Annotated in this window: 49 protein-coding genes and 1 other RNA gene (2 of these 50 running past the window's edge); 6 read left to right on the forward strand and 44 right to left on the reverse strand. The window is 58.0% G+C overall.

Translation table 11 applies throughout. The annotated features are described in order from the left end of the window. The 3 genes from H151_RS0100625 to H151_RS0100635 all read right to left on the reverse strand — a co-directional run. Nucleotides 1-81, reverse strand: partial view of an ABC transporter ATP-binding protein gene (locus H151_RS0100625; protein ID WP_019959679.1) — the beginning only. 690 nt of this gene lie to the left of the window's left edge; only the first 81 of its 771 coding nucleotides appear in the window; the start codon lies at nt 79-81; the stop codon falls past the left edge of the window. Further along, complete coding sequence (locus H151_RS0100630; protein ID WP_019959680.1) at nt 78-1,238, reverse strand: MlaE family ABC transporter permease; 1,161 nt, start codon at nt 1,236-1,238, stop codon at nt 78-80. The genes H151_RS0100625 and H151_RS0100630 overlap by 4 nt, the downstream gene beginning before the upstream one ends. A 125-nt stretch (nt 1,239-1,363) precedes the next feature. Continuing rightward, complete coding sequence (locus tag H151_RS0100635) at nt 1,364-2,509, reverse strand: MFS transporter (protein WP_019959681.1); 1,146 nt, start codon at nt 2,507-2,509, stop codon at nt 1,364-1,366. 191 nt (nt 2,510-2,700) lie between these two features. On the opposite strand from H151_RS0100635, the gene H151_RS0100640 reads away from it, so the two are divergent. Genes H151_RS0100640 through H151_RS0100650 form a run of 3 tightly spaced genes read left to right on the forward strand, consistent with a single transcriptional unit; the run spans nt 2,701 to nt 5,776 of the window. After that, complete coding sequence (locus tag H151_RS0100640; protein ID WP_233354517.1) at nt 2,701-3,945, forward strand: glycosyltransferase family 4 protein; 1,245 nt, start codon at nt 2,701-2,703, stop codon at nt 3,943-3,945. Further along, nucleotides 3,942-4,673, forward strand: a complete 732-nt coding sequence (locus H151_RS0100645) for a class I SAM-dependent methyltransferase (RefSeq protein ID WP_019959683.1) — start codon at nt 3,942-3,944, stop codon at nt 4,671-4,673. Before H151_RS0100640 ends, H151_RS0100645 begins: the two co-directional genes overlap by 4 nt. Then, nucleotides 4,670-5,776, forward strand: coding sequence for a prenyltransferase/squalene oxidase repeat-containing protein (locus H151_RS0100650; protein WP_019959684.1), 1,107 nt, complete (start codon nt 4,670-4,672; stop codon nt 5,774-5,776). The genes H151_RS0100645 and H151_RS0100650 overlap by 4 nt, the downstream gene beginning before the upstream one ends. Here the strand turns inward: H151_RS0100650 and H151_RS0100655 are convergent. After that, entirely contained in the window at nt 5,745-6,356 is a 612-nt protein-coding gene (locus H151_RS0100655; RefSeq protein WP_019959685.1) for a class I SAM-dependent methyltransferase, read from the reverse strand. The genes H151_RS0100650 and H151_RS0100655 overlap by 32 nt on opposite strands. Before the next feature lie 9 nt (nt 6,357-6,365). Further along, complete coding sequence (locus H151_RS0100660) at nt 6,366-6,938, reverse strand: hypothetical protein (RefSeq protein ID WP_156823323.1); 573 nt, start codon at nt 6,936-6,938, stop codon at nt 6,366-6,368. A gap of 203 nt (nt 6,939-7,141) precedes the next feature. Between H151_RS0100660 and pip the strand changes: the two genes are divergently transcribed. Then, nucleotides 7,142-8,113 (forward strand): prolyl aminopeptidase, encoded by a 972-nt coding sequence (pip, locus tag H151_RS0100665; protein ID WP_019959687.1) that lies wholly within the window; start codon nt 7,142-7,144, stop codon nt 8,111-8,113. 73 nt (nt 8,114-8,186) lie between these two features. Here the strand turns inward: pip and H151_RS0100670 are convergent, their stop codons facing one another. From H151_RS0100670 to H151_RS0100825, 32 genes are all read right to left on the reverse strand, one after another. Next, the gene (locus tag H151_RS0100670; protein WP_019959688.1) at nt 8,187-9,581 is read right to left on the reverse strand and encodes a sodium-dependent transporter; all 1,395 of its coding nucleotides are present in this window, start codon (nt 9,579-9,581) and stop codon (nt 8,187-8,189) included. Between the two features lie 149 nt (nt 9,582-9,730). Further along, nucleotides 9,731-10,876: a rod shape-determining protein RodA gene (gene rodA / locus H151_RS0100675; RefSeq protein WP_019959689.1), complete on the reverse strand. Its 1,146-nt coding sequence runs from the start codon at nt 10,874-10,876 to the stop codon at nt 9,731-9,733. Next, on the reverse strand, nt 10,876-12,744 hold the full coding sequence (gene mrdA, locus H151_RS0100680) for a penicillin-binding protein 2 (RefSeq protein WP_019959690.1): 1,869 nt from the start codon (nt 12,742-12,744) through the stop codon (nt 10,876-10,878). The genes rodA and mrdA overlap by 1 nt, the downstream gene beginning before the upstream one ends. A 32-nt stretch (nt 12,745-12,776) precedes the next feature. Further along, on the reverse strand, nt 12,777-13,283 hold the full coding sequence (locus H151_RS0100685; protein WP_019959691.1) for a rod shape-determining protein MreD: 507 nt from the start codon (nt 13,281-13,283) through the stop codon (nt 12,777-12,779). Further along, nucleotides 13,283-14,194 carry a rod shape-determining protein MreC gene (mreC, locus tag H151_RS0100690; RefSeq protein ID WP_019959692.1) on the reverse strand — a complete coding sequence of 304 codons (912 nt, stop codon included), beginning with the start codon at nt 14,192-14,194 and terminating at the stop codon, nt 13,283-13,285. The genes H151_RS0100685 and mreC overlap by 1 nt, the downstream gene beginning before the upstream one ends. A 34-nt stretch (nt 14,195-14,228) precedes the next feature. After that, on the reverse strand, nt 14,229-15,269 hold the full coding sequence (locus H151_RS0100695; protein WP_019959693.1) for a rod shape-determining protein: 1,041 nt from the start codon (nt 15,267-15,269) through the stop codon (nt 14,229-14,231). 90 nt (nt 15,270-15,359) lie between these two features. Beyond that, a complete protein-coding gene (locus tag H151_RS0100700; protein WP_233354468.1) occupies nt 15,360-16,118 on the reverse strand; it encodes a TVP38/TMEM64 family protein in 759 nt (252 codons plus the stop codon). A gap of 89 nt (nt 16,119-16,207) precedes the next feature. Then, a complete protein-coding gene (gene ligA, locus H151_RS0100705) occupies nt 16,208-18,529 on the reverse strand; it encodes an NAD-dependent DNA ligase LigA (RefSeq protein ID WP_019959695.1) in 2,322 nt (773 codons plus the stop codon). Further along, a complete protein-coding gene (gene recN / locus H151_RS0100710) occupies nt 18,526-20,256 on the reverse strand; it encodes a DNA repair protein RecN (protein ID WP_019959696.1) in 1,731 nt (576 codons plus the stop codon). The genes ligA and recN overlap by 4 nt, the downstream gene beginning before the upstream one ends. 42 nt (nt 20,257-20,298) lie before the next feature. After that, nucleotides 20,299-21,135 (reverse strand): outer membrane protein assembly factor BamD, encoded by an 837-nt coding sequence (locus H151_RS0100715; protein WP_019959697.1) that lies wholly within the window; start codon nt 21,133-21,135, stop codon nt 20,299-20,301. Between the two features lie 233 nt (nt 21,136-21,368). Next, complete coding sequence (gene lpxC, locus H151_RS0100720; RefSeq protein WP_019959698.1) at nt 21,369-22,265, reverse strand: UDP-3-O-acyl-N-acetylglucosamine deacetylase; 897 nt, start codon at nt 22,263-22,265, stop codon at nt 21,369-21,371. Nucleotides 22,266-22,998: 733 nt separating this feature from the next. Further along, on the reverse strand, nt 22,999-24,438 hold the full coding sequence (gene ftsZ / locus H151_RS0100725; RefSeq protein ID WP_019959699.1) for a cell division protein FtsZ: 1,440 nt from the start codon (nt 24,436-24,438) through the stop codon (nt 22,999-23,001). A gap of 168 nt (nt 24,439-24,606) precedes the next feature. Further along, complete coding sequence (gene ftsA / locus H151_RS0100730) at nt 24,607-25,935, reverse strand: cell division protein FtsA (protein ID WP_019959700.1); 1,329 nt, start codon at nt 25,933-25,935, stop codon at nt 24,607-24,609. Nucleotides 25,936-25,945: 10 nt separating this feature from the next. Further along, on the reverse strand, nt 25,946-26,878 hold the full coding sequence (locus H151_RS0100735; RefSeq protein WP_019959701.1) for a cell division protein FtsQ/DivIB: 933 nt from the start codon (nt 26,876-26,878) through the stop codon (nt 25,946-25,948). After that, a complete protein-coding gene (locus H151_RS0100740; protein WP_019959702.1) occupies nt 26,866-27,798 on the reverse strand; it encodes a D-alanine--D-alanine ligase in 933 nt (310 codons plus the stop codon). The genes H151_RS0100735 and H151_RS0100740 overlap by 13 nt, the downstream gene beginning before the upstream one ends. 29 nt (nt 27,799-27,827) lie before the next feature. Further along, entirely contained in the window at nt 27,828-28,748 is a 921-nt protein-coding gene (gene murB / locus H151_RS0100745; RefSeq protein ID WP_019959703.1) for a UDP-N-acetylmuramate dehydrogenase, read from the reverse strand. Nucleotides 28,749-28,751: 3 nt separating this feature from the next. Then, nucleotides 28,752-30,170 carry a UDP-N-acetylmuramate--L-alanine ligase gene (gene murC / locus H151_RS0100750; protein WP_019959704.1) on the reverse strand — a complete coding sequence of 473 codons (1,419 nt, stop codon included), beginning with the start codon at nt 30,168-30,170 and terminating at the stop codon, nt 28,752-28,754. 5 nt (nt 30,171-30,175) lie between these two features. Continuing rightward, the gene (murG, locus tag H151_RS0100755) at nt 30,176-31,267 is read right to left on the reverse strand and encodes an undecaprenyldiphospho-muramoylpentapeptide beta-N-acetylglucosaminyltransferase (RefSeq protein WP_019959705.1); all 1,092 of its coding nucleotides are present in this window, start codon (nt 31,265-31,267) and stop codon (nt 30,176-30,178) included. A gap of 36 nt (nt 31,268-31,303) precedes the next feature. Beyond that, on the reverse strand, nt 31,304-32,416 hold the full coding sequence (locus H151_RS0100760; protein ID WP_019959706.1) for an FtsW/RodA/SpoVE family cell cycle protein: 1,113 nt from the start codon (nt 32,414-32,416) through the stop codon (nt 31,304-31,306). Further along, nucleotides 32,413-33,831, reverse strand: a complete 1,419-nt coding sequence (gene murD / locus H151_RS0100765) for a UDP-N-acetylmuramoyl-L-alanine--D-glutamate ligase (RefSeq protein WP_019959707.1) — start codon at nt 33,829-33,831, stop codon at nt 32,413-32,415. Before murD ends, H151_RS0100760 begins: the two co-directional genes overlap by 4 nt. 5 nt (nt 33,832-33,836) lie before the next feature. Next, the gene (gene mraY, locus H151_RS0100770; protein ID WP_019959708.1) at nt 33,837-34,940 is read right to left on the reverse strand and encodes a phospho-N-acetylmuramoyl-pentapeptide-transferase; all 1,104 of its coding nucleotides are present in this window, start codon (nt 34,938-34,940) and stop codon (nt 33,837-33,839) included. Between the two features lie 5 nt (nt 34,941-34,945). Next, nucleotides 34,946-36,382, reverse strand: a complete 1,437-nt coding sequence (locus tag H151_RS0100775) for a UDP-N-acetylmuramoyl-tripeptide--D-alanyl-D-alanine ligase (protein WP_019959709.1) — start codon at nt 36,380-36,382, stop codon at nt 34,946-34,948. After that, entirely contained in the window at nt 36,379-37,854 is a 1,476-nt protein-coding gene (locus H151_RS0100780; RefSeq protein ID WP_019959710.1) for a UDP-N-acetylmuramoyl-L-alanyl-D-glutamate--2,6-diaminopimelate ligase, read from the reverse strand. The genes H151_RS0100775 and H151_RS0100780 overlap by 4 nt, the downstream gene beginning before the upstream one ends. Before the next feature lie 8 nt (nt 37,855-37,862). Further along, nucleotides 37,863-39,716, reverse strand: a complete 1,854-nt coding sequence (locus H151_RS0100785) for a peptidoglycan D,D-transpeptidase FtsI family protein (RefSeq protein WP_019959711.1) — start codon at nt 39,714-39,716, stop codon at nt 37,863-37,865. A gap of 9 nt (nt 39,717-39,725) precedes the next feature. Further along, entirely contained in the window at nt 39,726-40,076 is a 351-nt protein-coding gene (gene ftsL, locus H151_RS15085; protein WP_051088938.1) for a cell division protein FtsL, read from the reverse strand. Nucleotides 40,077-40,078: 2 nt separating this feature from the next. After that, a complete protein-coding gene (gene rsmH, locus H151_RS0100795; protein ID WP_019959712.1) occupies nt 40,079-41,077 on the reverse strand; it encodes a 16S rRNA (cytosine(1402)-N(4))-methyltransferase RsmH in 999 nt (332 codons plus the stop codon). After that, the gene (locus tag H151_RS0100800; RefSeq protein WP_019959713.1) at nt 41,077-41,538 is read right to left on the reverse strand and encodes a division/cell wall cluster transcriptional repressor MraZ; all 462 of its coding nucleotides are present in this window, start codon (nt 41,536-41,538) and stop codon (nt 41,077-41,079) included. The genes rsmH and H151_RS0100800 overlap by 1 nt, the downstream gene beginning before the upstream one ends. Nucleotides 41,539-42,156: 618 nt before the next feature. Beyond that, nucleotides 42,157-42,536, reverse strand: an RNA gene (gene rnpB / locus H151_RS16900) — RNase P RNA component class A. 58 nt (nt 42,537-42,594) lie between these two features. After that, a complete protein-coding gene (locus H151_RS0100810) occupies nt 42,595-43,275 on the reverse strand; it encodes an N-acetylmuramoyl-L-alanine amidase (protein WP_019959715.1) in 681 nt (226 codons plus the stop codon). 3 nt (nt 43,276-43,278) lie between these two features. Further along, nucleotides 43,279-44,193 carry a DMT family transporter gene (locus H151_RS0100815; RefSeq protein ID WP_019959716.1) on the reverse strand — a complete coding sequence of 305 codons (915 nt, stop codon included), beginning with the start codon at nt 44,191-44,193 and terminating at the stop codon, nt 43,279-43,281. A 47-nt stretch (nt 44,194-44,240) separates the two neighbouring features. Then, a complete protein-coding gene (locus tag H151_RS0100820; RefSeq protein ID WP_019959717.1) occupies nt 44,241-44,522 on the reverse strand; it encodes a hypothetical protein in 282 nt (93 codons plus the stop codon). Nucleotides 44,523-44,623: 101 nt separating this feature from the next. After that, nucleotides 44,624-45,307: a molecular chaperone DjiA gene (locus tag H151_RS0100825; RefSeq protein ID WP_019959718.1), complete on the reverse strand. Its 684-nt coding sequence runs from the start codon at nt 45,305-45,307 to the stop codon at nt 44,624-44,626. 313 nt (nt 45,308-45,620) lie between these two features. Between H151_RS0100825 and H151_RS0100830 the strand changes: the two genes are divergently transcribed. Continuing rightward, entirely contained in the window at nt 45,621-49,208 is a 3,588-nt protein-coding gene (locus tag H151_RS0100830; protein ID WP_019959719.1) for a hydantoinase B/oxoprolinase family protein, read from the forward strand. Here H151_RS0100830 and H151_RS0100835 read toward each other — a convergent pair. The 7 genes from H151_RS0100835 to H151_RS0100870 all read right to left on the reverse strand — a co-directional run bounded on the left by H151_RS0100835 (nt 49,205) and on the right by H151_RS0100870 (nt 57,326). Then, entirely contained in the window at nt 49,205-49,444 is a 240-nt protein-coding gene (locus H151_RS0100835) for a helix-turn-helix transcriptional regulator (protein WP_019959720.1), read from the reverse strand. The genes H151_RS0100830 and H151_RS0100835 overlap by 4 nt on opposite strands. A gap of 3 nt (nt 49,445-49,447) precedes the next feature. Continuing rightward, entirely contained in the window at nt 49,448-49,870 is a 423-nt protein-coding gene (locus H151_RS0100840) for a hypothetical protein (protein WP_019959721.1), read from the reverse strand. A 154-nt stretch (nt 49,871-50,024) separates the two neighbouring features. Then, on the reverse strand, nt 50,025-51,449 hold the full coding sequence (gene rimK / locus H151_RS0100845; protein ID WP_019959722.1) for a 30S ribosomal protein S6--L-glutamate ligase: 1,425 nt from the start codon (nt 51,447-51,449) through the stop codon (nt 50,025-50,027). A gap of 233 nt (nt 51,450-51,682) precedes the next feature. Continuing rightward, complete coding sequence (gene metH, locus H151_RS0100855) at nt 51,683-54,349, reverse strand: methionine synthase (RefSeq protein ID WP_019959724.1); 2,667 nt, start codon at nt 54,347-54,349, stop codon at nt 51,683-51,685. 6 nt (nt 54,350-54,355) lie between these two features. Beyond that, nucleotides 54,356-55,417, reverse strand: coding sequence for a homocysteine S-methyltransferase family protein (locus H151_RS17730; protein WP_040758437.1), 1,062 nt, complete (start codon nt 55,415-55,417; stop codon nt 54,356-54,358). Between the two features lie 26 nt (nt 55,418-55,443). Next, nucleotides 55,444-56,334, reverse strand: a complete 891-nt coding sequence (metF, locus tag H151_RS0100865; protein ID WP_019959726.1) for a methylenetetrahydrofolate reductase [NAD(P)H] — start codon at nt 56,332-56,334, stop codon at nt 55,444-55,446. Then, the gene (locus H151_RS0100870) at nt 56,331-57,326 is read right to left on the reverse strand and encodes an ArsR/SmtB family transcription factor (protein WP_040758440.1); all 996 of its coding nucleotides are present in this window, start codon (nt 57,324-57,326) and stop codon (nt 56,331-56,333) included. The genes metF and H151_RS0100870 overlap by 4 nt, the downstream gene beginning before the upstream one ends. A gap of 202 nt (nt 57,327-57,528) precedes the next feature. Here H151_RS0100870 and H151_RS0100875 point away from each other — a divergent pair, with 202 nt between their 5' ends. Beyond that, on the forward strand, nt 57,529-57,671 hold the 5' end (the start) of the coding sequence (locus H151_RS0100875) for an MlaA family lipoprotein (protein ID WP_019959728.1). 598 nt of this gene lie beyond the right edge of the window; only the first 143 of its 741 coding nucleotides appear in the window; the start codon lies at nt 57,529-57,531; its stop codon lies beyond the right edge, outside the window.

Genomic DNA, 57,671 nt, shown 5'->3' on the forward strand with positions numbered 1-57,671 from the left:
TAGATCCAGATTATCATGCACGACATGGCTGCCGAACTGAGTATGCAGTCCGCGCACTTCGATGATGGCGCGCTCACTCATACACCCAGCTCCAGATAGACCATGGCGAAGAGCGCATCGACAACAATGACCGCAAAGATCGCCTGCACCACGGCCGCCGTCGTACACGCGCCCAGGCTTTCTACATCACCACCCACCTTCATACCCTGGCGGCAACCGATAATGGCGACCAGAAGCCCAAAGACCGGAGCCTTCGACATCCCAACCCAGAAATGATTCCAAGGAATGGCCGTTTCCATGCGGGTGATGAAGAAGGAAGGGGCGATGTCCAAAGTCGTCCAGGCCACCATCATACCGCCGAAAATCCCGGCCAGCATGGCGGCAAACGCCAACAAAGGGGCCATCAGCACGCAGGCGATAATGCGCGGCAGGACCAAAACCTCAAACGGATCGAGCCCGATGACCTTCATGGCGTCGATTTCCTGCTGCATCTTCATCGAGCCCAGCGCAGCGGCAAAGGCGGAATCAGAGCGCCCGGCCAGCATAATCGCCGTGATTAAAACGCCAAATTCGCGCAAAACCGATAGCCCCACCAGCTCAACCGTAAAGACCGATGCTCCAAACGTCGTCAGCAATTTCGCGCCCATATAGGCCACGACCGCCCCGATGAAGAAGGAGAGAATGGAAACAATCGGCAAGGCATCCACGCCCACCACTTCCATCTGATGGACAATCGCATTCCAGCGCAAACGCGTCGGGTTCACCACCACACGCAAGAAGGTCAAAATCGCACGGCCCAAAAAGGCCAGCGTATCCACGCCTTCACGGGTTGCGCTTTCAAAACCTCGACCGATGCGCGCGAAGGTCGCGACAATGCCGCCGCGGCTGGGCGTATCATCAGGCGGGCAATTGAGCATGCGGGTGCGCACCTCCGCCATCAAGCGCTGGGCGACATCATGCGCGCCGATCAAGCTCAGCTCTGGTCCGTTTTGCCCGCAAGGCTTGAGGGCGAAGCGAGACAAGATATAGGCCCCGGCGGTATCAATACGCCCCAGTTCGCGCACATCAATGCAGATTTTATCCACGCTAAAACGCGCCGCAATCTCAGACAGCGGACGGTCAAACACACCAATCGTTGATACCAGCCAATCCCCGTGAGCGATAAGCGTGCATACATCACCCCCATCGTCCACGCTCAGGCGCGCGCGCCCGTCTGGTGAGGTCCAAGACCTGGTCATCCCCCGTACTACCCCGATTACTTCCCAAAAGGGTTCACGAACAGACCACCACCCAAGATGGCCTTATGATCTAATTCCATGTTTTACCCAAGCATAAAATGACATGCCGGTCATCAAAGGCATGATTATGGCAAAACCGATTTTTTATGTTGCAAAATTATCGCAAAGATCAGCCCTGCCCCCGCCGGAAGCATCATGAAAGCAAAGCCATAGGCCCCGAAATGATCATGAAGCCAGCCCGAGGCCGCATAACTCAACGCCAAGGCAATCCCGCCGGACAGCGCGGAATTGACCGCCTGCGCCGTGGCGGCAAAGCGCGCCGGGGCATGATCAGAGGCATAACGCAGAAACCCGAAATAGGATGCCGCAAAACTGAAAGCATGAAGGCCCTGTAAGGGGATAAGCAGCCACAAGGGCGGTGATAAGGCCAACGCGCCCCAGCGTAACAGCGACATCACCCCGCCCAGAACCAGAAGATGCGAAGGCCGCCAGCGCCCAAAGAAGCGTGCGGACACCAGGAAGAAAATCACCTCGGCCCCGACCCCGACGCCCCATAAAATACCGGTCATGGCTTCATTAATGCCCTGATCACGCCAGGTGATGGCGGAGAAGCCGTAATAAAATCCGTGGGCACATTGAATGAGGGCTGAGGCGGCAAAGGCCAAAGGTAGACCCTGGCCCAATAATTCACCAATGCCCTGATAAGGTAGAGGCATCGGACCAGGCGGGCGATGGCCGGGCGGCAAGAGAAAGGCCGCAGCCGCCAAAATCAAGCTGGCCGCGATGATCCAGATCATGATCACTTCGCCGCCATAGAGGCTGACCAAAGCTCCGGCAGTGATATTGCCCACCACAAAGGCCCCGGAGCCAAAGGCGCGCGGTATCCCAAAGGTAAAACCAGCTTGGCGCGATTGCTTCATCGCGAAGGCATCACTGATGGGAATGAGACCGGTGAAGGAAAACCCCGCCAAGGCCGAAAGAATGATCAGCATACCCGTGTGATGGATCGGCCAGTGCAGAATGAACAGCGCCGCCGATACACAGGCAAAGGCGACCAGCACATCACGCTGGCGATAGGCGCGGTCTGACCATAGCCCGCCAATAGGTGCGGCAAACAAGCGTCCTAAGGTTCCCGCCGCCAGGGCGAGCCCGACCGCTTCGGGCGATAATCCACGTGTTTCCAGCCAGACCGGAAGCAGCGGTAAAAACGCCCCGAAGCCTAAGAAGAAGGCCGCATAGAAAAGGGTGAAGCGTAAGCCTGCCGCGTTCATCTTGACCTTCCTTTCCCACGTCAATCTCAACTGCTCTAAACCGGGCCGGATGAAAGGGAAATGACGCAAATGCAGACATTTCCATCTTGGCGCATGGCGCGCACGCGGCTAGCTTTCCAAGCCTTATGAAAGATAACCACGATCCTCGTTCGGCCCCTAGGCCCCCCTTACATCTGAAGCGCCCTTTGCGGGTGTTGATCAGCGGCTATCGCTCGCACCCCCATGTCGGCGGACAAGGGGTCTATGTGCGGGAATTGAGCCGGGCGCTGCGCACCGCCGGGTGTGAGGTGAGCGTTATTTCCGGGCCGCCCTATCCGGAGCTGGATGAAGGGATTGAGCTGATCCGCCTGCCCTCGCTGGATCTGTTCACGGTGGATAACGCCTTTAAGGCACTGCGCTGGCATCACCTGAAAAACAAGGCCGATCGCGGCGAATGGCTGGCCCACAACACCGGGGCCTTTGGCGAGCTGACAGCCTTTGGCCGGCGCTTGAACGCTTTTCTAAAACGCGAAGGCCATCGCTTTGATGTCCTGCATGACAATCAAACCCTGGCCCCGGCGATGATTGCCATTGATCAACGCCTGCCGGTGATCACCACCTTGCACCATCCCATTGCCATTGATCTGGATTTCGCCTTGCAAGGTCAGGACAAACGCATTGAGCGCGTGCTGACCCGGCGCTGGTATTCCTTCATCAAACGCCAAGCCTATACCGCCCAGCGGCTACGCTATTTCCTGGCGGTGTCTGAAGCCTCCAAGATCAGCTATGGGCAATATTGCGGCGTAAAGCCCCAGGGCGTGCACATCGCCTATAATGGCCTGGACCATAACCTCTTCTATCCAGATCCCAGCGTTCAGCGCGATCCCAATCGCCTGATCGCGGTGGCGAGCGCGGATGTGCCGATTAAAGGCTTGGATGTCATTATCGCAGCCCTGGCCCACCTGGTCCCGACGCGGCCCGATTTGCGCCTCACCGTCATTGGTGCCTTGCGCGATGGCCCAACCAAGCGCGCCCTGGAAGATCATAATCTGATGGACCATGTGACCTTCCGTTCGGGATTATCCAGCCAGGACATGGCGAAGGCGTTCCGCGAAGCGGGCCTCTTCGTTTCCGCCTCGCGCTTTGAGGGTTTTGGCTTCCCCCCGGCTGAGGCCATGGCCTGTGGCACGCCGGTGGTGGTGTCCGATGGGGGGGCGCTACCCGAAGTGGCGGGCCCTGCAGGTCTCGTCACGCCGGTCAATGACAGCGCAGCCCTTGCCACCGCCATCGCCCACATGCTCGACCACCCTGAAGAGGCCCGGCACCGCGCCCAATTGGGCCTCGATCATGTTCAGCGCCACTTCACCTGGTCCCACCATGCCGACAGCGCGATTGCGCTTTATCAGCGCGCGCTCGGCCTCGCCCCCGCCCTTCACCCTGCGCAGGCCGCCGAATGATCACCATCCGTTTTGAAGACTTGGCGCTAGAAACTGGCCAGCGCGTCCTTGATCTGGGCTGTGGGCGCGGGCGTCATATGCATGGGCTCTACTGGCAAGAGGTGGGCCTTGATTGTGTCGGACTGGATTTAAGCTGGGACGATTGTCAGGGGGCCATTGAAGGCTTCTTCCAACTGCCCCCGCCCCAGGGCGCTGCGCCGCGTTCAGCCAGCTTCACGACCGGCGATGCCGCGCGCCTTCCCTTCCCCGATCACAGTTTTGACCGCATTATCTGTTCTGAAGTGTTAGAGCATTTACCCGATGTCGATGCAGCCCTGGCTGAGATCAACCGGATTTTAAAACCCGGCGGGCGCCTGGCGATTTCCGTGCCGCGCTGGTGGCCGGAAAAACTGTGCTGGATGCTGTCGGACGCCTATCCCAAGACACCGGGCGGGCATGTGCGGATCTTCCATACCGGTGCGCTAAAACGCCAGGTCGAAGCCTCCGGTCTGCGCGCCTACAAAAAACATGGCGCCCATAGCCTGCACGCGCCCTATTGGTGGCTGCAATGTGCCTTATGGGACAGCCGCGAGACCAGCCGCCTGGTCGCGCTCTATCGCCGTTTCTTGGAATGGGACATCATCCAGGCGCCCCGTTTGACCCGTACCCTCGATCGCCTGCTTAATCCCCTTATGGGAAAAAGCGTCGCGCTGTATTTCACCAAGCCCGACGCGGATGTACCAGGATGAGCCGCGAACGCCCCGCCAGCGCACATTTCGATCTGGAGGCCTGCGCGGATTGGATCGAAACGCTGCAAGGTAAAGACGGCTCTATTCCTTGGATCGAGCGTGGCATCTGGGATGCCTGGAACCATGGCGAGAGCGTCATGGCGCTGGCCATTGCCGGGCGAAAAGATGCCGCCCATCGCGGGCTGGAGGCTTTAGCGGCGCGTCAGAACGAAGACGGCTCCTGGTCGTGTGAACTGGGCGCAGGCGTGCCCATGGATGCCGCGAATGAGCGCTTGGCCCCGCCCCAAAACCTTCCCACTGTGCGCGACACCAATTTTGCCGGGTATGTCGCGGTGGTGGTCCTGCGCACCGCCTTGGCGCTTGATGCGCCGCGCGTACTCACCCAATATCGGTCTATGGTCGAGCGCGCGCTTGATTTCGTACTCGCCCAACAAAGCCCGCACGGCGACATCGTCTGGAAGGCTTTGGACGCGGGGGAAGACTTCAGCAAAGTGGACTCAGTGCGCGCTGGGAATTGTTCGCTTTATAAAAGCCTGGAATGCGGCCTTCGTCTGATGGATGCGCTGGGCGAGGATCGCGCGGACTGGCGTGAAGCGCGCTTGCGTTTGGGGGATGCCCTGACCCGCAAGCCACACCGCTTTGACCGCTTCGCTACCCAACGCGCGCGCTATGCCATGGACTGGTATTATCCCATCCTCTCGGGTGTCCTCTTGGGCAAAGGCGCGAAGGCGCATCTGGATCAGCACTGGGACACCTATGTGGTGGCCGATCTCGGCTGTCGCTGCGTCAGTGATCAGCCCTGGGTGACGGCGGCAGAAACTGCAGAACTGGCGCTGGCCTGTCTAAGTCTGGGCGAGCGCGAGACCGCGCGCACCCTGATCCAGGATCTCGCCCCGATGATCGCCCCAGATGGGGGCTATTGGATGGGCTGGCAGTTTGAGATGGGCGTCATATGGCCGCGCGAACGCCCCAGCTGGACCGCCGCCGCATTGATCCTTGCCATGGATGCACTGGACGAGCTTAGCCCCGGCCATGATCTATTGATCCGCCATGCAGGCCCGTGCGCCGAATTTACACCCGGCGCAGAAATTCGAGCGTATTGACCCGTTCAATCGTCTCAAAAAGGCCCGAGGCCACAGCCAGCTTCCAGATTTCATAAGGCGGGCGACCGCCATCTTTAGGGTCTGGAAACACATCATGAATGGCCAGAACCCCGCCCGGCACGACATGCCCAGCCCAGGCGCGATAATCGCCCAGCGCCGTCGCCATCGCATGGCCACCATCAATGAAAAGCAGACTTAACGGCGTTTGCCAGACCCGCCCGATGGGCTCAGATGGCCCGACGAGGGCCACAACCGTGTGATCAAGACCCGCATCATGGAGGGTTCGCCGGAAGGCCCCCAGCGTGTCCACACGGCCAATGTCCCCATCATAAAGCGCAGGATCGTGATAGCCTTCACCCAATTGATGTTCTTCAGACCCGCGATGATGGTCGAGCGCAAACACCATTCGGCCCTCATCACGTGCGGCTTGACCGAGATAGACGCTGGAGCGCCCGCACCAACTGCCAATCTCCAACACCGGGCCGGGCACATTCAAGGCGCGGACATGGCGCGCCAAAGCCTCGCCCTCATCCACGGCCAAAAAGCCCTTTACACTTTGGGGATCAAATGCGTTTGACATCAAAGTCAATCAGCCGATTGCGCCATGGATCAAAGACCAGCGCTTGCCCGCCAAACGATCTAAAGCGGTGCTCAGCTCGCTCTCAACGCTATTGAGCGCGGCCAGCTTGGCCGTCAAATCTTCACGATCATCGGTTTCTAACAGCGCAAAGGCCTCGCGGAAGGTGACTTGAACCCGGCGCAGATGACTGATCGCGCGCTCGGTTACATCCACATCATCGCCTAAAACATGCGGATCATTCGTGCCAGGCTGCTCGGCGGCCTGCTCTACGGCCTGCGCCAAACGCTGAGAGAGATCCAGCGCATTATCAAGATCCCGGCTGAAGCGAGAACGCACGCTTTCCTGGGCGCTCACAGTGCTTTCTAGATGCACGAGATAGGTTTCACCCGCACTTTGCGTCGGCGTTTCATCACCACGACCCACATCCGAGCCCCCCAATAGGCGCGAGAAAATCTGCCGGGTCTGATCCTGGCGAACCTCAACAACCCATTGATTAAACTGCGCTGTACTGATGAAACGATTAGCCGCTACGCGTACAGCGCGTGCGGTATAATCACTCTCACTCGTAAACGCCGACGTCATATCCAATGGCGCACTGGCACAAGCCCCCATGCACGACGCCAAAACCAACACGAGCCCGAGACGCAGTGTTGAAAAGGACACTTTGATCATGTGTTCCAAAACCCTAAATCGACGCTACGCGCCGCGCTTCCCCCGCACCATAAAACAGCATAGTGTAACGATGAATAAAGCACCAATCTCATCTGAAGCGTCTTTTTTTCACCATGGACACTCATCGCCGCGCCCATCGCCAATCGCTCTACCGCCCGATTGACCCTTACACAACGGGGATGTTGGATGTGGGCGATGGCCACATCCTCTATTATGAAGAATGCGGCAGAGCCGATGGCGTTCCCGTTATTGGCCTTCATGGCGGCCCGGGCGGCGGGGCCAGCCCCGCGATGCGGCGCTTTTTTGACCCGACACGCTATCGCATCATCCTGTTTGATCAACGCGGCTGTGGGCGCTCGCATCCTTATTCCTCGCTTCACGCCAATACGACGGCCCATCTCGTCTCGGATATGGAAAAGCTGCGCACCCATCTGGGTGTCGATCGCTGGCTGGTGTTTGGCGGATCCTGGGGCGTGACGCTTGCCTTATCCTATGCGCGTCAACATGCCGATCATGTTCTGGCCATGGTGCTGCGCGGGATCTTTCTGTGCACGCAAAAAGAACTCAATTGGTTCTACCGCGATGGGGCCAATATCCTCTTCCCCGATGCCTGGGCCAACTTTGTTGAGCCGTTGAGTGTCCAAGAGCGCGAAGATGTTCTAGGCTCTTATTATGCGCGCATGCAGGTCGATAATGTCGATGCGCGCCGGCGCGATGTCTTGGCCTGGGCGGCTTGGGAAAGCGCGCTGATTTCCATGTCCGCGCGCCTGGACGGTCCAGCCCCTGATCCCTATCGCGCCGATGCCCTATCCAGAATTGAAACCCATTACTTCGCCCATCGCGGCTTTCTAGAGCAGGATGGCGCGTTGCTAGACGCCGCCAAGAGCTTCACCCACCTGCCCGCCACCCTGGTGCAAGGGCGCTATGACATGGTGACACCGGTGCGCGCAGCTTGGGAGCTCGCCAAAGCCTGGCCCAATGCCCATTTGGATATTGTTCCTGATGCGGGTCACGCAGCGGGCGAACCCGGCATTATTGATGCCCTGGTGCGCGCCACCGATGCCTATGCCCGCCGCTTTGGCTAAACCTCAATTGCCCGCCCCATAAAAAACCCCGCCTCGATTGAGGCGGGGTTTTATTTTGGGCTGTCATTTCGACTTAGTCGGTGGCTAATTGCTCCCCACCGCCGAAGATCATATCGCTGAGCCCCCAGCCGAAGGTCGCATCAAGACCCAGTACGATAATGATGCTGACCGCAATCGGCGCTGGATAGCGAATGGTGAAGCGCCAGAAGGCAAACATCGCGTTGGACGCCTGAGGCAGTTCCTTACGCATGATTTCCTTAGAGACGATCCACCCGGCAAAGACCGCGATCAACAGACCGGCAATCGGCAAGGCCAAAGAGCCGGAGATGAAGTCGAGGAAGTTGCTGAACTCACCCGAGAAGGCTGCGCCCACACCCAAGAGCCATACCAAAGTCCCGAAAATCAGGGTCGAGGTGACTTTGCCCAGATCGGTATGCTCTTCTGACCAAGAAATCACAGTCTGCAACAGTGAAATCGATGAGGTCAAAGCGGCAAAGAAGGCCAGAATGAAGAAGATCGCCCCAAAGACATTGCCGCCCGGCATTTGCGCAAAAGCGGTTGGCAGCGCTTCAAAGAACAGGCTTGGGCCTGCATTGGGTTCCAGCTCAGGGAAGGCAAACACGATCGGGAAGATCGCCAACCCGGCAATGATCGCCACGAAAGTGTCAGAGCCCACGATGGTCACGCTGGATGAGGCAATATTGTCCTCTTTCTTCAAGAAACCACCATAGGTGATCATGATCGCAGAACCCAGGCTAAGCGAGAAGAAAGCCTGGCCCAGGGCCTGAAGCACAATATTGGGGTTTTCGATGATTTTGCCGAAATCAGGACGGAAGAGGTAATGCACCGCCGCGCCCATATCACCTTGGACAAAGGCATAACCGACCATGCCCAACAGCATAATGAAGAAGAGCGGCATCAAAATGATCGCAGCCTTTTCAATCCCCCCGGATATGCCGCGCATCACGATCAACATCGTCGCAATCATGAAGCCTGTGTGGAACATGATGACGGTTGATTTATCTGCCGTGAAGGTTTGGAACGCATCGCGCACTTCGCTGGCATTCAGCCCTGCAAACGCCCCTGTGCCCATTTTGTAGATGTATGAGATGACCCAACCGGCAACGACCGAATAGGTCACCAGGATCAAGAAGGCCCCGATCATCCCGACCCAGCCGGTGATCGACCATAAAGGCGAAGCGCCCGCATCTTGAGCCATTTTGCGCGTTGAACCAACCGCTGACAGGCGCGCATGGCGACCCACAGACAATTCGGCGATCATGATCGGGAAACCGACCAGAACCACACACAACAGATAAACGATAACAAAGGCAGCGCCGCCATTTTCACCGGTCATATAGGGGAAACGCCACAGATTTCCCAAACCCACCGATGAGCCGACTGCGGCCATAATAAATGCAAATCGGGACGACCATTGGCCGGCCCCGCCAGATGACGCAAGCGCCATGTTACTCCTCCCCTACTCGCGCGGGATCCGCTTTAGCTTTGCTGCTCGCGGGCCCTTTACGCCATCAACGCACCTTATTCAGGCACAGTTGGCCGCGAGCCTTCCCCATCTTCACCTCGCGGTCAAGCTTTTAGGGATGCTGCAGCGCGTCAACCGAGAAGGCCAGCTCCTTTTGGTGGCTCTGCGGCGCGGTGAATATGGGCCCCCATAATCAGGCCCAGCCCCGCCAGAATGGTCAACATCACGGTACCGCCATAGGAAATCATGGGCAAAGGTACACCCACGACAGGCGCCATACCGCTGACCATCGCCACATTAATGAAGATATAAAGCGCAAACGTCGTGGTAATCCCCATCACCATCAAGCGCAGGAAGGTCGATTTGCACGAAGCCGCAATCGAGAGGCAATTGGCCAGCAAGAGCGCATAAAGCGCCAGCACGCATATCCCGCCCACAAGACCAAATTCTTCGCCCAACATGGTGAAAATAAAGTCAGTTTGCATCTCTGGCAGGAAGCGCAATTGCGCCTGAGTGCCTTGCATATAGCCCTTACCGGTCAAGCCCCCCGAGCCCAAGGCGATCTTGGATTGCAAGATGTGATAGCCCGCGCCAAGGGGATCATTTTCCGGATTGAGGAAGGTGAAAATCCGCGCACGTTGGTAATCTTTCAGGCCATATTTTAAAAAGATTGGCGCGGCGATTGAGCCCAGAACCAGCACCCCCCAAATGATGCGCCAGCTCAAGCCTGACATAAAGACAATCGCGGCCCCCGTCGCCCCCAATAATAACGCCGTTCCCAAATCGGGTTGCTTTAAAATCAGCAACATAGGAAGAGTAATCATAGCAGCAGGCGCTAAAAGCCCACCCAGCGAGGAGACTTTTTCCGCGGGCAAGTCATGATAATATCGCGCCAAGGCCAGAACGAGGGCGACCTTCATAATTTCAGAGGGCTGCATCCGGATCGGACCAATATCAATCCAGCGCTGCGCGCCCATAATCGTCAAACCGAAGAGCTCTACCCCGACCAGCAGCACCAAGGCGCCCAGATAGCTGGGATAGGCTATACCCATCCAAAAGCGCGGCGGGAATAATGCGATGACCAGCATCATCACGACCCCAACCATAAAGCGCGAGCCATGACGAATGGCCCAGGGGCTCCAATCACCACCCGCCACCGAATACAACATACCAACGCCAATCGACCCGATCAGCAGAACCAATAAGACAAAGGCCCAGTTGACCTCGAATAATTTCGAACGCAGCGAACGTGGCACAGACTGATTAAAAACCGCCATCAGCTCTCTCCAAGATCTTGCGCATCGCTGGGTAGCGGTCCGATACGTCCCGCCGGATCGAGTAAGACCAGTTCGCGTAAAATATCGCGCGCAGGACGGGCCGCAGCGCGCGTGCCCCCGCCGCCATGCTCGATCACGACACTGACCGCATATTGTGGATTGGACGCAGGCGCATAACCGACAAAAATACCATGATCGCGCAACCGCCAGGGTAGATCATCCTGGCTGCGAACCCCACGCGCGCGTTCTTCGGCTGTGATTGAATAAACTTGCGAGGTTCCGGTTTTACCGGCCATCTGCACGCCATCAATGCCCAGCCCTTGCAGGGAATAGTGTGATGTCCCGCCCGGTTCGTGGACAACCGCCACCATCGCTTCATGCACCCGGCGCACATGATCGGGGTTCAGGCCCAAATCTGGCACATCCAGACCATCTGGACGGCGCAAAAGGGTTGGCGTGATCGCCTTACCGGTCGCCAAGCGCGCCGTCATCACCGCCAGCTGCAAGGGCGATACTAGCGTATAGCCCTGCCCGATGCCGGTATTATAGGTATCGCCCGTACTCCACCCTTGATTATAGCGCGCACGCTTCCACTGCTCATTCGGGAAGATGCCGCGCGCGCGATCCGGGATCGGGATACCGATATCAAACAACTCACCCAAGCCCAGGCGCGTTGCCATATCATGCATGGTTTCAATCCCCATGCGCGCCGCGACTTCGTAGAAATAAAGGTCACACGAGGTTTTGATGCCATCATGCAAATTGACATGGCCATGACCTTGCCGGCGCCAGCAGTGAAATTCGCGATTGCCCAACCGGGTTGAGCCCCCGCAGAAGATCCGTTCACTCGGTGTGATCACACCCTTGGCCAGAGCCGCGAGCGCCATCGCGCCCTTGATCGTGGACGCAGGGGAATAAAGCCCCATTATGGCTTTATTATAAAGCGGGCGGAGATCATTTTCATTAAGCGCGCGGTAGTCTTCGCCCGAAATCCCGGTCACAAACAGATTAGGGTCAAAGCTGGGGTTAGAGACCAGCGCAATCAGTTCGCCGGTGCGCACATCAATACAGACCGCCGCGCCACTTTCTGCGCCCAAGCGCTCGGTCGCATAGCGTTGGATGCGTGCATCAATGGAGAGGTGAATGTTTTGCCCCTGGGTCGCGGCCACCGATTGCTGGGGCAATTCGCGAATAACCCGGCCCGTGGCATTGACCTCAACCTTCAGCTGACCGGCACGCCCGCGAAGGGTTTCATCTTGTGAGCCTTCAATGCCGGAGCGGCCAATGCGAAACCCCGGGTGACGCAGCAGCGGATCATCCCCGGCCACCTCTTCCGGCGCAGATTGCACATAACCCACAATATGGGCGAAAGCCTGCGGCATCGGATACGCACGCAGCTCGCCGACATCCGGCGTAATGCCGGGAAGATCCGGCAAGAACAGATTGACGCGCGAGAAGGTTTCCCAATCGACATCCTCAGCCACCGTGACCGGGCGAAATCGGGGACTGCGCGAAATATCGCGTAAAATCCGCTCGCGCCGGTTTTGCGACAGCGGCATGAAATCGGCCAACCGGTTAAGCACGATCGCCGGATCGCCGCTTTGTTCAGGAACGATAAAAATGCGATAGCTGTCGCGGTTTTCCGCGATCACTTCACCATTGCGATCAAAAATCGTCCCGCGCGAAGGTGGCTGAAGGGAGAAATTGAACTGGTTATCGTCAGACAGCAGGCGATAGCGATCCTGCTGCTGGACCTGCAACTGATAAAGGCGCAAGCTCAGCCCGCCAAAGGCCGCAGCCCCCAGCCCGCCCAGCATAAAGACGCGGCGGTTAAACTGTGCTTGAGCTTCCTGTTTATCGCGGCGCATGGCCCAAAATCGTCCCTAAACCAGTAAGGGGTTTAAAAAAAGCTCGTGCGTTCTTTACGCCGAGCAAACACCCAGGCAAAGACCGGAAAGAGGATGATGGTCAAGACACCATCGGTAATCAAGGCCGTTATACCGGTCGGTGCACCGACCGCAGCCGCACCGGCCAGGGCGGCGACCCCCAAAGCGATCGCGCCTACCAGCAAAAACCGGCCCAACACGGTCATAAATTCAATCCCGCCTTCAATCTGGCGTGGACGACCTATGGAAAACGCCACCAAATACGCCAGCGCCCACACGCCCATCGGCCCACCCGACAACAAATCCTGGGCCACGCCGGTTAAGAAAATCAACCAGGGCGGCGTCAAAGTCGGGGTGCGTACACTCCAGATGAAGAGCGTGATCAGCGGCAATAACAAGCTGACATGGGGGCCTGTCGGAATGCGTGATGGCGCAGCATAGAGAATAAGGCTGATCACCAGGGTCAGTGGGATCAGAATAAAATCCGGCCAGGACGAGCGATCATTGGACTTTTTACGCATTATCCGGCCTGCCCTTGGCTGGGGGCTTCACCTGCATCTTCACTCACCAAGGGGACCGGCGGATTAGCCTCTGGCGCAGGGGTCGGCTCATAGGGCCAGACCCAGACCAGATCAATCGGTGCCGCCTCAGAGTAAAGGCGAACCCGCCAGTGCCCATCACGATCGCGTACAGCCTCACCAATCGGAAGCCCGCGCGGTAAGACATTATCATCGCCCGAAGAAACGATACGGTCGCCCTCAATCAGATCTGGTTCACGACCCAGATATTCCAAACGTGGGAAATCAGAGTTATCACCCACCAACAGCGCGCGGGCATTGGAGCGATCCGCCATCACCGACACACGACTGTTCAAATCAGTCAGCATTAAAACGCGCGAGGAGGTCATCCCGACATCGACCGTACGTCCCACCAGGCCATAGATATTGACCACCGGATAGCCTTCGCGGATGCCGTCTTCATAGCCAATGCCGATAAGGCGCGCACGTACGAACGGCCCGCGCTGTTCAGCCACGGTCCAGGCCGAAATACGCGTCCCGAGCGCAGGCGTTTGCAGATTGAGCGCCTCTTCATAGAGCTGTACCCGATCGCGCAGGGTCAAGGCCAGATCGCGCCAGGCGCGCAATTCGATCAGCTCTTCGTGGAGAGCACGGTTTTCCTGGGCCAATTCCCACTGACGTTTCCACCATGGCCCGATATTGCGAAGCCCGCGCCAGGGTTTAGCCCCGATTTCCAGGGCGGGCGTCGCCACATCATCAAACATGGCGCGAAAGGTCGACAACATGGGCGCGCGATGCGCCGGGCGATCAAAGGCGATCAAGGCCGCAGAAATGCCAATAAGAATAATGAAGAAGGTCCGCGAGAAGCGGACCCCATCATCGCCTTCGCGCTTTGATGGTCCAAACAGAGCCACGCGCGTCCTTGCCCCTCTTCCCGGTTAGAGCCGCTTAGACGGCCTCTGACAGGATTGGCCGCCAAACATTTAAGTTCTCAACCGCTTTACCACATCCCAGCACAACGCAAGAGAGCGGTTCATCCGCAAGGCTGACCGGTAGACCGGTACGATCGCGCAATTCGGTATCCAAATTGCGCAGCAAAGCCCCACCGCCGGTCAGAACGATACCTTTATCGACGATGTCAGCAGCCAGTTCAGGCGGGGTCGCTTCGAGGGCTTGTTTAACGGCTTCAACGATCTGCTCAACCGGCTCAGACAAGGCATCGGCGATCATGGCTTCAGTAACCGCGATTTCGCGCGGCACACCATTCATCAGATCGCGGCCTTTAATCTCCAACGACAAACCTTCACCCTTGGGCGGCGGGGTCGCAGAGCCAATTTCTTTCTTGATCCGCTCCGCGCTCGTCTCACCAATCAACAAATTGGCTGAACGGCGGATATAATTGATAACGGCCTCGTCCATCTTATCCCCGCCCACACGCACAGAGCGCGAATAGACGATCCCAGACAGCGACATGACCGCAACCTCGGTGGTCCCGCCACCGATATCAACGATCATCGAGCCCGTGGGCTCATCAATGGGTAGACCTGCACCCACGGCAGCGGCCATCGGCTCATCAATCAGATAGACTTTGCGGGCCCCAGCGCTCAGCGCGGATTCATGGATCGCGCGGCGCTCAACGGCTGTTGCGCCTGAGGGCACACAGATCACCACTTGCGGACTGACAAAGGCGCGGCGATTGTGAACTTTTTGAATGAAATGTTTGATCATTTCTTCAGCGACATCAAAGTCGGCGATCACACCATCGCGCATCGGACGAATTGCTTCGACATTGCCCGGGGTTTTACCCAGCATCAGCTTAGCTTCTGCGCCAACCGCCTGGACATGTTTTCGACCTTTTTCGATCTTAAACGCCACAACGGAAGGTTCATTCAGGACGACGCCGCGCCCCTTTACGTAGACGAGCGTATTCGCCGTCCCGAGGTCGATTGCAATATCGGCAGAGAGTAGACCGAACACGCTGGAGAGCATGAGAAAACCTGTGTCAGCCAGAAAAAAGACAAAAAGACTTACCTAATAAGTCATCACACACTTGTGCGACGGGTTGGCCAACAATGCAAGTCAGTCCGTGCCATCCATCGCACCTGAAGGTGTTTTTCTTTCAGGTCCGCGCATCCATTTACGGGCAAAAAGCATGATCGCGAGCCACGCTGCGGCCGCGAGAAACAGCAAAACCCCAGTTAAAACACGACCTTCACTTAAAAGCGTCATCAAACCTTGCCCGGCAAAGGCCACCAACGCTGTCTTGGGGATAATTCCGATGCCGGCCCCCGCGATGAAGGCGAAATAGGACATGCGCGAGACGCCCGCGGCCATATTGACGACAATGAAGGGCGCAGAAGGAACGATTCGCACCATCAAGCTGGCCCAAAATCCATTACGCCCGACAAAATCAGAGACCCGATTGACCATATCCCCGCCATAGCGGCGTAAAACATCTGCGCCCAATAAACGCCCGACCCAAAAATTGATCGAGGCCGAAATGATCGTCGACACCCAGGAGACACTAAAGCCCGTCACCGGCCCAAATGCGAACACTGCCGCCGCGATCAGCGCAAATTGCGGCACCCCGATGAAGGAAAGGACCACAAAAATGATACCGGTAATGGGTAGGGCGTACCATTCATGGGCCACACTGGCGAGCCAGCTTTGAACCGCCCCCGGTTCAATCCCCAAAACGAAACGTCCCACAATGAAAATCGCCGCGACCAGTGCGAACAGGCCCAGCGACACGCCAATGGCCCGCGCGGCGCGTTTATCCATGCGGCTAAAAAATTGGATGATCGCCTTCATCACGTCAGGACCACTTTCTTTGTGCATTTTGCCCTGCTCAGCCCCATGGCCCTTGTTATAACAGGGTATTACCTCTTCGCATAAGGCTTTGAAAATTTCCGTCAAGCCCGCGTGCTTTAATTATTGATCAAGGCCAGCCATTCAGCTTCGCTTAACACCGTCACACCCAGGGAGGTGGCCTTTTCAAGTTTCGAGCCAGCCCCCGGCCCCGCCACCAGATAATCGGTTTTTTTCGAAACAGATCCAGAGACTTTCGCGCCCAGGCTTTGCGCGCGCGCCTTGGCTTCATCACGGGTAAATAATTCCAGCGACCCGGTAAAGACCACCGTCTTACCACTGACCGAGCTTTCACTCACCGTGAGTTCGGCCTCCTGTGGGGTCACATGGACCAGTAAAGCATCGAGCGCGGCCACATTATGGCTTTCGGCAAAAAACTCGATCAAGGCATCAACCGCGGCCTGACCAACGCCATCAATCCCCATCAAACCTTCAAAGGCTTCATGAGCGGCTTCATCGGCAACGCCATCAAGAGCGGTTTTTAGGGTATCAAGGTCAGTGAAGCGGTACTTCAAGGCCGCCACCGCGCGCGCCGACAATCCGCCCCCAGCGTTCAACGCACTCCAGCCCAGATCCGCGGCCCAGCTGGGATTTTTGCGATGAAAGGCCATCAAGGTTTCCAGCGCTTTTGGCCCGACGCCCTGCACATCGCGCAGCGCCCAATAGGGTTCGCGATAATCCGCCGCCCCCATCGCGGCCGCGCGTAAAGCGGTAAAACTGCCCTTGGCCTGTGCCAGCAAGCGCGCATTTTCCTCGCCCACATGGCGGATACCCAGCGCAAAGATGAAACGCGCCAGCGACACACTGCGCCGGTCTTCAATGGCCGAAAGGAGATTAGACACGCTCAGCGCGCCAAAACCCTCCAAGCCTTCCATCTCTTCGCGGCGCTCCTTCAAGGTGAAGATATCCGCCGGAGCTTTGACCCAGCCCTTGTCGAAGAAAAGGTCGATCTGTTTTTCGCCCAAACCGTCAATATCAAAGGCTTTGCGGCTGACGAAATGCTTCAAGCGTTCGCGCGCCTGGGCCTCACAGATCAGCCCACCGGTACACCGGCGCACCGCATCGGCCTTGCCCGCGCCTTCATCATGTTCGCGCACGGCTTGAGAGCCACAGACCGGACAGACCTCAGGAAAGATAAATTCGCGCGCATCAGGCACGCGCTTATCGAGCATGACCTCAACAACCTGCGGGATCACATCGCCCGCGCGTTGGATCACCACCGTATCGCCGATGCGAATGTCTTTACGCCGGATCTCATCTTCATTGTGTAAGGTCGCGTTAGAGACCACGACCCCGCCCACCGTCACCGGTTCCAGCTTGGCCACCGGGGTCAGCGCGCCGGTACGCCCGACCTGGATCTCAATCGCCTTGAGGGTGGTCGTGGCACGCTCTGCGGGGAATTTATGCGCGATGGCCCAGCGCGGCGAGCGCGAGCGAAAGCCCAAACGCTCCTGCCAGTCCAGACGATCGACCTTATAGACCATGCCATCAATATCATAGCCGAGATGGGCGCGGCGGGCCTCGATATCGTGATAAGCCTCGATCAAACCCTCCACGCTCTCAACACGTGTCATCTCCGGGTTCACCGTGAAGCCGAAGCTTTCCAGGCGCGCAACCGCCTCGGCCTGGGTCTGCGCCAAGGGCTCAGACAGCTCTCCCCACGTATAAGCGAAGAATTTCAGTGGCCGCTCAGCGGTTTTCGCCGGATCAATCTGGCGTAAAGACCCCGCGGCGGCATTACGGGGATTTTTATAGGCGGGCTTTCCAGCCGCTTCCTGGCGGGTATTGAGGGCCGCAAAGTCCTCATGGCTCATATAAACTTCGCCGCGCACCTCGACGATGGCGGGAATGTTATCCCCCTGCAATAGGCGCGGAATATCGCCCAGGGTTTTGAGGTTTTCCGTCACATCCTCGCCCACACGGCCATCCCCGCGGGTCGCCCCGGTGATCAGCTTGCCGTTTTCATAGCGAAGGCTCGCCGACAGCCCATCAATCTTCGGTTCAACGGTGAAGGCTATCGGCTCACTGGCGGGCAATCGTAGAAAATCCCGGATCGAGCGCACAAAATTGGAGACATCTTCGGCGCTGAACGCATTACCCAAAGACAACATCGCCACAGCATGGGTAATCTCACCAAAGCCGGTGGAGGGCGCAGCCCCCACCCGGTCTGTGGGGCTATCGGCGCGTTTCAAATCGGGAAAGGCCGCCTCAATGGCGCTATTGCGCTGGCGCAAGGCATCATAGCCCGCATCAGAGATTTTCGGCGCATCCTCTTGATAATAGGCCTTATCGTGCTTGGCGATTTCCTTGGCGAGACGAGCAAGCTCTCGCTCGGCCTCCTCACGGGTCAGAGCGGCGGGGTCTTTTAGGGCTGCACTCATTGGGCCATCAAGTCATCTGCCGCAGCGCGCGCAGCGGCGGTGATTTCCGCACCCGACAACATGCGCGCGACTTCCTCGCGTCGGGCTTCACTATTCAAGGCATACACAATCGTGCGCGTTTGGCCGGCCTTGACCTGCTTTTCGATTTTCCAGTGATGGCCCGCACGCGCGGCAACTTGGGGCGCATGGGTCACGACCAAGGCTTGACCCTGGGCAGCCAAGCGCGCCAGGCGCGCACCCACCGCATCAGCCACAGCTCCGCCGACGCCTTGATCGACCTCATCAAAGACCATGACCATATCGGGATTATCCCCGGCCAGACAGACCTTCAACGCCAAGGCAAAGCGCGATAGCTCCCCGCCTGAGGCGATCTTATCCAACGGCCCAAAGGGTGCGCCCGGATTGGTGGCCACTTCAAACGCGATCTGATCCCAGCCCTTGGCGCTGGCTTTCTCGCGTACCGCTTCATGCAGCACACGGAAGCGGGCCTTTTCCAACTTCAAGGGTTTCAGCTCCGCCATCACCGCTTTGGCCAGCGCCTCACCGGCTTTCTGGCGGGTCTGGCTCAAGGCTTCAGCGGCTTGATCATACTCGACCTGCGCAGTTTTCACCGCCGCTTCAGCCTTCGCCAAGCGATCCCCGGATTGATCCAGCGCGTTCAAACGCTCTTCCAGGCTTTCGCGTAAGGCCTGCAGGTCTTCCACCGCGACCGAATGCTTACGCGCCGCCGCGCGTAGAGCAAAGAGGCGCTCTTCAACCTGTTCTAAGCGGCCCGGCTCAATGTCAAAGGCCTCTGCGGCCTCTTCCAGAGCATTTTCAGCCTCATCAAACTCGATCAAGGCGCGATCAATCGCCCCGGTCGCGCGGTCCAAGCTGGCGCGCGCGCGTCCCGCAATGGTGTCATCTGCGCCGCCCTCTGGGTCGGCTTGATCCTCATCATCGCTGCTTAACAGATCGCGCACCCGTTCAAGTCCGCGCAGCGCCGCATTCAGGCGCGCGCCCAAGCCATCCCCGCCAGACAGCTGGTTTTGCGCATTTTGCAGATCACCCAAAGCCTGTTCAGCGCGTTGCAAGAATTTACGCGTCGCGGCAAGCTCCGTTTCCTCACCGTCTTGCGGATTGAGCGTACTCAAATCCTCAACGGATTGGCGCAGAAACTCTTCTTCCTCAGCCGCTTTCTCGCGCGCCGCTTCCAAGGCGTTCAAGGTTTTGCGCGCCGCGCTGAGCGCCTTCCATGCGCTGGCGACACGCTCACGCTGGGCGTCATTGCGTGCAAAGGCATCAAGTTGAGCGATATGAGTTTTGGGGTCCATCAGACCGCGCCCATCATGCTGGCCATGGATTTCCACCAGGATATCGCCCAGCTGACGCAATAAGCCCACACTGGCGGCCTGATCATTAACATGGGCGCGTGAACGACCATCCGCCGTCACTGTACGGCGCAACACCAAAGCCTCACCCGGCTCCACATCCACACCGGCCTCGGCGAGGATGGCATAGGCCTTATGATCGAGATGCAGCTCAAAAATCGCGGTGGAGGTGCCTTTATCGGCCCCGGCGCGCACCTGAGCACGCTCGGCCCGCTCCCCGCAGGCCAAGCCTAAAGCCCCCAAAAGGATGGACTTCCCCGCCCCGGTTTCCCCGGTCAGGGCACACAGTCCCGCTTCGAAAGTCAAATCCAACGTATCGATCAAGACGATATCGCGGATAGAGAGGGATGCGAGCATGAAGCCCTTTACGCCCTTTAAATGCTTACAAACGTGACGGCCTTACCCGAAGATACGGTTGAGCGCGCGTTGTAAATAGGTTGGATCTTTATCTTCGACACCCAGCTCAGGTAGCGTGATTCCCCGTGCACTTAAGAGCGAATAGCTATCCTCATACCACTCAGAACCCGGGAAATTATAGCCCAGAACAGACGCGACCTGGGTCGCTTCCATATCCACGCCCAAGGCGACATAGGCTTCGACTAAGCGGTGCAACGCTTCAGGGACATGGCTGGTGGTCTGATAATTCTCGACCACACCGCGGAAGCGGTTGATCGCGGCCAGGTAATAGCCATTGCGCAGATACCAACGCCCGATATCCATTTCCTTACCCGCCAAGTGGTCACGGGTCATGTCGATCTTCAAGCGTGCATCCTGAGCGTAAACACTTTCAGGGTAGCGACGCACAACCTGTTGCAGGGCATCCATGGCCTGCTGCGTTGTGGATTGGTCCCGGCCCACATCATAGATGCGCTCATAATAGCAGATCGCGACCAGATAATAGGCGTAAGGCGTCATTTGCGAGCCCGGGTGCAGCGCGATAAAGCGCTGAGCATCGGAAATCGCCTCATCATAGCGCCCGCCTTCATAATTGGCGTAGGCGGCCATTAGCATCGCGCGCCGGGCCCATTCCGAGAAGGGGTGCTGGCGCTCCACCTCATCGAACATCGCCGCCGCATCGCGGTCACGCCCGCGCTCAAGCATGTTGAAAGCTTCGTTATAAATCCCTTCAACCGGACGCTCAACATAAGCCAATTCAGCTGAGGGTTTATTGCGATTACAGGCCGATAAACTGGCCACGGCCCCAAGCATCAGAGCAAGTTTTGCAAGCGTTTTCATCCACGCACCACTTTAAGGTCTGGCCGAACCACTCTCATCCAAGAGCGCCTCGGGTCGGTGAAGGTCTCGTCCGCACACATCGTTAACGATTTGCGCGAACCCTCGTCTTTAAGCTTTTAGCCGATTGCTGGCCAAGCACAAAGCCTTGCTTCAGGGCAAAATTGCGGCAAGTCAACTTTTTTCAGGAAAATTCAGGGGATAAGCCTGCTGCCATCCCCTAAAAAGAGGTGCTTTTAACGCGCCATCGCGAGTTTGAGCGCTTCAGCATCGTTCAGCGCGACCACACGCCAGGCCGATTTATCCGCCAACAGCGTATGGACCGCGTGATTGTTGAAGCCATGGCCCGGACGATAGGCCCGGTAAAGCCCCAGGATCGGCATGCCCGCCAGATAAATATCGCCCAGAGCGTCCAGGGCCTTATGACGCACAAACTCATCATCAAAGCGCAGGCCACCGGCGTTATCGACGCCCCGTTCGCCTACCACAACAGTGTTGTCCAGCGAGGCTCCACGCGCCAGACCGGCCTTCAACAAGGCATCATAATCGCGGCGAAAACCAAAGGTGCGCGCCGGAGCAATCATCTGGCTGAATACGGCCGGGTTCACTTCAAAGGCAAAATGCTGATGCCCGATGGAGGCATCGGCAAAATCAATCTCAACATCAATCGCCGCGCGAAGTGCCGGGATCCAGGCGGCTTTACGCCCACCCTGCTCCACCTCAACGGTTTTAAGCACCTGGATAGCGCGGCGCACCATCGGCAGCGTGACCAGGCCCGCTTGGTCGATCAACTCAATAAAAGGCGCAGAAGATCCGTCCATGGCAGGCACTTCAGGTCCGTCCAGCTCAATGAGGACATCATCAACGCCCATACCCGCCAGCGCCGCCATCAAATGCTCAACGGTCGCCACCGAGGCACCATCATCATTCAATAACGTCGTGCCCAGATCGGTCGAGCGTACACTGTCAAACAAAGCCGGAATAACGCGGTCATTCACGTCCAGATCAACGCGCGCGAAGACAATCCCGGTCCCGGCGGCCGCAGGCTTCATCACCATGCGCACACGCTGGCCCGTATGAAGGCCCACACCGGCACAGACCACAGGTCCACGTAAGGTTTGACGGTTTGTCATAACTGCGCACTCTTCTCTTGCTGATCAGGCACGCAGCCCCTTCAGCGTTCACCTGCCCGGATCTTTATCCCTTAAGGGTCAATCACCGAAACTTCAGGCCATCCAAACGTCATTGGCGTGCAAAGTCTGCGCTTTAGCCACACCGACACCTCATCCCACGCCTGGCAAGATATCAGGGCTGAACGCAATCACAATTAAAGCTTTGTTACGAAGTGTAACAATTTAAAGCGTTGAAATAATGAAGTAAAAATTTAAAGCGTGTACTTTTGTTACTTAACACGCCCTCGTCTAACTTGCCTTTAAAGCCCAGGCGCAGAGGTGGGAGGTATATTTGCGTCCCCACGCCCGTTAATGAACACCCTCTCAGGATCGCTTCCTTTAGATCCTCAGGCACGGTCTACATGAAGATGGGTATTACAAACCACCTAGCCTTTGTCATCCCGGACAAGCGATAGCGCAGAGCCGGGATCTGTAGCGTTTGCCATCAAGGTCCATAGATCCCCGATCCAGTCGGGGATGACGTGAAAAGGAAGTCTGTTATGCCAGACTTGATCTGCTCCGCTGAAGCAATGACCGCCACAACTCGCAAATTAATTTAATGCGCTTTGCCACCCTTGCTTAATAATCAATAAAATTACTTAAACAGTATATAGAAAAAACTTTAATGGTACTTTGAAACAAATACGGCTGCCCCATAGGGGCAGCCGCTTGATTTTGGTAAGGATGAAAGTGCTTAGTTCGCTTGGCGACGCAAGAAGGCCGGGATTTCCAACTCTTCTTCATCGAAGCCGTCATTTTGGCGGGTCTGAGCTTTATGCTCAACCTGCGGCGCGACTTTAGACTGAGGCTTTGGGGCCTCCTGCTTTGGGCGACGACCAAAGAGGGAGAAGCCACGCTTCTCTTCTTTGGGCTCAGGCTTGGCTTCAGCCTTTGCAATGCCTGGTGCCACTTCAGCTAAACGCTCTTGAGAACGCACAACCGCAGGCTTGGTCTCAGACGCTTCAGGCGCTTGGCTCGCAGCCCATGCTTCACGCTCAGCCAGGCTGGCGGGCGGCATGCTCTGACGGCTGACCGCTTTTGGAGTTTCATTGACCGCAACCGCATCGGCGGTACGACGGATCAACGGCTCAGCTTGACGCTGGGGGCGGTTAGTGCGCACCCCCAAAGTGTTCACAACCCCGCCATCGCGCCCAGAGCCCATATGCTCCTCGCACTCAATGCCGGTGGCCACGACCGACACGCGCATCGTGCCTTCCATATTCATGTCGAAGGTTGAGCCCACGATGATGTTGGCATCAGGATCGACTTCGTTACGGATTTCATTAGCCGCTTCGTCAACTTCATACAGCGTCATGTCCATGCCGCCGGTGATATTGATCAGAACGCCGCGCGCGCCCTTCATAGACACATCATCGAGCAGCGGATTGGCAATCGCGGCATGGGCCGCTTCAATCGCGCGCTTCTCGCCTTCGGCTTCGCCCGTCCCCATCATGGCTTTACCCATTTCGCTCATCACGGTGCGAACATCGGCAAAGTCCAGATTGATCAGGCCAGGCATAACCATCAAATCGGTAATGCCGCGCACGCCCGAATGCAGCACCTGGTCCGCCATCGAGAAGGCTTCGGCAAAGGTGGTTTTCTCGGTCGCGATACGGAACAAGTTCTGGTTCGGGATCACAATCAACGTGTCCACATGCGCTTGAAGCTGTTCGATCCCAGCTTCAGCCAATTTCATGCGACGAGAGCCCTCGAAATGGAAAGGCTTCGTGACCACCCCCACGGTCAAGATCCCTTGTTCACGTGCAGCGCGTGCGATCACCGGAGCAGCCCCCGTCCCGGTGCCACCGCCCATACCAGCGGTGATGAAAACCATGTGCGCGCCCGACAGGTGCTCGAGGATTTCCGCCAGCGAGTCTTCTGCAGACTGTTCGCCCACTTCCGGACGCGCCCCAGCGCCAAGGCCCTCGGTAATCCCAGCGCCCATCTGGATACGACGATCGGTTTTAGACCGGGTCAAAGCCTGGGCATCGGTATTGGCCACAACAAAGTCGACCCCTTCAAGGTCGGCTTCGATCATGTTGTTAACCGCATTGCCGCCAGCACCGCCAACGCCGAAGACGACAATGCGCGGCTTCAACTCTGTGGTTTCGGGAAGGGATAGATTTAAGGCCATTTGAATGAGGCTCCATACGCGAGGGGGCTTAACGTTAATGGTGATTCTTTTGTGAGTGTTAACCGCATCGCTTAATCGAGCGTTAAAGCCAAAGGCAAAAATTAGGAATACTTACTAGAACATAAACGGAACTTCACTGTAATAGCGAAGCAACCCTCTGAAAAAGCCTTAAAAACTTTCTGCAAACCAGCTGAGCATGCTGCGCTGACTTTTATCACCGCGCTGCTTTTTTTTAACATTTGCGCGCCCAGACCCGCCGGAAGCGTTAATGCGCGGCGGCCCCGCGATGGCTTCGGCAGCCCCGCGGGTGCGGCGCACCACCACCCCGGCGCAGGCAGAAAAGCCCGGACCTGAGACCGCATCGCCCAAACCATTGACATGTTGCGGCCGGCCCAAACGCACTTGCTTGCCTAGAACCCTACCCGCCAATTGCGCCGTCCCGGGCAATTGCGCCGCGCCGCCCGTCAGCACCAAAGTGCGGCCCGAGGCCTTATCCACCCCAGCCGCGGCTAGGCGATCACGCATCAGCTCAAAAATCTCTTCCAAGCGCGGGCGAATAATAGCGTTCAGCATCGCGCGCGGGGCAGAGCCCATCATGCTTTGCGGATCATTGCCCATGGGCGGAATCTCGATCATCACCTGATCATCATCCGGACTATCCAGCGCAGAGCCATAAAGCGCCTTGATCCGCTCTGCCGCCGACATCGGGGTCGAGAGCCCGCGCGCGATATCACTGGTCACATGAGCCCCGCCCACCGGCGCGCCATCGACATGCAGCAAAGAGCCTTCGGCGAACACGGCCGCCGTGGTCATGGTCGCGCCCATATCAATCACCAGCGCGCCCAATTCGCGCTCATCATCGGTCAAGGTCGACAAACCCGAGGCATAGGGCGCAGCCACCATGCCCACAATGGACAGCTGACAGCGCTCCACACAGGTCGCCAGATTGCGCAAGGGATCAATATTGGCGGAGACGAAATGCAGCTCCACCCCCAAAGACCGGCCAAACATGCCGCGCGGATCTTTAACGCCGCGATGGTCATCCACGCGCCAGCTTAATGGAATAGCATGCAGCATCACCCGGTCCGGGGTATGAAATTCACCCAGGCCCGCATCCAGCGCCCGGCGCAAATCTCGGTCCGTGACTTCCCGGTTGGAGAGATTAGCCTCCACCGATAGCCGTGTTGAAGAAGGCCCACCGGCCGCAGTTACCAACGTCACCGCCGTCACCGCATGACCGGCCATACGCTCCGCCTGTTGAACGGCGGCGCGGATGGATTTCTCCGCCGCCTCCATATCCACCACCGCGCCAGAGCGAATACCCCTGCTCGATTGATGGCCCACGCCGATAATGCGCGGGCGCGGCCCGGTCAAAGTCTGCTCAACCTTGGCAATAAAGCACACGACTTTGGACGCGCCGATATCCAGCGCGGCAAAAATACCGGGCTTTGAGGCGGTGGTGGCTTGATCAGCTTTAGAGCGAAACAGGTTCAACATGGAAATAGTCCTATGCCTCGCGGCCAAAATGCTGCGCGGCTTGTGCACGATCGGGCCAGGCCCGGACAATCAATTCACCCGGTGTACGCAAATCAAACGCCTGCGCATCCAGGCCCAAAACGCCGCGATCATTTTGCAAGCCCATGACCAGAGCCAGAGCCGAGGCCGGATCATCCTGAGGCAACATCAGATCAGCGCCAGAGACCAGGCGCAAATTCCAGCGCCGCTCCCCAACTCTTACCGCATGGGTGATAAAAGGTTTTAATTCCGGGCGATGATCGAGGAGATCAATAATCTCCGCGACCGCGACATCGGCCCCAGCCCCGACCACACGGGGAAGATCGGCATATTGGCGCGGATCGGCCTGGGCAATCACCACGCCATGGCGATCAATCACGTGGTGATAGCCCCCCACCTGCCACAGGGCATAGGGTTTACGCTCTTCAATCACCACAGAAATACGATTGGGCCACAGACGGGCTACACTCGCGCTTTCAACCCAGCTCAAACTTTCAATGCGCTGGCGTGCGGCTTCGGGATCAATGGACAACATGGAGACCCCACCGGCTGCGCCCATAATCTCGGCAATTTCAGCGGCGCTGACCTGCTCTGCGCCTGCCACATCGACGGTGCGCACGATGAAACCGGCTTGGGTCAGGCGCGCATCAGCCATCGCCAACAGGCCCGCGCCCATATCATCCAGGCGGCCTAAACCCGCAGCCCCGCCAATGATCAAAGCCCCGATCACCAACACCCCAATCAGGAACAGGCGAAAGGCATAGCTGGCGCGATAGCTGGCCGTGCGCCATTGCGCAGCCAACCAGTTGGACACCTGGCGCTGAGGGGCCGTCCCGGCCACCTTGGTCGTGTTTTGACGTCGCGCGCGTCCGCGCTGAGGCTTATCCTGAGCGCGAGACGTATCGGCGCGCTTTACCTTGGGCAACTCGCATCCTCCGCCATCCACCGCACGAGATCTTCAAATGAGATCCCGCTCCACGCCGCTTGTTCAGGGGCAAGGGATGTCGGAGTCATGCCGGGTTGGGTGTTAATTTCAAGTAACCATACTTCATTATCTCCACCCTCATCCCAGCGGAAATCCGAGCGGGATAGGCCCTGACAGCCCATAGCCTTGTGTGCGAGTAAAGCCAAATTCTTTGCTTTTTCAGCGATTTCTTCAGGGACTTCAGCGGGCAGAACATGGACAGAGCCCCCCGGGGCATATTTGGCTTCGTAATCATAAAATGCAGTGCGCGGGATAATCTCCGTCACGCCCAGCGCGCGATCGCCCAAAACCGCCACCGTCAGCTCGCGCCCCGGGATATAACGCTCAACCAAAATCTCCTCGCCCATCTGCCACTCAGTTGAGCCCAGCTCAGCCGGAGGGCGATTGGCCCCTTCCTTGACGATGAAGACGCCCACAGACGAGCCTTCGGCGTTTGGCTTGGCCACATAGGGCGGGGTCATGGCATGGTTTTGAGCGGCCTCAAAGCGGTTGACCAGCAAACCTTCCGGGCAGGCAATCCCAGCAGCACGCAGAACAATCTTGGCACGCTGCTTATCCATCGCCAGAGCCGAAGCCAATACGCCAGAATGGGTATAGGGCTTACCCAGATGGTCCAAAATGCCCTGCACCCGGCCATCTTCGCCCCACATGCCATGAAGGGCATTGAACACGATATCGGGATCAATCTCAGCCAGGCGTTGGGCCAGGTCGCGGCCCGCATCCACCTCAACCACCTCATACCCGCACGCGCGCAAAGCCTTGGCACAGGCCGCGCCCGACACCAAAGAAACATCGCGTTCAGCCGATAAGCCCCCCATCAGGACGGCGATCTTTTTGGCGGGTGTGTGTGCTGCGCTCACGAGTGTGATCCTTAAATAAAAAAAAGCGTTTAAGACTGACGAAGGCCAAGCCGCTTGACCTCCCATTCCATATCAACCCCGGCTTGGGCGCGTATATCCTCGCGCACCGCCTCGACCAGGCTTTCAAGATCTTCCGCCGTGGCCGTCCCATCATTGATGAGAAAGTTCGCATGTAAAGTAGAGAATGAGGCCCCGCCGATTGTCCGCCCGCGAGCGCCGACTTTATCGACCAATTGCCAGGCCGAAAGCCCGCCCGACAGCGCCGGATCGGGGTTTTTAAAGGTCGAGCCAGAGGTTTTTTCGCGAATGGGCTGGGTCTCTTCACGCTTGGCGGTGATGGCATCCATGCGCGCGGTAATCGCGCCGGGATCATCGCGGTGGCCTTCATAAAGCGCCTCAACAAAGATCCAGTCTTCAGGTGCCCCGCAATGGCGATAGGTATAGGCAAGCTCTTCAAGGGGCGCGATGATCCGCCGCCCATCACGGTCCAGCGCCACGGCCTCAACCAGGACATCCTTGGTTTCGGTGCCATAGCATCCGGCATTCATGCGCAGCGCCCCGCCAATAGTACCGGGCACGCCGACATAAAATTCCAGCCCTGCAATACCAGCTTTCGCGGCCGTCTTGGCCGCCATTTTATCCAGACAGGCCGCCCCAGCGCGCAGGCGCGTCTCGCCCACGGCCTGCGCCTTGCCAAAGGCCGGGCCCAGCTTGATGACCACGCCCGGCACGCCGCCATCGCGCGCCAAAGTATTCGAGCCTGCGCCCAGCACATGAACGGGAATATCATGGGGGGTTTCGGCCAGAAAGCGCGCCAGATCAGGCTCATCAGCAGGAATATATAAAACTTCTGCCGGGCCACCCACACGCAGCCAGGTGATGTCTTTTAAGGGCGCGGCCTCAATATATTTTCCCCGCACCGGGGGCAGGCGGTCGATGACAGCGCTCATGACTTAGCCCTCCGCACCCAAGGCGGTTAAGCTCTCTGGCAGTTCCGCAGCCCAGGCGGTGATATCGCCCGCGCCCAGGCAGACCACAACATCGCCCGCGCTCATGCGCGCTTTGACATCTTCAGCAACGCTTTGGCGCGTAGTGGCACTGACATCACGGTGGCCATGGGCGCGCACGCCCGCCACCAGGCTCATCTGATCGGCCCCCTCCAAGGGGCTTTCACCCGCCGCATAGACCGGGGCAATCATCACGCTGTCAGCATTGTTAAAACAGGTACAGAAATCATCGAATAAATCACGAAGACGCGAATAACGATGCGGCTGCATCACCGCGATGACTTTGTGATCGCCAGCGGCCTGGCGTGCGGCTTTTAACACCGCTTCAATCTCAACCGGGTGGTGGCCATAATCATCAATGATGCGCACCCCATCGACGATGCCGGTCTGGGTAAAACGCCGCTTGACCCCGCCGAAATTGCCCAGCGCTGCACGTGCCGCCGCTTCATCTCCGCCCAGATTTTTCATCACCGCCAAGGCCCCCGTGGCGTTCTGCACATTATGCTCGCCCATCATCGGCAGGTGCAGATCTTTCCAATGCTCATGATCGCCCTTACGCGGCTGGAAGACGACATCGAACACGGCCCCTTCTGGGCCCATGCGCACATTGACGGCGCGCACTTCAGCCTGAGGGTTAAAGCCATAGGTGACCACGCGGCGATCTTCGATCTTCGCGGTCAGGGCCTGAACCTCCCCATGGTCAGCGCACAGGGCGGCAAAGCCATAAAAGGGCAAATTCTCAACGAATTGATAGAAGGCCGCACGCAAAGCATCAAAGCTGCCATAATGCTCCATATGCTCGGGGTCGATATTGGTGATAATGGCGATGGAGCTGCGCAATTTTAAAAAAGAGCCATCGGATTCATCGGCCTCCACGACCATCCAATCACCTTCACCCAGCTTGGCATTTGATCCGTAGGCGGAGATAACGCCACCATTGATTACCGTCGGGTCAAACCCGGCCGCATCCATCAAGGCCGCCACTAGCGAGGTCGTCGTGGTCTTGCCATGGGTCCCACCCACGGCAATGGTGTATTTCAGGCGCATCAACTCGGCCAGCATTTCAGCCCGGCGCACGATCGGAATGCGCGCCGCGCGCGCGGCCATAATCTCTGGATTATCGCGCTTGACGGCACTGGAAATCACCAAGGCCCCGGCCCCATTGATATTCTCGCCCGCATGGCCGATATGAACATGGGCCCCTTTGGCGCGCAGCCGCTCCACAATCGGACTATCTTTGATGTCGGAGCCGGTGACCTGATAGCCCAGGTTCAACATCACTTCGGCAATACCGCTCATCCCGATACCCCCGATCCCGACAAAGTGAATGGGACCAACGGCATGGGCAAGATTGGGGGTCGTCATAAGGCTTATGTCCTAGCGGCAGTTTCAATTAAATCAGCCAAGGCCTCATGGGCCTGAGGGCGACCGCGAAGACGTGCGGCTTCAGCCCGTTTGGCAAGGGCGGGGCTGTCCATCAGCCAACCTTCCAAACACTGATACAGGGTTTCATCGGTAAAATGGGCCTCGTCAATCACTTCGGCGGCCCCAGCGGCCTTCATCTCGGCGGCATTGGCGCTTTGATGATCATCCATGGCAATGGCGAGCGGAATAAAGATTGCGGGCCGACCTACAGCGGCCAGCTCTGACACGGTCGAAGCCCCGGCGCGCGCGATCACGATATGGGCTTCGCCATAGAGCGTGCCCATATCATCGAAGAAGGGCTCGCACACCGCCTGCACCCCGGCCTGATCATAAAGCTGACGGGCCTCGGCAAGGTTTTCCTCACGCGTTTGCTGCACCACGCGCAGGCGCCGGCGGATCGGTGCGGACAGGCGCGCAATGGCTTTGGGCGGAATGGTCGACAAGATCCGTGCGCCCTGCGACCCGCCCAGGATCAAGATCTTGATCGGGCCATCATCATGCGGGGCTTCATAGGGACGCTGGCGGGCCTCCAACACATGGGCGCGCACGGGATTACCCAATACCTCATGGGCGGCACCAGCGGGCAAACGCTCCAAGCGCTCAAAGCCGGACGCCACGCGATAAGCCGAGCCCGCAAACACGCGATTGACCCGGCCCAGAACCGCATTTTGTTCGTGCACGACATAGGGAATGGCGAGCGCCTTGGCGGCCTGCATCGCGGGAAAGGCCGGATAACCGCCAAAGCCCGCCACGATATTGGGCTGCCAGGCCCGCATCAGGGCTTTGGCTTGATTGACACCTTTCAGAAGCTTCAGCGTGTCTTGAACAAAGCGGATAGGATTTTTGAGCGAAGGACTTGCGGCCTCCACCTCGATAATCTCAGACGCAGGAAAGCCGCGCGCATGCACCGCGCCGCGCGCATCGGTGACCAGTTTCACCTGCCAGCCGCGCGCGATCAGCGCCTCTGCCGCGGCGCGGGCGGGAAATAGATGTCCGCCCGTACCCCCGGCGGCGATTAAAATGCGCTTTTCACTCATCACACCCTCGATCTTCAAGGCCCCCAAGCCCCGAAGTTAGACATTCATACTATAGGCCCCAGGCCGCCGGCGTGTCAGCGCCAATAATAATCCCGCCCCATAGGCCAGCGCCAACATTGACGAGCCGCCATAGGAGACAAAAGGCAAGGTCATGCCCTTGGGCGGGATGATATTCAAATTCACCCCGATATTGATCAGCGCCTGCAGCCCGAATTGCAGTGCCAGCCCGGCGGTGGCCAATTGCACAAAGTGATCATTCAGCTTCATGGCATTCATCCAGGCGCGGGCAAATAAAATCGCATATAGCCCAATAATGGCGAGCGAGGCGATCAGGCCATATTCTTCGGCCGCGACGGAAAAGACAAAATCCGTATTGGCTTCGGGCAGGATGCGCTTAATCTCGCCCTCCCCCGGGCCGACCCCAATCAGGCCGCCGCGCGAAATCGCTTCGAGCGCGAACTCCGTCTGCGCGCCTTGTTCGGGATTGAGAAAGCCCTCAATCCGCGCCGCCACATGGGGCAGAAAGACATAGGCTGCAAAGGCCCCCGCCCCGGCAACCACGCCCAGCCCCACAGTCCACATCATCGACAGACCGGCCGCAAACAGCATCGCGCCAAAGATCGCGCCCAGCAAAACCGTCTGACCAAAATCAGGCTGCAAGATCAACAAAGCCACGCTGAACAGGAAAATCCCCAAAGCAATCAAACGCCCCGGCACCGGCTCACCGCGGCTTTCCTCAGCAAACAGCCAGGCGGCAATCACGATGAAGGAAGGCTTTAGAAACTCACTCGGCTGCAGGGAAAACCCGCCAAAGCGGATCCAGCGCGCCGCGCCATTGACCTCATACCCAATGAAGGGAATGGCCAGCATCACGCCCAAAGAGCATAACAGCCCCAGCCCGGCCAGGCGACGCACATCGCGCACGCTAAACGTGGCCAACACCAAAACGATGATCGCGGATAAAACCGAAAACGCACCATGGCGGTAGAGATAATAGAAGGGATCGGCAATGCCGCGCCGTTCCGCCGCCGCCGGGCCCGCCGCAAAGGACAAAATGACCCCGATGGCGATCAAAGCAAAGAAGGTGAACAGCAAGGTCTGATCAATACCGCGCCAGGCCCGCGATAATGAAAAACGCGATTGGCTCATGATGTGCGCTCCATCGCGCTGGCACCCTGATAGGCCTGGCGGAGAATTTCGACATGGGCCTTAAAGGCGGCCCCGCGCGCTTCAAAATTGGCAAATTGATCGAAGCTGGCACAGGCGGGCGACAGCAGGACCGTCGGCGCTTCATAGCTTGACGCCAAGCCATCATCAAAGGCACGCTGGGTGGCATCTTCCAAACTGCGACACTGCACCAAAGGAAGGCTTTGGCCCAATTGCTTGATCAGCTTGCGTGCATCGCGCCCATAGACATAGGCCGCGCGGACCGATTGCAGATGGGCGAGCGTCGCTTCCACCCCATCGGATTTCGCCTCTCCGCCTAAGATCCAGAAAATATCGCGAAAGCGTTGCAGGGCCTGGCTGGCGGCTGCGCCATTGGTGGCTTTACTATCATTGATAAAGGCGACGCGATCAATCGGGGCCAAGCGTTCCTGGCGATGAGCGAGGCCTTTAAAGCTGGCAATTGCGGCTTTGATTACATCCGGGCGAATATGGAGCGTGCGCGCAACACTATAGGCGATACCGACATTCTGGCCATTATGGCGGCCCTCTAAGCTGGGATGGCCATTCAAAGAGAGCACATGCTGGGACCGGCCCAGGGCCGCATCATAAAGCTTACCGCCCAGCACCGAGACCCCATCGCCCAGCACCTTCTTGGCGGATACCGGACGCGGCTTTAACCGGCGATTGCGCAGCTTGGTATAAAGGGTCTGGCTCATCACATCATCCATACCCAAAATGACGCCATCATCAGGGCCAGATTGGGTAAAAATATGGGCCTTTGCCGCCACATAACCGGCCATATCGCCATGGCGTTCAAGATGGTCCGGGCTGAGATTGGTCAGCACCGCGACCTGACACTGCAGATTATCGGCCAGCTCCAACTGATAGGATGATAGCTCCAGCACATAAACCCGGCCGGGCTTGGGCGGATCAAGGTCCAAGACCGCACGCCCGATATTACCCCCCAATTGCACATCCAAGCCCGCTTGGCTCAATATATGGGCAATCAAGGCGCAGGTCGTCGATTTACCGTTGGAACCCGTAACCCCGATCACCTGGGCATGAGGGTCTTTGGCAAAGGCCTCGCCCAGCAAGGTGATGTCATTGATGATCGGCACGCCCACCGCCTTGGCCATCGCGGCAATGGGATGGGGCTTTGGCAGGGTATGCGCAATTCCCGGTGAAATCACCAAAGCGCCGCAATCGCCCCAATCACGCGCATAGAGATCATCCAAAATGAGACCGGCGGCTTCGGCGCCCTCACGCTTGGCAGCGTCATCATCCCAGGGGGAGACCTCTGCGCCCCCCGCCGCTAAGGCCTTAGCCGTAGCCATCCCCGTCCGGCCAAGACCCAGAACGGCCACGCGCGTGCCCTGATAGGCGCGGATGGGGATCATATACTTTACCTCAGTTTTAGGGTGGAGAGCCCGATCAGCGCCAAGACGAAGGCGATAATCCAGAAGCGGATCACAATCGTTGATTCGGCCCAACCTAATTTTTCAAAATGGTGGTGGATAGGTGCCATCTTGAAGACGCGCTTGCCAAACATTTTGAACGAGGCGATCTGGATCATCACCGAAAGAGCTTCAAGCACGAAGAGCCCGCCAATGATCGCCAGCACAATCTCGTGCTTGACGGCTACGGCCATCGTGCCCAAGGCCCCGCCCAGCGATAGCGATCCGGTATCGCCCATAAAGACTTTGGCCGGCGGGGCGTTGAACCATAAAAAGCCCATGCCCGCGCCAATGAAAGAGCCGCAAATCACCGCCAGCTCGGCCGTGCCAGGGGTGAAGTTCAAGAACAGATAATCAGAATACACCACATTGCCGACGAAATACGCGATCAAGCCGAAACAGGCCGCCGCCATCATCACCGGCACGATCGCCAAACCATCCAGACCATCGGTGAGGTTGACCGCGTTGGAGGCACCCACAATCACGATCATCCCAAAGAGATAAAAGCCATAGCTGAGCGGGATCATCAGATCCTTCATGAAGGGCACAGCCACCGAGGTCGCAAAATTATCTGGCACATCCGGCGCACTGGAGAGGAGATAGGTCATCGAGACCACAGCCACCCCGGCAACGGCAAATTGCAGGACCAGCTTACCCTTGCCTGACAGACCATCAGAAGATTTCTTGGTGACTTTGCGCCAATCATCAATGAAACCGATCGCGCCAAAGCCCGCCGTCACCACGATCACCACCCACAGATAAGGGTTTTTCAGATCCCCGAATAACAGCGTTCCAACCAAAACCCCGACCAAAATGATAAAGCCGCCCATGGTGGGCGTACCGGCTTTAGTCACGATATGGCTTTGCGGGCCATCCGCGCGGATCGGCTGGGCTGAACCTTTGGATTTGAGCCAGCGAATAAAGGGCGCGCCCATCACCAAGGCCACGACCAGGGCGGTCATCAAGGCCCCACCGGTGCGGAAGGTCAGGTAATTAAACAGGTTGAAGATCTGAAACTGATCCGCCAGGGGTGAGAAAAACAGATAAAGCATGGTGACTAAGCCTCCGTCGCGCGAACGGGCTCACCCTGTTTCAGGCCCGCAACAATTTTATGAACACCAGAGGCATTTGACCCTTTAATCAGCACCACATCGCCATCTTTTAGCAGTTCACGAAGTTTCGACAGCGCCTCACCGGGTGAACGCGCGATATAACCGCCTGTGGGAACACTCAAATCACGCTCCTCCTTGGCTTCTGGTAGGGCCGCAACCAGGGCGCGCATCAAATCGCCCACACCGATCACGATATCCACCTCGGCGCACTCAAGACGCTCGGCCAGACCTTCATGCAGGCTGACCGCATCCGGGCCCAGCTCCAGCATCTCGCCCAGAATGGCAATGCGCCGGCCCCCTTCACGCGGGGTGCGTGCGCCTAAATTCCCAATCGCCGAAGCCATAGAGACCGGATTGGCATTATAGCTGTCATCAATGATGGTGACTTGCCCGCCCTGCCAATCAAGATCAAACACATCCCCGCGTCCGGCCCCGGCGCGAAGGCCCGACAAAACATCGGCGATCATTTCCGGTTCACACCCGGCGGCCACACCCGCGGCCATCACCGCCGCCGCATTCCAGGCCTGATGCATGCCTGGCATCGCCAGGCGAATGCCGATATGGCGGCCCATAACATCCAATGTGCCGACCCCGCCATCTGGACCATCATTATAATTGACGATACGCACGGCTGCGCCCGCTTTGACCCCGAAATCCAACAGGAAAGCGGCCCCCGAGCGGGTCGCATAATCAGTCAGGATGGCGGCCTGATCATCATCACGCGGCAAAACCGCCACGCCATCTTTCAACAGACCTTCAAAAATCTCGCTTTTGGCTTTGGCGATATTCTCAATCGTGCCGAGATTTTCCAAATGCGCGGGGGCGATCCGGGTGATGACGGCGATATGAGGGTTGACTTGCGCGCTGAGGCCCCGAATTTCACCGGCATGGTTCATGCCCATCTCAAAGACGGCGCGCTGGGTCTCGCGCGGCATCCGCGCCAAGGTTAGCGGCACACCCCAGTGGTTATTATAAGATTTGACTGAGTTATGGGATTTTCCGGCCTTATGAAAAACGGCTGCAAGCGCGTCTTTGACCGAGGTCTTCCCGACCGAGCCGGTAACCCCAACACGAATGGCATCACAGCGCGTGCGCGCCGCTGCGCCCAAACATTGCAGGGCTTCAAGAACATCATCTACGACCAGGCGCGGGCCATCACAGGCCGAAGGGTCAGACACCAGCGCCACCGCTGCCCCCGCCGCCATCGCAGCGCGGGCAAAGTCATGACCATCACGCTGATCTTTCAAGGCCACAAAGATGTCGCCTTTTTCCAAGGATCGCGAGTCGATGGATACGCCGCTGGCCTGCCAGTCTGATCCGCCGATCAACTGCCCGCCCGTGGCTTCACAAGCCTCTGCTGCGCGCCATAACGGATCACTCATGCCCCTATCCCCTTCTCGGCCACGGCTTTACGGGCGGCCTCACAATCATCAAAGGGGATAATCTCGCCTTTGACAATCTGTCCCGTTTCATGGCCTTTCCCGGCAATTAACAAACAATCGCCTGCCTTTAAGCGCGCAACGCCGTCTTGGATCGCCGCCCAGCGATCCCCGATCTCGCTGGCGTTCGGACATCCTTCCAGCACTTGAGCCCGGATCGCCGCAGGATCTTCCGAACGCGGATTATCATCCGTGACGATGATATCATCGGCCAGCTTGGCCGCAACCGCGCCCATTTTGGCGCGCTTAGAGGGATCGCGATCCCCGCCCGCGCCAAAGATCACCCGGACCTTGCCCTGGGTATGGGGGCGCGCGGCACGTAACAGCTTATCCAGACCATCGGGCGTATGGGCATAATCAATCAGAATGGGCGCGCCCTCCCCGGTTTGTGCGGCCAGCTCCAAGCGCCCAGCGACGCCGGTCAGCTCAGCCAAAGCCCCAAATACCTGGCGCGAGGATAGCCCGCTTAACAGCGCTAAGCCCGCCGCGACAATCGCATTGGCGGCCTGAAATTCCCCCATCAAAGGCAGCTCCAACGTGTCTTCCTGGCCCTGATAGGTATAGCGCACGCTCTGGCTGGCATTATGGGGCGTAATTTCTTTGATTTGCAGGCCTTCCCCGCGCCAGCCGACCCGCATCACCGCATGGCCCAGCCTTTCGCAGTCTTTGGCGACGCGCTCGCCATATTCGCCATCGACATTGATGACGACCGGCGCATCATGGTCCATCAGATCACGGAACAGGCGGAATTTAGCTTGATAATAATCTTCAAAATCAGGGTGATAATCCAAATGATCCTGGGTGAGATTGGTAAAGGCCCCTAAATTGACCTTCGCGCCATCCATGCGTTTCTGCTTTAAGCCATGGGAGGACGCCTCCATGGCCAAATGGGTCACGCCTTCAGCCTTTAAGGCTGACAGGCTTTGATGCAGGCGGATGGCGTCCGGCGTGGTATAGCCCACCTCGGTACGGCCCGTGGCGCGCGTCACCCCAAGTGTGCCCAACGCGGCCGCCTCTTTCCCGGCTAAAGCCCAGATTTGGCGCAGAAATTCTACGGTAGAGCTTTTACCATTGGTGCCGGTGACCGCCACGATCATCTCTGGCTGGCCCGGATAAAAACGCGCGGCCATTTTCGATAAAGCCGCCGGCACATCCTCAACCCCGATCAGAGGGGCTGATGTCGGCGTGCCTTTGGGGGCCAAAATCGCCACAGCCCCGGCGGCTTCGGCCTTAGCAATAAATTCGCGCCCATCGACCTTTACGCCCGGCAAAGCGGCAAAAATCTCACCCGGTTTGACGTGACGGCTATCAAGATTGAGACCCGTGACATCCAAATCATAGGCCGCCTCAGCTACATCCCAATCTGCGTCAATCAGGTCTTTCAAACGATGCGTCAAAGCCGTGTCGACAGTCATGATCAAGCTTATTCCTGCGGGCGTGTGCCAGCGGTTGAGGGTTCATAGGTGGCCGGGCGGACAATATCGCCCGGTAAAGGTTCTTCAGGGCCGGGGCGCACAGGCGCTTGCGCGCGTGGGGCGAACATCGCCGCCACCGTTTGCGCGCGCGCCTCTGGATCGGCAATGCGCCGGGATGGATTCAAAATGGGCCCCACACGTTCGATAATCGCCCCCGCCGTCGGAGCCGCATTCCACCCGGCGGTCGCAAAGCCATGCGTCTCTGCGATCCGCTTGGGTCTATCCAGCATCGTCAATAAGACATATTCAGGGTCATCGAAAGGAAAGATTGCGATAAAAGATGTTCGCAAACTCGAGCGCGAATAGCGCCCATTGACCACGCGTTCGGCTGTGCCGGTCTTGCCCGCAATCGCATAATCGGCCACGTCCGCTTGACGTCCAGAGCCCTCAGTCACGACCTTGCGCATGGTGGCCAGTACCAGCGCGCTGGTCGCGGGCGATAAGACCGGATCGCCGACCACCGTTTCGCCTGGCGCAACCGGGCGAAGGGTGGGCGGCACATAGACCCCGCCATTGGCGATCGCCGCAAAAGCCGCCGTTAAAGCCAAAGGACTGACCGAGATCCCGTGACCATAGGAAATGGTCATGGTCTGGATACGCTGCCAGCGCTCTGGCGTGATCGGATCACCGCTTTCCAACAGCTCAACCGGGGCACGCTCTAACAAGCGCAAGCGCTGCAAGAATTCGCGCTGCGCCTGTGGCCCTATCGCATCCGCGACCCGCGCCGAGCCAATGTTTGAGGAGTGGATCAGCACTTCTTCCAGGGTCAGCGGGCGGCGCTGAGGATGAAAATCGCTGATCGAGAACCCACCAATGCGCAAGGGGTAGGTCGCATCGACCACATCATCGAGGTGGAATTGCCCGCTTTCCAGCGCCATGGCCAGATTAAAGACCTTGAAGGTCGAGCCCATTTCATAAACGCCGCTGGTCGCGCGGTTAAACACGGCCTCGGGATCACTATCACCCGGACGGTTAGGGTCAAAATCGGGTAGCGAGACCATGGCGATAATCTCGCCCGTGCCCACCTTCATCAAAACGGCGGCCGCGCCTTCAGCCTGATAGCGCGCCATGCGTTCACGCAGCACGCTTTCCACCGCATGCTGGGCGGTCAGATCAATCGACAGGCTGATCGGGCGCCCATCGCCCGCATCCAGCGCCGTTTCAAACGCCGCCTCAGCCCCGGCAATGCCGTGCATATCGCGGTCGGTATAGCCCAGAATGTGCGAAGCCGCATGGCCGCGCGGATAAACCCGGCCCGGCTCAACCCGGAAATGGATCCCGGCAAGGCCCAGCATATGAATGGCCTGGCGCTGGGTCGGCGTCAGACCCCGCGCGACCCAGACAAAGCGCCCATTAGACGAGAGCTGCTCGCTCAGGCGCTCCACATCAATATTGGGCAGCACGCTGGCCAATTGCTGGGCGGTTTCGCCCGGATTCCAGACATAGCGCGGATCGGCATAGACAGAGTGGTAATCGAGATTATCAGCCAGGATTTCGCCATTGCGATCCCAAATTTCCCCGCGCGGGGCGGCCCGCTCAGCCACCACGACGGTTTCTTCGACCACGCCCCAGTCTTTCAGCGATAGACCCACAGCGCGCGCGCCCATCAAGGCAAAGCACGCACCCAGACCTAAACCCAAAAGGCCCAAACGCAACCGCGTCAGGGCCATGGCCGAAGCCGCTTCATCTTCCAAGCGCAACAGCCGCGTCACATCGGCGGGCGCGGCCTCCCCCCAGGGCAAGGGATCAGGCCCTTTGGAAACGGTGGTGACTTTGGGACGCCCCCAGGGAAAGCGGATCATCTCAGCCCCCTATTGCCAGCGGCGCGGGGTCGCATCGCGCGCATCGGCAGAGGCGCGCCGGGTCAAGGCACTTTGCTCGCCCGGGGCGATACGCGGTAAGTCACTCAACGCGATTTCTTGATCGGCGCGCACGGGCTCAAAGCCCAAATGCTCGCGCGCCAACATCCGCAGATATTCAGGGTCTTCCAAATGGGCGATATTGGCCGACAAGGTATTGATCTCGCCGCGCTCCTCAGCCAGTTCGCGTTGCAACTGCGCCAGACGCGCTTCCGATGAAGAGGCTTCGGTCTTGGCGACATAGAGCGCAAACACCAAGATCGCGGCGACCAAAGCACCCAGGCCATTAATCACTTTCAACATCGTTACAGCTCCAACAAGCGGCTATAGGGGGGCACACCGGCGATGACATCATTGGCCGGATCAAAGGCTTCGGCTTGAGTGCGGATCGCCGCACGCAATTTCGCCGAGCGCGCACGCGCATTGACCGCGGCTTCTTCGGCGCTCGCTTCCAGGGCCTTTTTACGGATTAACGTTAATGAAGGCTCCGGGCCCGCACTGACATCCGGGGTATGACGCGAACCGCGCGGCACCAGGCCCGCCCGCTCACGCATGAAGGTCTTCACAATGCGATCTTCCAAGGAATGGAAGGTCACAACGACCAAGCGCCCAGCCGGTTTCAAGATCTGCTCCGCCGCGCTTAAACCGCGCCACAGCTCACCCAGCTCATCATTGATATAGATGCGCAGGCCCTGGAAACTGCGCGTGGCGGGATGGATCTTTTCCTTCTTACCGCGCACCGCACTCTCAATAATGCTCGCCAGCTGTAATGTCGTGGTGATCGGGGCCTCCGTGCGGGCCCGCACGATCGCCGCCGCGACCCGGCGCGAATGACGCTCCTCACCATAGATCCAGAAAATCTTCGCCAGATCTTCCGCGCTCATCAAATTGACGGCATCGGCCGCGCTGGGACCATCTTGGGCCATGCGCATATCCAGAGGGCCATCTTTCTGGAACGAAAAGCCGCGCTCAGCCTGATCAAGCTGCATCGAGGAAACGCCCAGATCCAGCATCACCCCATCAACGCCGGAGCTATCGGCCGCCTCAACAATATCCTTCATGGTCGAAAACGGACCCTGGGCCAGCGCAAAACGCCCCGAAAAGGCCGCCTTCATATCTTCCGCATGGCCGCGCACATTGGGATCGCGATCAATGCCCAGAACGCGTGTACCTTCAACACCCAACACCGCGCGCGTATAGCCGCCCGCCCCAAAAGTGCCATCGACATACAGCCCGCCATCGCGCGGTTCCAGCGCGTGCAAGACCTCATCCAACATCACCGAGATATGCGGCTTCTTATCCATCACGCCTGCCCCTTGGGTGCTTTAAAGCCCGGCTGACGCAGGGCGTGCTTATTCTGTTTGGCATAGGCGAGACTTTCGTCTTCCTTGGCCTTGTGCGCGGCGGGATCCCAGATCTCAAACCGCCGACCCAGGCCGACAAAAGTCGCTTTTTTCTGATCCAGGCCCGCATGCTCGATAAAGTCCTTGGGCAAGGTCACCCGGCCATTGGCATCCAGTCCCAAAGGCCGCGCGCCGCCGAAAATCACCCGCTCAAACGCCATGCGGTCATCGTCATAGGGGTCCATGGCATCAATGGCGTCTTGGAAGCGCTCCATCAGCGCCTGACCGCCACCCTCCAGATAGGGACCCTCGAACGAGCGCCAGACATAGATCGGCCCCGCCCCCACCACCGTGCGGAATTCCGCAGGGACCGAAACCCGGCCCTTGGCATCAATGCCATTCGTGGTGGTGGAGAGAAACATCTCCCAGCCCTGCCCCAAATCACGCCGCGACCCCATGCCGTGGTTAACAATGGGATAACATGGGATGAGATGGGAAACAATGACATTAACAGCCCCAAAGCGGGATTTTGGGCCAAAAAGTGCCTTTTTGCCTATCAGGGCAGTGACTTAAACGGAATATTAAGGGAACAAAATGCGTTCAACGGGGTAAAAAAGGTTAACGCCCCGCCCAAAACACGAGTTTTAAGACTTATGAACAGCCCCGCCGAGACGGTGATTTGGGCGATTTTATGACCCAAACCTCGATTTAGGGGCAAAGTGGGCGCTCATCCCATGGCAAGGGCGGTTGCGAACGGGTCTGAGCGTGCGTGGCTATGGACCCCGGATCAAGTCCGGGGCCGCGATGATGCGACAATGCCGACCGGGTTCCCGGCCTTGAGCCGGGACCCATACTTTATCCTGTCATCCCCGACTTGATCGGGGATCTATGCGCCTTGATGGCAAACTCAATAGATCCCGGATCTCACTTCGTTCGTCCGGGATGACAGTCTTTACTATATTATGGGAAGGTTCCATTCGGCCCATCGGGCCGCTAGGACAGCGTCCTCAAGTAACCGATAGCCGATAGGGCTAATCAATAAAGTCAGACGGCCGATAAGCCGGGTTCTGTCCGCCCGAGGGCGTGACGACCATTCATCTGGGGGCCGGTTTACACCGTCCCTCATGCAACCTACCCGGATGGCGCGCGGAAACTCGCGTGTTGGCGAACCAACGTCCATCTCTATTCGGTCTTGCTCCAGGTGGGGTTTACCGTGCCCCTTGCCTTGCGGTTTGGGCGGTGCGCTCTTACCGCACCGTTTCACCCTTACCAGAACGCATTCTGGCGGTTTGTTTTCTGCGGCACTTTCCCTAGGGTCGCCCCCGCCGGGATTTCCCCGGCACCTTGTCTTCCGTGGAGCCCGGACTTTCCTCTCCCCCGCCTTTTCAAGCCTTGGGGGAGCGGCCGCCTAGCCGTCTGACAAGGCGCATTCCTTGGCCTTTTTCATAAAAACGTCAAGCGTGGGATGTGGTTGAAGTTCAGCGCTGGGCGCTCAACGCGCCTATCATCGCGCACAGGTGAGGCCCGGCCTGCCCGCTTAAATCCGCAGGCGTATAACGGCGCTGAACGGCGCAGATCAGATCACTAAACGCTCCGGCTGCGCTGACATCATACCCGATGGTGGAAAGACGCTGGGCCAGCGCCGCTTCCTCAAGGATGTCCTCACTCGCCCCCCCTTCGGGAAAGAGCCCAATGCCCTGAGCGGCCAAACGCGCCCAGGGAAATTTCTCCCCCGGATCGGTTTTGCGCGACGGGGCGATATCACTATGACCAACAACATCCAGGGGATGAATAGCATGACGGCTGAGAATATCCTGACAAAGGGCGATGACCGCTTCGATCTGAACGGCGGGAAAATCCGGCAAGCCAAAATCATGCCCGCCATTGACGATCTCAATCCCGATGGAGGCCGAGTTAACATCGCGAACCCCGTTCCAGGCACTGACCCCGGCATGCCAGGCCCGCTGATCCTCCGCGACGAGGTTTAAGATCGTGCCGTCTTCCTCCACGACATAATGGGCACTGACCTGAGCGGCAGGATCGCACAGGCGCTCAATCGCCGCCTGCCCGCTCTCCATCCCGGTATAATGCAGCACAAGCATCGAAATCGGCAGCTTGCGCGCATTGAAATTTGGGGACGGACACGGGATCACTTTCATCGATCAGGGCCTGGGTCTTTGCATGACTTCAGCCGGGTTGATCGTGCGCGCCCGGCGCGCCGCCACAATGCCGACCCCGCCCAGGGCCAACAAGCCGCCGACAATCATCTGCCAACTGATGGCATCGCCGGTGATGAAAACGCCTGATAGCACGCCAATTAATGGCCCCATCAAGGTCAAAGGCGCAATCAAGCTGGCATCATAACGCTTGAGCATCAGATAATAGACGCCATGGCCGAAGATATTGACCAGGACAATCGTATAGCCCAACGCCGCAACGAATGTCCAACCGCCCGCGACCGAGCGCGCCAGCTGGTCATGCTCAAACAATAAGGTCGCCAGTAAGAGCGGCGGGAAAGACACCAGCCCGATCCAGGCCTGCATCTGAATGACGCCCATCTGAACTTTCTTGACCAGAATTGAGCCCGCCGCCGCAGCAAAGGCTGCGCCCACGCCAATCAACAGGCCGAAGGTCAAAGACAGCTCGCCCGGCTTGGCGATCACCAATCCCACCCCAACAAAGGCCATGCCCATGCCCGTGATGCGCACCCAGCGCACCTTCTCCTTCAAGAAAATCACCGACAGGATCGTCATGAAGGGCACGGTTAATTGTACCGTGATGGCCAGGCTGGACGGGGTTGCAAACTGCAGCGCCAAGAACATCAGCGAATACTGCACCGCGCCCATCATCAAACCGGTCAAAATCACCGGGCCAATGGGGCGTGGAATCGGAAATAGCCAGGGCGCCAGACAGGCATAAAGCCCCAAATGGCGCATGAAGGCGAAGAAAAAGGGCGGTGATCCTTCAAATCCAGGCACGATGACGGGTTGTCCGGTGACGGACCATTTGGCGACGACGAAATTAACGCCCCAAACCAAACATACCAGGAAGAAGAGAAAAAAATGACGCGGGCTCATAACCCGCGTCTAAACGTATACCTTGTTTAGTGCAAGTGCACTAAATGTTACGATCTGTCACCATCAACGGTCCAGCCATGGGGACCACGACGCGCAACCAGAACATCATTGTCTTTTTGACGTGCTTTACGCACACGGATTTTACGATAGGCCCAATATGCCACGCCGCCCATGGCCGCGACACCCGCCACAACCAGCGCCGCCGCCGTCAAGAAAGCGGCCAATAAAACAACGAGGCCAATAAAGGCAGCAGCCAGGATCGCGGCCAAAATGGCCCGCAGCAATCCCACAGGCCCGTTTTCGAAAAAGGCTGCACGCATCATAGTCATTGGGATCTGCCTCTTCTGATGTCATTTATTACCATCCCCACGTGGCCCTAGAATTGGGTATAAGACCTGTGTTCGTCAATGGGGGTTAGCTTACAGATGCGTTAGGAAAGCCCGCGCTGTGACAAAATTTCGCGGTAAGCGGCGTTAATCGTCGCCATTTTATCCACGGCCAGCTTCTGCATTTCACTGGGCGCGCCGCGCGCAAGCAAGCGATCGGGGTGATTGTGAAACGCAATCCGGCGATAGGCGCGTTTCAAATCCTCATTATCAATGTCCGGATCAACCCCGATGATCAAATAGGGATCATCCTTAGGTAAGCCCACATGGCCTAAGCGGATGCGGCGATATTCGCGCTCGGAAAAGCCGAAAATATCCGCGACCTCTTGCAGATAATCTTCCTCCGCCGCAGTGACACGCCCATCAGCCTTGGCAATATGAAATAGCCCATCGAGCACATCTTCCAACACCGCCGGGTGACCGCGAAAGCGCCGCGCCAGGCGCTTGGCATAGCCCTCAAAGCCCAGCGTGGTTTGCTTGGCCAGATCAAAGGCGCGTTGTAGCGCGCCTTCCGCGCCTGGGGTCGGGCGAAAGACTTGGGAGAAGGCGAGAATTTCTGAGTTGGTGACATGGCCATCGGCCTTGGCCATTTTGGCCCCTAAACCAATAAGCGCCATCGCAAATTCGGCGTCATTCACCCGCCGGCCCGGCACACAATCCGCCCCGTCACAGCCAAAAGGATCGGCTGGTCCCACCAAGAGCTCGGATAAGCGTCGCCATAGTCCCATCCCCTTACTATACCCAGCTCTGCGCGCTGTGCCATTTTCTTTGTGCACCTGCGTTGTGGAATTTATGTTCAAGTTTACTTGAGCGGTCTATCAGCTAGCAATTCTTCAGGGAAGGTATTGTCCGAACCATACCTTTGTCATCCCGGAGGAGCGCTAGCGCCTGTCGGCTACTTGAGCGCGACGCTTGCCCGGGATGACATGATTTATTTGCCCAATAACGCAAACCCACCTTCAGCGGCAAAGCGCCCCTCACCCTCTATTTGCCAGCCCCCGCGCTTCGCGCTATCGCTAAGGCAAAGACACGGAGGGTGAGATGAGCGGTATGTGGGAGTTTTGGATTGATCGCGGCGGCACTTTTACTGACATTCTGGCCCGTACGCCCGATGGCGATGTCCAAGCGCTGAAACTCCTCTCAGACAGTGAAGCCTACCGCGATGCGGCCTCTGAAGGCGTGCGCCGCCTGATGGGGCTCAGCGCAGATGCGCCCCTGCCCGCCAACGCCGTTCAGGCCGTCAAAATGGGCACGACCGTCGCCACCAATGCTCTGTTAGAGAAGGCGGGCGCCAAGACACTCTTCCTGGTCAATGAGGGCTATCGCGACATCTTACGCATTGGCGATCAAACGCGCGGCGATCTTTTCGCACTCAATATCGAAAAACCGCGCCCGCTTTATGATCAAGTGATTGAGATTGCCGGGCGCATGAATGCCGACGGCCAAGAGATCACGCCCCTGGATGCAGATGCCGCGCGTGAGGCTTTGCGCGCCGCCAAAGCCGACGGGGTAGAGGCCATCGCCATCGCCCTGATGCATGCCTATGCCAACCCGGCCCATGAAATTCGCCTGGGGGAGATCGCGCGCGATGTCGGCTTTAGCGCTATAACCCTCTCCCATGCGGCCAGTCCCTTGATCAAAATCGTGCCGCGCGCCTCCACCGCCGTGATGGACGCCTATCTGACCCCGGTGTTGCGCGATTATGTCGGGCGCGTGCATCAACGCCTGGATGAAACGCCGCTTTTCTTCATGCAATCATCTGGCGGATTGGCCCAAGCCCATCATTTCCATGCCCGTGATGCGGTCCTGTCGGGTCCGGCGGGCGGTGTGGTCGGCATGGCGATGACCGCCAAGGCGGCAGGCTTTGACAAGGTGATCGGCTTTGACATGGGCGGCACCTCCACCGATGTCTCGCGCTTTGACGGCCAGTATTATGAGCGCACCGGCGAAACCAAGATTGAGGGCTGGACCCTGCGCGCGCCCATGCTGGGCATTCACACCGTGGCGGCGGGCGGCGGATCTGTCCTCTTTTTCGACGGCGAGCGCGCGCGCGTCGGCCCGCACAGCGCCGGGGCCAATCCCGGCCCGGCGGGCTATGGCCGTGGGGGCCCCGCCGCCGTTACCGATGCCAATATCGTTTTGGGCCGCATCCAGGCCGAAGGCTTTCCGCGCGTCTTTGGGCCTGATTTCAACGGGCCATTAGACGTCGCCGCTTCACGCAAAGCCCTGGACATGCTCGCCAAGGAAATGGGCCTTGAAAGCGCGGAAGCGGCCGCTGAAGGCTTCCTCACCGTCGCGGTTGAAGCCATGGCCGGAGCCATCAAACATATCTCCATCGCCCAGGGTATTGATCCGCGCGGTTATGCGCTGAATGCTTTTGGCGGCGCGGGCGGACAGCATGCCTGTAAAGTCGCTGAGACTTTGGGGATGAGCACGGTGTTAATCCATCCCCATGCCGGGCTATTATCGGCCTATGGCATTGGCTTGGCGAGCCTCATCGAAACGCGCGAAGCCGCCTTTGATGTCGCCTTTGATGGGACAAGCCTAACCGGCGCCAAGGCCAAGCTGGAAACCCTTCGCGGCGAGGCTGAGGCCGCGCTTCACGCCCAGGGCGGGCAAAATTTAAGCGCCCAGTATGAGCTGCGCCTGCGCGCCAAGGGCTCGGACACGGCGCTGCCCATCGCATTGAGTGATATGGCGCAGATCCGCGAAGACTTTACCCGCGCGCACAAGCGCCTGTTTGGCTTTAGCGCCGATCATCAGGCGCTGATCCTCGATTCTGTGGCTGTGATTATCGAAGCCGCTCCGCCCGGCACGCCCAAGAGCGAAAGCGCGTTGAAGCGCGAAAAAGGCACCCCCAAGCCCGACACCATTGTGCGCCTTTATGATCAGGGGGAATGGCATGGCGCCCCGGTCTATACGCTAGAAAACCTCAACGCCGATGTCCATCTAACCGGCCCGGCGCTGATCCTGGATAAAAATCAAACCATTGTGCTCGATCATGGCTGGTATCTCACGCGCCAGAGCGACGGCATGGTGGTGATGACCCGCGACAAATCACACAGCCCCAAAACCGCGCTTTCCACTGAACTCGATCCGATCACCTTGGAGCTCTTCAATCGGCGCTTCATGAATATTGCCGAGCAAATGGGCGTCGTACTGGAACGGACCGCCCACTCGGTCAATATCAAAGAACGCCTGGATTTTTCCTGTGCGATTTTTGATGGCGCAGGCGATTTGGTCGCCAATGCGCCCCATATGCCGGTTCATTTGGGATCCATGTCGGCCAGCGTGCGCGCGGCTTTAGAAGCCCATCCCGATATGGGCCCTGGTGATGCCATTGCCCTTAACGCGCCCTATAATGGCGGCACGCATCTGCCTGATGTGACGGTGATCCAGCCCGTGTGTGATCCCACAGGAGAGCGGATTTTCTTTGTCGCGGCACGCGGCCACCATGGCGATATTGGCGGGGTCCAGCCCGGCTCGATGCCGCCCTTCTCCACCACGATTGATGAAGAAGGCGCAGTTTATAACGCCGTTAAGATCGTCGATGCCCATCATTTCCAAGACGATGCCGCACGCGCGCCCTTGCTGGCTGGGCCCTATCCAGCGCGTAATCCCGATCAGAATATTGCCGATCTTAAAGCCCAACTCGCCGCCTGCGCCAAAGGGCGTCAGGCTCTTGAACATATGGTCAAGGATTTCGGCCTCGACGCGGTCAAAGCCTATATGGGCCATGTCCAGGATAATGCTGAGCGCGCAGTGCGCCGCGTCATTGGGGCGCTGAAAGATGGCGCGGCCGTGATGCAGCTTGATCAAGGCGGCCAGATCGCGGTCAAGATCACGCTCGATCAAGCCTCGCAGAGTGCGCATATTGATTTCACCGGGACCAGCGCACAAAGCCCCACGAATTTCAACGCGCCCAGCGCGGTGGCGCGCGCCGCCGTGCTCTATGTGCTGCGCTGTCTGGTCGATGATGACATCCCCTTGAATGAGGGGTGTTTGAAACCCATCACGCTCACCTTGCCTGAAGACTGCCTGCTCAATCCCAAATCCCCCGCTGCGGTGGTCGCGGGCAATGTGGAGACCAGCCAGCTGGTCGTCGATGCCTTGTTTGCCGCCACGCGGCGCATGGCCGCCGCGCAAGGCACGATGAATAACTTCACCTTTGGCAATGCCCGCCATCAATATTATGAAACCATCTGCGGCGGGGCTGGGGCCGGTCTGGGCCAGCACGGTGGCTTTGACGGGGCCAGCGGGGTGCACACCCATATGACCAATTCGCGCCTGACCGATCCTGAAGTGATGGAGCGGCGCTATCGCGTACGTATCGAGACCCATCAGATCCGCGAGGCTAGCGGTGGGGCCGGGCGCTTCAAGGGCGGGGATGGCACAGTGCGCCGGATCACAATGTTAGAGCCGATGGAAGCCGCGCTCCTCTCTGGACGGCGCACGGTAAACCCGCCGGGCTTAGAGGGCGGCGAAGCCGGTCAACCCGGTGCGGCGTATTTCATTGAAAAAGACGGGACGCGTCATGCGCGCCCCGCCCTGTTCAGTCTCAGCCTCAAAGCCGGTGAAGCGATTGAGATCCACACCCCCGGCGGGGGCGGATGGGGTCAGCCCGATTAAGCGGGCTTACCCCTCTCGGGTTCAGGTTGATATTGAAAAACCTCTTCTAGGGGCACGCCAAAGACCAGAGCGATTTTAAACGCGACCTCCAGCGAAGGAGAGTATTTGCCCTGCTCAATCGCGATCAAGGTCTGACGCGTCACGCCCACCTGACGGGCCAAATCGGCCTGGGTCATTTCATTCGCGTGAAATCGCAAGGTACGGATCTGATTGGTAATCGCAGTGGGTTTGGCCATGACCTAAACCCCACGGCGATACAGCATGAAGCGCGAGCCCGCGCCCACCAGCTCTGAAATCACCAATCCCGCCCATACCACATGGAATAGCACAACCGGCTGCATCTCAATCAAAAAGCCCAAAATGGCCAGGGCCAGGGTAAAGCCCTGCACCGCGCCGGCATTGCGCCCGACTTTGAGGGTGATCAAGCGATCACGTTCATCGGTAAAATCAATCTCTTTAAAGTCAACAATACCAATCGCAATATGACCGGCCACAATAATCACCACGCTGGCGATCACCGCCATGATCACCGAGCCGCGAAGGCTGGCCATCGTCAAAGCCTCCCCCGCTTCAGCCATCCCCAACACATTATGGATATATCCAACCCCAACCACAACCAGCGCCGCGATCACCGACACTGCACTCTTTTCACCTGCCGTCATGTCAAAAACTCCAACCATGATGTCTATTATTCTTTACATGAGTGGGTGTAAGGCAGGCGCAACAACATGTCAATTATTTTTTACCTAGAGTCATAAAAATTAGTCCCACCCGCTAAGCGGATGGGACTAAAACCGATACAATTCAACAAGTTTTCTATTCTACACTCGGGCGGAGAATCTCCTCACTCACCACCGGTTTACGGCGCGGCTTGGGTTTACGCACCACATGAACGTGGTTTTCAATATATTCCAGGATCATGCTGGTCACATCTTTTCCAGAGGTGGACTCGATCCCCTCCAAGCCCGGCGAGGAATTAACCTCCAAGATTTTAGGCCCACTATCGGCGCGTAATAAATCCACACCCGCCACCGATAAGCCCAATGCCTTAGCCGCTTTCACGGCCGCCGCGCGCTCTTCCTTGGTGATACGCACCTTCAAACCCTGCCCGCCGCGATGAAGGTTGGAGCGAAACTCACCCTCTGCGCCTTGACGCTTCATCGCAGCGACCACTTTACCGCCGACAACGAAGCAGCGAATATCCGCACCGCCCGCTTCTTTGACGAATTCTTGAACGATGAAGTTCGCATCCAGTCCCCGGAAAGCATCAATCACCGATTCGGCCGCCTTCTTGGTTTCCGCCAAAACCACACCGCGCCCCTGGGTACTTTCCAACAGCTTCACGACCAGAGGCGAACCGCCAACATGGTCGATCAAATTCTTGGTGTCTTTAGGCGAATGGGCAAAGGCCGTGGTCGGCATGCCAATACCTGCCCGGGCCAAAACCTGGTGCGCATAAAGCTTATCGCGGCTAGCCCCAATGGCATCGGGCGCGTTCAGACAGTATGCCCCCGTCAGCTCGAACTGGCGCAAAACCGCCAAGCCATAATTGGTCATCGAGGCGCCGATACGCGGGATCACCGCGTCATAGCGATCCAGCTTGCGCCCATCATAAAAGATCGCTGGAGAGAGCGCATTGATGGCCATTGTACAGCGCGCCGTGTTGATGGGTTCAGCGATGTGTCCGCGCTCCATCGCGGCTTCGACAAGGCGCCGCGAGGAATAATTGTTGGGCTCACGCGTTAGAATGGCGATCCGCAAGGGGCGCTTGACGGGCTTGCGCCGTGGGAAATCACGATAAAGATCATAGCTGAGCTCACCTTGTGCGCATGACACGGTGGGATTGACCACCATATCAGGCTGGATCGCAACGCGCCCTAACAGCATGCGATACATCATGGTTTCGCGATTGGTCAAAGTCAGCTCGATGGGCCAGCTGCGCTCACCAATTTTCAAATGAGTTTGGATGACCCAGCGCAATTCCGCTTCGCCATTGGAGGAGATCACCTCGCGCCGATCGACCGCACGCGCCGCACAGGTCACCTCAACATCAGGTTGATCGGGAATAGGGTGCATCAAGAAACGCACTTGGGGATTATTCGCCGGGCCAAAGGGCTCAATCGCCACCGCATGCAGTGCGGACGTGCGCGCGCCAGTATCGACCTTGGCCTTGATCGCAGGCAGGCCCAAATCGGGAAATGCGGCCCACTCTTCCCAGCCTAAAACAAAAGTATCGCTCATCATAACCTTTAAAACCAAATGTCGAATGCGGGGCGTGTAACCGAGGATCGCTTCAGCGTCTACTTCCAAAACACCCAAATCTGAAAGGGATTTAGATCAAGCGCCTCAGGATCGAAGGCAGGACAACCTTAAGCGGTTTTGCCCCCCTGGGCCAAGAGGGAACGCCCAATTATTTTGAACCCATTCAAAAAAGAGGGGGCGATGCCCCCTCTTTTCATACATTCCGCTTTATTTTACTCCGCCGCCTGGGCCAATTTTCTTGGATCGTAATCCAGAATGGGGCTCAGCTCTTTTTCGGCCCGCGCGATATCCCAGCCCTTGCGCGCGGCATAGTCTTCGACCTGATCGCGCGTGATCCGCCCAACCGCGAAATATGCGCTGTCAGGATGAGCAAAATAAAGCCCTGATACCGAAGAGGCGGGCATCATCGCCCAGCTTTCGGTGAGGCTGATCCCGGTATTGTCTGTGGCGTTCAACAGGGCAAACAGCGTGCCCTTTTCGGTATGATCGGGTTGCGAGGGATAGCCCGGTGCCGGGCGGATGCCCTTATAGCTTTCCTTGATGAGGTCTTCATTGGACAAGGCTTCATCCTGGGCATAGCCCCAGATCGTTTTGCGTACCCGCTCATGAAGATATTCGGCAAAGGCCTCGGCAAACCGGTCCGCCAAAGACTTAAACAAGATCTCAGAATAATCATCATTGGCGAATTTAAAACGCTGGGCGATCGCTTCTTCATCAGCCCCGGCGGTCACGGCAAAGCCGCCCACCCAATCGTCTTGCGTGGCACTAACAAAGTCAGAATTGCAATAATGCGGGCGGTCATTGGTCTTTTCATTTTGCTGACGCAACCCGAAAAAGCGCCCCGCTTCACTTTGACGGCTTTCATCGGCGAAGACCACAACATCATCGCCCTCGCGCTTGGCGGGCCATAGACCGACAACCCCGCGCGGTTTCAGCCAGTTTTCTGCGACCATGCGATCGAGCATGTCTTGCGCATCTTTAAACAGAGTGCGCGCGGCCTCCCCGCGCTTGGGATCCTCCAAAATCTGGGGATAAACGCCTTTAATCTCCCATGACATGAAGAAGGGGGTCCAGTCGATATAGGGCCGCAAATCACCCAAGGTCACATCATCAATGACCGTCACCCCCAGTTGAGCCGGGCGATAGGGCGTATAACCGCCTTGATCGGCATCAAAGCTGTTGGCGCGCGCGCGCTCAATCGTCAGGCGCGCCTTGCTTTGCTTAGCACGAGCCCGGGTTTCGCGGATTTTCTCATGCCCGGCAGCGATTTCCACCTCAAAGGCGGGGCGCTGTTCCGCCGACAAGAGCCGAGAGACCACACCCACCGCGCGGCTGGCATCGCCAACATGGACCACCGGGGTCACGGTTATCTCTGGGTGGATCTTCACCGCAGTATGGGCGGGGCTGGTCGTCGCACCGCCGATTAACAAGGGCTTATTGATGCCCAGACGCTCCATCTCCTGGGCGACGAACACCATTTCATCCAGCGACGGCGTGATGAGGCCAGACAGGCCAATAATATCAGCGTTATGCTCCTCCGCCGTTTTGAGGATTTTATCGCAGGGCACCATGACGCCCAGATCAATGACGTCATAGCCATTACATTGCAGAACCACGCCGACGATATTCTTACCGATATCGTGGACATCACCCTTCACGGTGGCCATGACGATCTTGCCGTTTGATTGCTGGGTCAGGCCCAATTCCTCGCGCTCTTTTTCCATATAGGGAAACAGATAGGCGACGGCCTGCTTCATCACGCGCGCCGATTTCACCACCTGCGGCAAGAACATCTTCCCCTCACCGAAGAGATCGCCGACGACATTCATGCCGTCCATCAAAGGCCCTTCGATGACATGCAAAGGCCGCTCGCTGGCCAGATGCGCCTCTTCGGTATCTTCAATGATAAATTCGGTAATGCCTTTGACCAGCGCATGCTTGAGGCGCTCACGCACCGGCAGTTTGCGCCATTCTTGATCGACCTTTTTGACCTCGCCCTTTTGATCGCGATAGCCTTCAGCCGCTTCTAACAAGCGCTCCGTCGCATCCTCGCGCCGGTTCAGGATCACATCCTCCACCAGCTCGCGCAAAGTGGGTTCGATCTCGTCATAAATATCCAGCTGGCCCGCATTGACGATGCCCATATCCATCCCCGCCTTGATGGCGTGATAGAGAAAGACCGAGTGCATTGCACGCCGGACCGGCTCATTGCCCCTAAAGGAGAAGGAGACATTCGACACCCCGCCCGAGACGTGACAGCCGGGCAAGTTCTCGCGAATGCGCCGCGTACCTTCAATGAAGGCGACGCCATAATCATTATGCTCTTCAATCCCGGTTGCGACGGCAAAGATATTGGGATCGAAGATAATGTCTTCCGGCGGGAAGCCCACCTCTTGGGTCAACAGCTCATAAGCGCGCTGACAAATGCGGAATTTATCATCTGCCGTTTCGGCCTGGCCCTGTTCATCAAAGGCCATCACCACCACAGCCGCCCCATAGGAGAGGCATTTGCGCGCCTGCTCCAAAAAGATCGTCTCGCCTTCCTTCATGGAGATGGAGTTGACGATCGCCTTACCCTGTACGCACTGGAGACCCGCCTCGATCACATCCCATTTCGAGGAATCAATCATGATCGGCACGCGCGCAATATCGGGCTCGCCGGCGATCATATTCAGGAAGGTGACCATGGCCTGCTTTGAATCCAACAGGCCCTCATCCATATTGATGTCGATGATTTGGGCCCCGTTTTCGACCTGCTGTAGCGCAATCGCCAAAGCCTTTGCGTAATCGCCCTCAACGATCAGCTTACGAAAAACCGCCGAGCCCGTGACATTGGTCCGCTCGCCCACATTGACGAAGGTTGCAGTAGATTGGGTCATATCCGTTTACGCCAGTTCAAAAGGTTCAAGTCCAGCCAGGCGCATGGCCTGAGGGCGGGCGGGGATGGCGCGCGGGTCCACGCCCTCAACACACTCGGCAATGGCACGAATATGGTTCGGCGTGGTGCCACAGCACCCCCCGACCACATTCAGCAATTTACCCTTGGCCCAATCACGAATGAAGGCCGCGGTTTCAGCCGGGGTTTCATCATATTCCCCAAAGGCATTAGGAAGACCGGCATTGGGATAGGCGATGATGCGGGTGTCGGCGACGCGCGACATCTCAGCGACATATTGGCGAAGCTCTTTCGCGCCCAGCGCACAATTGAGCCCCACCGCCCAAGGCCGGGCATGGCGCACAGAATTCCAGAAGGCTTCGGTGGTTTGACCCGACAACGTACGGCCCGACGCATCCGTAATCGTACCAGAAATCAGCACCGGGATGTCCGCATATTCAGGGGCTTCCACACGGAAATCCAAAATCGCCTTGATCGCCGCCTTGGCATTCAAAGTGTCAAAAATCGTCTCTATCAGGAAGAAATCCACATAGGGAGCCATGGCGCGCACCTGGGCGATATAGGTCTTACGCACATCTTCAAACGTGACATCGCGATAGCCCGGATCATTGACATTGGGCGAAATCGACAAGGTTTTATTGGTCGGGCCAATCGCCCCGGCAACAGCGCGCACAATGCCGCTCGCCCCCTCAACCTCATCAGCGGCCTCACGCGCCAGACGCGCGCCCTCGCGCGCGATCTCATCGGCGAGCTCTTCCATCTTGTAATCGGCCTGCGCAATCGTGGTCGCAGAGAAGGTATTGGTTTCAACGATATGAGAGCCCGCTTCGAAATACGCTTTATGGATCGCCTTGATGGCTTCGGGCTGGGTCAGGTTCAGCATATCATTATTGCCTTTGACCGAGACCGGCCAATCGGCAAAGCGCGTCCCGCGATAGCCGTCCTCATCCAGCTTCAAGCCCTGGATCTGGGTGCCCATCGCCCCATCGAGTACAAGAATGCGTTGCGTGGCCAGCGCATTGAGCGCAGCTAAACGGTCCTGACGGGTCATCGCCATTGTCCTTCGTAAAATGGGCCTTAGGCGGCCAGAGTTTCAACTGGCTTCACGCCCAATAAATGACAGGTCGACAAGGATAATTCGGCCCGATTAAGGGTGTAGAAATGAAAATCCTTAACGCCCTCTGCCGCCAAACGCTCGCACAGCTTGGCCGCGACATTGGCGGTGATCAGCTCGCGGGTTTTGGCATCATCTTCAAGTCCGGCATAAAGCTGATCCAGATGCGCCGGAATATTCGCCCCGCATAGACCCGCCATCCGCTTCAAGCCTACGAAATTGGGCTGTAACATAATGCCCGGCACCAAGGTGACAGAAAGGCCTGCCTTTGCCACCGCGTCGCGATAGCGCAGGAATGTTTCGGGTTCAAAAAAGAATTGCGTGATCGCCCGGCTCGCCCCGGCGTCCACCTTGGCCTTTAAAACGTCAAGATCATGGTCCAGCCCCGTGCTTTCAGGATGGACCTCGGGATAACACCCGACAGAAACCTCGAAATCAGCAATGGCCTTGATCCCCGCGGTCAGCTCGGTCGCATTGGCATAGCCGCCCGGATGGGGCATATAGGCCTCGCCCAGACCTTGAGGGGGATCACCGCGCAAGGCTACAATATGGCGCACACCCGCATCCCAGTATTCGCGGATCACCTCATCGACCTCTTCACGGGTCGCAGACACACAGGTCAAATGCGCGGCTGGCTTCAACTGGGTCTCTTCGACAATGCGGCGCACTGTGCGGTGCGTGCGATCACGCGTTGAGCCCCCGGCCCCATAGGTCACTGACACAAAACGCGGGCCCATCACCTCTAAGCGGCGAATAGACTCCCACAAGCGCTCTTCCATCTCATCGGTTTTCGGCGGAAAGAATTCATAGGAGACATTTAAGTTTTGCGTCAGCTCACCCGGGGTGTGCGTCATGGGGAGACATCCTTATTCAGTGTTTTATTTTTGCTATTAGCGCCGTCATCAGCTTTGATTTTCACAGCCGTCCAGATGAGGACGGTCAAGCGCCCATCTTCGGTGCCTGGGGCCAGCGCGGTGATGGGCTTGGGTTCCAGCCCCGCATTTTTCAGCCAGCCTGCCACTTCCTCAGCATGGAAGCCTAGACGACGATGATGGTGTTCTTCGCGCAAGAATTCCAGCTTATGCGGCGCGAAATCGGCAATCACGATCATCCCACCTGGCTTCAACACGCGGGCACATTCGGCCAGCGCCCGAGAAGGCTCATCAAGATAATGCATCACCTGGTGAATGGTGATGAGATCGGCCGATTGGTTATCCAGCGGTAAAGCGGTCGCATCGCCTTGGCGCACAAAACGGTCGGTTAAACCAGCTTTGGCAATGTTTGAGCGCGCGATATTGAGCATGTTGTGGCTGAAATCCACACCCATGCCGTCTTCGGCTGCGGCAGCAAACACTTCCAACATCCGGCCCGTGCCGGTGCCGACATCCAAATGGAATTTAAAGCGCCGATCTTCGACGGTGGCGCGCATCGCCGCTTCAACCTGGGCTTCAGGAAAGTGCAGCGCGCGAATACGCTCCCAATCCTTGGCGACATGCTCGAAATAGCCCGCAGCCGCAGCAGCTCGCTCGCTCTTCACCGCTTCAAGGCGCTCCAAAGCACGCGACAGATCAGGATCTTCAGCTTGGGAGACAGAATTGATCAATTCAGCCAGCTTCGCACTGACCCCGGAGCGTTCCAAGCGATAGAAAACCCACGCGCCTTCCGGCAAACGCTCAGCCAAACCTGCATCGGTCAACATCTTTAAATGTCGGCTGACCCGCGGCTGGCTTTGCCCCAAAACTTGCATGATCTCGCTCACGGTCAATTCGCCATGGCTGAGCAAGGTCACGACCTTGAGGCGCGTTGGCTCGGCCAGGGCGCGCAGTTTTTTTAGCAAATCATCCATATCAACACCATGACAATATAAAGACATCTTTATATCATTATCTTCCAAACTTCAATGTGCTTTATCCGCATCCGTGGGCTTTGCACACAAACCACACTTCCTAAATAAGTGCAGGGGTTCGCCCCGCCCTTGCCCCATGACGAATTGTTCGCCCGCCCCAAACGGGGTATTGCAAGACAATTAAATTAAGGATGGCTCGATTATGACCCTGCGTGCGTTAGCAAAGTCTTGTTTCATCAGCTCCTTGGGCCTAGTCCTTCTCGGGCTGAGTGCGTGTACGACGAATCCTCAATCCTTGGAAGCCAATGACCCGCTTGAGCCGCTCAACCGCGAGATTTATGGCTT

The organism is Woodsholea maritima DSM 17123 (genome assembly GCF_000382325.1).
Classification (GTDB): Bacteria; Pseudomonadota; Alphaproteobacteria; order Caulobacterales; family Maricaulaceae; genus Woodsholea; species Woodsholea maritima.

Excerpts from the sequence above, each read along its gene's own strand:
- H151_RS0100630 (WP_019959680.1), bottom strand. The coding sequence starts at position 1,238 with ATGACCAGGTCTTGGACCTCACCAGACGGGCGCGCGCGCCTGAGCGTG.
- H151_RS0100635 (WP_019959681.1), bottom strand. The coding sequence starts at position 2,509 with ATGAACGCGGCAGGCTTACGCTTCACCCTTTTCTATGCGGCCTTCTTC.
- H151_RS0100645 (WP_019959683.1), top strand. The coding sequence starts at position 3,942 with ATGATCACCATCCGTTTTGAAGACTTGGCGCTAGAAACTGGCCAGCGC.
- H151_RS0100650 (WP_019959684.1), top strand. The coding sequence starts at position 4,670 with ATGAGCCGCGAACGCCCCGCCAGCGCACATTTCGATCTGGAGGCCTGC.
- H151_RS0100655 (WP_019959685.1), bottom strand. The coding sequence starts at position 6,356 with ATGTCAAACGCATTTGATCCCCAAAGTGTAAAGGGCTTTTTGGCCGTG.
- H151_RS0100660 (WP_156823323.1), bottom strand. The coding sequence starts at position 6,938 with ATGACGTCGGCGTTTACGAGTGAGAGTGATTATACCGCACGCGCTGTA.
- pip (WP_019959687.1), top strand. The coding sequence starts at position 7,142 with ATGGACACTCATCGCCGCGCCCATCGCCAATCGCTCTACCGCCCGATT.
- H151_RS0100670 (WP_019959688.1), bottom strand. The coding sequence starts at position 9,581 with ATGGCGCTTGCGTCATCTGGCGGGGCCGGCCAATGGTCGTCCCGATTT.
- rodA (WP_019959689.1), bottom strand. The coding sequence starts at position 10,876 with ATGGCGGTTTTTAATCAGTCTGTGCCACGTTCGCTGCGTTCGAAATTA.
- mrdA (WP_019959690.1), bottom strand. The coding sequence starts at position 12,744 with ATGCGCCGCGATAAACAGGAAGCTCAAGCACAGTTTAACCGCCGCGTC.
- H151_RS0100685 (WP_019959691.1), bottom strand. The coding sequence starts at position 13,283 with ATGCGTAAAAAGTCCAATGATCGCTCGTCCTGGCCGGATTTTATTCTG.
- H151_RS0100695 (WP_019959693.1), bottom strand. The coding sequence starts at position 15,269 with ATGCTCTCCAGCGTGTTCGGTCTACTCTCTGCCGATATTGCAATCGAC.
- H151_RS0100700 (WP_233354468.1), bottom strand. The coding sequence starts at position 16,118 with ATGCACAAAGAAAGTGGTCCTGACGTGATGAAGGCGATCATCCAATTT.
- ligA (WP_019959695.1), bottom strand. The coding sequence starts at position 18,529 with ATGAGTGCAGCCCTAAAAGACCCCGCCGCTCTGACCCGTGAGGAGGCC.
- recN (WP_019959696.1), bottom strand. The coding sequence starts at position 20,256 with ATGCTCGCATCCCTCTCTATCCGCGATATCGTCTTGATCGATACGTTG.
- H151_RS0100715 (WP_019959697.1), bottom strand. The coding sequence starts at position 21,135 with ATGAAAACGCTTGCAAAACTTGCTCTGATGCTTGGGGCCGTGGCCAGT.
- lpxC (WP_019959698.1), bottom strand. The coding sequence starts at position 22,265 with ATGACAAACCGTCAAACCTTACGTGGACCTGTGGTCTGTGCCGGTGTG.
- ftsZ (WP_019959699.1), bottom strand. The coding sequence starts at position 24,438 with ATGGCCTTAAATCTATCCCTTCCCGAAACCACAGAGTTGAAGCCGCGC.
- ftsA (WP_019959700.1), bottom strand. The coding sequence starts at position 25,935 with ATGTTGAACCTGTTTCGCTCTAAAGCTGATCAAGCCACCACCGCCTCA.
- murB (WP_019959703.1), bottom strand. The coding sequence starts at position 28,748 with ATGAGCGCTGTCATCGACCGCCTGCCCCCGGTGCGGGGAAAATATATT.
- murC (WP_019959704.1), bottom strand. The coding sequence starts at position 30,170 with ATGACGACCCCCAATCTTGCCCATGCCGTTGGTCCCATTCACTTTGTC.
- murG (WP_019959705.1), bottom strand. The coding sequence starts at position 31,267 with ATGAGTGAAAAGCGCATTTTAATCGCCGCCGGGGGTACGGGCGGACAT.
- H151_RS0100760 (WP_019959706.1), bottom strand. The coding sequence starts at position 32,416 with ATGAGCCAATCGCGTTTTTCATTATCGCGGGCCTGGCGCGGTATTGAT.
- murD (WP_019959707.1), bottom strand. The coding sequence starts at position 33,831 with ATGATCCCCATCCGCGCCTATCAGGGCACGCGCGTGGCCGTTCTGGGT.
- mraY (WP_019959708.1), bottom strand. The coding sequence starts at position 34,940 with ATGCTTTATCTGTTTTTCTCACCCCTGGCGGATCAGTTTCAGATCTTC.
- H151_RS0100775 (WP_019959709.1), bottom strand. The coding sequence starts at position 36,382 with ATGAGTGATCCGTTATGGCGCGCAGCAGAGGCTTGTGAAGCCACGGGC.
- H151_RS0100780 (WP_019959710.1), bottom strand. The coding sequence starts at position 37,854 with ATGACTGTCGACACGGCTTTGACGCATCGTTTGAAAGACCTGATTGAC.
- H151_RS0100785 (WP_019959711.1), bottom strand. The coding sequence starts at position 39,716 with ATGATCCGCTTTCCCTGGGGGCGTCCCAAAGTCACCACCGTTTCCAAA.
- ftsL (WP_051088938.1), bottom strand. The coding sequence starts at position 40,076 with ATGTTGAAAGTGATTAATGGCCTGGGTGCTTTGGTCGCCGCGATCTTG.
- rsmH (WP_019959712.1), bottom strand. The coding sequence starts at position 41,077 with ATGGATAAGAAGCCGCATATCTCGGTGATGTTGGATGAGGTCTTGCAC.
- H151_RS0100800 (WP_019959713.1), bottom strand. The coding sequence starts at position 41,538 with ATGTTTCTCTCCACCACCACGAATGGCATTGATGCCAAGGGCCGGGTT.
- H151_RS0100810 (WP_019959715.1), bottom strand. The coding sequence starts at position 43,275 with ATGAAAGTGATCCCGTGTCCGTCCCCAAATTTCAATGCGCGCAAGCTG.
- H151_RS0100815 (WP_019959716.1), bottom strand. The coding sequence starts at position 44,193 with ATGAGCCCGCGTCATTTTTTTCTCTTCTTCCTGGTATGTTTGGTTTGG.
- H151_RS0100820 (WP_019959717.1), bottom strand. The coding sequence starts at position 44,522 with ATGACTATGATGCGTGCAGCCTTTTTCGAAAACGGGCCTGTGGGATTG.
- H151_RS0100825 (WP_019959718.1), bottom strand. The coding sequence starts at position 45,307 with ATGGGACTATGGCGACGCTTATCCGAGCTCTTGGTGGGACCAGCCGAT.
- H151_RS0100830 (WP_019959719.1), top strand. The coding sequence starts at position 45,621 with ATGAGCGGTATGTGGGAGTTTTGGATTGATCGCGGCGGCACTTTTACT.
- H151_RS0100835 (WP_019959720.1), bottom strand. The coding sequence starts at position 49,444 with ATGGCCAAACCCACTGCGATTACCAATCAGATCCGTACCTTGCGATTT.
- H151_RS0100840 (WP_019959721.1), bottom strand. The coding sequence starts at position 49,870 with ATGACGGCAGGTGAAAAGAGTGCAGTGTCGGTGATCGCGGCGCTGGTT.
- rimK (WP_019959722.1), bottom strand. The coding sequence starts at position 51,449 with ATGAGCGATACTTTTGTTTTAGGCTGGGAAGAGTGGGCCGCATTTCCC.
- metH (WP_019959724.1), bottom strand. The coding sequence starts at position 54,349 with ATGACCCAATCTACTGCAACCTTCGTCAATGTGGGCGAGCGGACCAAT.
- H151_RS17730 (WP_040758437.1), bottom strand. The coding sequence starts at position 55,417 with ATGACCCGTCAGGACCGTTTAGCTGCGCTCAATGCGCTGGCCACGCAA.
- metF (WP_019959726.1), bottom strand. The coding sequence starts at position 56,334 with ATGACGCACACCCCGGGTGAGCTGACGCAAAACTTAAATGTCTCCTAT.
- H151_RS0100870 (WP_040758440.1), bottom strand. The coding sequence starts at position 57,326 with ATGGATGATTTGCTAAAAAAACTGCGCGCCCTGGCCGAGCCAACGCGC.